Origin of the sequence: Paenibacillus etheri (assembly GCF_001012825.1) — a bacterium.
GTDB lineage: Bacteria > Bacillota > Bacilli > Paenibacillales > Paenibacillaceae > Paenibacillus_AQ > Paenibacillus_AQ etheri.
In genome coordinates this window covers 200882-258552 of record NZ_LCZJ02000016.1, presented here as the reverse complement: position 1 = coordinate 258552, position 57671 = coordinate 200882, and the positions used below count along the sequence as shown (strand labels likewise).

Here is a 57671-nt window from a genome sequence, read left to right as displayed (position 1 = left end):
CTGCCTTGATCTTGGCCCATGTCGCATTCGACCATTTATAGATTTTGGTAGGATCAGACGTAAAGAAATACTCTTTGGTTCCCAGAACGCGAGTGACCTGATCGTATTCCATGTAATAAGTATTCACAACTTTACCTGATGACAATTGAAAAGAGATCGCAAACTCATTATCGTCGTTCACTAGAATATCAACAATCGATGCTTTTTGGAATTTATAGCCGGAGTCAAACTGGTTGAACCAATAGGTCTTTCCGATTAGCTTCGCGAGGTCACCTTGAGACTCTCTTTTAGCTATTTTCAACGTATTTTTCGTGTACACAAATAACTCCGCTTTACCGAAATTGATGTTCAAAGACTCATAATGAGCACCAAAGTCCAACACTGCTCCCAATGCTGTTTTTAAGAGGGTAGCAGGGAATACAGCTCCTCCATCCACGGTTTGCACTTTACCATTCATTTTCACCTTATTCCCATTCACCATAGCAATATCGCTACCTAGTTGAAGCTGGATAGGCAAATCTCCCAGACGAATGCTAAAGGTCTTAGTGGCTGTATTCGCCTGAACAGTAGCACCCAAGAGCTTAAACGTTGATTGTACAGGCAAATACATCGTGCCACTGATTAATACACCTTGATCGATGTCCTTATTAGAACTGATAGATATCTTTAATGTTTTGGAATCAGCTCCTGAACGCACGGTTACATTTGTTTCGCCAACAGCTAATGCTTTTATTGAACCGTCTGGAAGCTTTTGCAATAAATACGGCTTCTCAATTACCATATCTGCTTGAGACAGTGGAACACGTTCGGATGAGCCATCTGGTCCTTTTGCATAAATCTGCACCGGAACCTTGTCACCAACGTTCATTTCCGTATAATCCATTTGAAAAATCAAATCATCCGTGCTTGAATTCGACTGTTCGTTCACTACATTTGTGCTATTCGCATCAGCTGCCTTCGCTGTATGAATTGGACCATACATAGATACAGCTAGTGCTGCTGCAATACCCCATTTAATAGCTTTCATTTTCCAAAATCCCCCTCTAGTAAATAAACCACTATTACTGTATCACAATTCCACTATTTTAGTAGATAAAATTGGAAGGTTGTTAAGCTTGTATTTTTATAATGTGTAAATATTATGAAGAATAAAGGGAATCACATGGATCTACAAGAAATTACAGAGTAAGCCTTACAGAGCCTATGTAATCGTATTTAGCTATAGCAACTGAAGAACAATTAAAACTTAGACTAGGAGTGTAACATTCGTGGAAATAGTAACCGACAGATTAATATTAAGAGATTATACAAGCGGTGATTCTTCTTTTTATGAAGAACTAGAACAAAATCCCCTATCCTACAAATATGAAAACACCGCACCTGATGCAAAACAAATTAAAGATGACTTCCTTTCGATCTTGTCTCAAGCAACAAGTGATCCACGGCAATATTATGATCTTGCTATATGTACAAAGCTGGATATGAAGCCCATCGGTAATGTCAGCATAAAGTTAAACTGGGAAGAGATTAGAGAATGGGAAATCGGTTGGGTCCTACTCCCGGACTATTGGAAAATGGGATATGCAACTGAAGCCGTGAAGTCCCTGATAGGCTATGCCTTTAACTCTCTTAATGCACATAGGGTTGTTGCTTATGCCAATGCAGAGAATATTCAATCAGAGAAAGTAATGATTAGAGCAGGAATGATTAAGGACGGAGTCCTTAGGGAGACTAGATACTGTAATCAGCAATGGTGCAACGAGATTGTTTATTCTTCTTTGGAACAAGAGTGGACCTAAGATTCACTTGAAGGATCATTAACTGGATTAGAAAAAGAGCCGCTCCCAAGTAGTTAAAAAACACTTTTGGAACGGCTCTTTTCCTTTTACACTACCAACTCTCGTACAACTTCAACCTCATCCCTGCTTACTTCAACGAATCCAAGGGATGTATACAAGTTCGAAGCATGTTCGTTCTCTATTCGATGCCCAATAACGATTTTGTCGCAGTGATGTTCGGCTTTTATATATCGAATCAAGGCATCCATTCCGGTTCTACCGAATCCTCTATTCTGATATTTCTGATCAATCATAAAAGCCATAATCCAATAACTTCCGTCCTCAGGATCTACGGCGTATACTGAGAAGCCTACCAATTCTTCATCTGCGTATAAAGCCAATGGAGTCATTCCACAATAAGCTGATTCTGCCAACCAATAGACTACCGGTACAGGAAAAATAGATTTTTGCTCTTCCGTTACCTCTATTTGAGTACACGCATACCAGTTAATTTCTGTGATTGTCTTCAGCACCATATGAGGATGAAAGCCATCCCGAATACGATCACAGACGCCATCTAATTTAGATTTAAGCTGTAGTGCCCATTCCGGACAAACAGAAACGTCCAAATTCTCTAAACTTCGAAGCAACCTAGCGAATCCATATAAGTCAGAGAATCTTTGGAATTCTGGCAATAGCTTGATATATTCATCATCCAGCCGCTTCACTGATCTATAGCCTTTAAGAAAAAGATCGATGTCCCTCTTACTCTCATCATCATTTTGCTTGGACAAATCTCTTAACGCTGAAGTGATATCCATCGCAAACCAATGATACATAGAGTCATCAAAATCGATCGCACTATATCGAGATTTCTCTTTCATATAAAAAATATTGTCTGTCTCAAAATCAAAATGGATCAGCCCCGTATGTCCTACGCCAAAAGAGAGCTCACTTAGCCACGCCTCAATTCGTTCATATTCCTTAAGCGCTTTATGCTCCTCGGGGTGTCTTCTTAATACGGATAAAATAAATTGAAGAGAATCAACCCAACTTTTACGAGCGGGTGTGCTCGGAGCATAAGTTTCGGATAAATTATGCAATCGCGCGAGCGTTTGACCCCAATGTTGGAACTGCAGCTCCGACATCTCTTCAAGTGGAACATACTCCCCTTGGGCTTGTTCAAAAACAACCCCGTGATATCTGCCGTTGCCAGTTGAAAGGGTCTCAATCCACTTCCCTTGCTTGGAGCGTACTGGCGCTACGGTCTCATAGCCCTGTTCCAATAAGTACATCATAAAATCTAGTTCAGCCTGAATATTCTCTGCGCTATTATCCTCTTCGTGAGTAAACCTTAAATAATAGTCCTTACTATTCCATTGAAACGTATAAATAAAATTGCTACTTGCTCTCACAAGCTTTAAAGTACCTGGCTCATGATTCCAATACTTGATCATCTCTTTGGCGGGTAGATCATTCTCTGTTCCCCGTACCATGTTCATTAAAGTCATCATTTCCGATAGTGCCTCCCGTAGTCACTGAGAGGTGTTCTTCCCTTACGAATACTGACCTCTCTCGGACTTCATTGTGGTGTTGTTCGTACTCAAACATCATCACTCCTTTTTAAACGGATTAGGGACCAAAAAGAAAAGACGATGTCGTCTTTTATGCTCATCCCCTTTAACATTATCGGTAAATTATTCTATTTAATCAAGAGATTTCGAATGATCTTTCATTACAAGAAGAAAGTGATAGGTCCCCCGTACTCCCAGATCTGCAATGCCGCACCGATCATTCCACAGAAATTTCCACGATAAGCCGCTTCGATTCGAACGTCGTTCAGCATTGATGGCATCGTTCTCGCAGCTACTGTTCTTCTTATTCCTTCTAATAATGTCTCTCCTGCTTCAGCCACTCCACCACCAATAACAATAACCTTAGGATTAAAAATATGAATATCGTCAAATTTTTATGCTGATGATCCTGACCATTACCATTCCACTCCTGATCATATCCGCATTTGGCAGCCATATCCCCTTCTATCGTACCAATTCCAAACAATCCGTTATTTCTATCGCACGAGTGATTAATAAAAAAGGAAGTAAACAACCTATAGGCGTCATGTTAATCGATATCCGATTGGATTCGTTACGTGAAATCTTAAAGCTCTCGGAGAATAGCAAAAGAAAATTCATTATTTTAGACGATAAGGGTGGTAGTGTTTATAGCTCTGACATTATGGAGACCTCCCCCTTACAACCTATTCCTATAGAACCCCAGGCGCTTAATACTTTCATGAACAGTATATTGATGAGAAAGAGATGACTAAGCAGGCTACTTTTCTCGGAAAAATCATTTTAACCTTAGCGCTATTGTCGCTTGTCACTGCGATCTTATTCATGTATATCTTATCGGAGCGTGTCACTAAGCCCATTATTCTCTTAAGCCGAAAGGTCAAGCTTGTGGGGATGGGGAACTTCGATGTGGATTTGTACAGTGATCGTCAAGATGAGTTAATGTTATTGTCCATGGATTGGAGTGTCGAAGTGAACCGGGTCTCCTTGAGGTCTCCTCGATGATTTCGGGGGATGACATGCTGATTATTGTTGAAGATAACGGGATTGGCATCGATGAAGAGAAACTTAAACAGTTACGTCTTCGTCTCTCTCAACCATCAGACACCCTGGATGAAGATCATATTGGTATAAAAAATGTTCATGATCGTATTCAATTTCATTTTGGTGAACCCTATGGGATTGAAATTACCAGTCAAGTAGGAGAAGGGTCGACCGTGATCATCCGACTCCCAGCATAACCCTAGACATTCTGCTCAGTTATACCTACTTCAGGATCGAAGGTAAGCATTTTTGTCGCTATTTTATCAATGAAGAAGCGATCATGACTGACGGTAACTACGGCTCCAGGGAAATGAATGAGCGCTTGCTCCATCACCTGAATACTAGTCAAATCCAAATGATTCGTTGGCTCATCCAAAATAATGACAGCCGCGCCAGAGAGAAGGCATTTCGCTAACGCTACTCTGGCCTGCTGTCCACCTGACAGACTGCCGATCGTTTTACTCAGATCCATTTCTGAGAATTGCAGCATGGATAGAAATTTGTTCACTTTTTTCCGCGGAGCATCGAGTCCCAGCCCATACACATTTACAGCATGGCTGACAGTATCCTTAACATCCAGTTCATCCCACATCTGATTGAAGTATGCATAACTAACCCCACGTTCCCAAGTCACTTCACCCGTTTCTGGCTCCTCTTGCCCAGTCAATACCTTTATCAGTGTCGACTTCCCGCTGCCGTTTGGTCCAACAATCGCTATCCGATCTTCCTTTTGTATATCGAAGCTTATGTTCTGAAATATCGTCCGTCCATCATAGCTTTGTCCAATCCCCTTCACTTCACCAAGCTTATCCGGAAACCGTAAATTGCTGTAGATATCGGTGATCAGTACGTTCACTGGATGAGGCTCTACACGCTTTTTCATATCTGTCAGTTTACGTGATAGACGATCCTTCGAGGACTTTTTGTTTCCCCGGGTTTCAATGGCTTCAGACTCCATTAGCAGAAGTTCTTCTTCCCACTCGAACTGACGGTCAAGCACCTTTTTACGCATCTTCTTTTTACGAACATAGTCGGTGTAATTGCCTTCATATTCCTGAAAATGATAATTCTCGATTTCAATCGTCCGCGTGACTACTCTGTCAATAAATTGCCGGTCATGGGAGACCAGAATCATCGCTCCATTAAAACGATGCAGCCACTGCTCCAACCATACGATCCCTTCGATATCCAAAAAGTTAGTAGGCTCATCGAGCAATACGACGTCAGGCATTTCAATTAAGACTTTAGCCAGTGCCGCACGGTTCCTCCAGCCTCCGGATAACTCTTCGACAGGTTGATGCCGTGATCTTTCATTGAAGCCCAACTTCGTCAGAACAGTGTTGATTTCTACAGATACATTCCAGCCATCCAAATGATCCATTTGCTCAAAAAGCGCTGCTTGCCGCTCTAAAAGTGTATTCATCTGGTCATCATCCGTCACTTGCCCAAGTTCTTCTCCGATTTGGTTAAGTTCCTGTTCAATGAGTGCTACCTGCTCAAAGCATAATTCTAACTCTTGTTGTACAGACAAGGAACCGGAAAGCTCCGAGAATTGAGAGAAATAACTGATCTTCACATTGGGATCTAACTCTACTTTCCCTGCCGTTGGCTCCTCTTTTCCCATCATCAGTTTAAAAACAGTAGACTTCCCCGCACCATTTCGTCCGATTAACCCAATCCGTTCGCCCTTGCTAACTCGAAAATAAATATCTCGAAAAATCAATGTATTCTCATATTTCTTAGTTACGTTCTCCATACGGATTACACTCAAATCTATCACCCCTAGTTCATCTAGATCAGAATTCAGCTCAAAACACTCAAAGAGTTATTATAGCACTATTTATTCGATTCCGATGGATCGGACTCGGGAGCAGCTATTCATCTTTCAAAATACAAAAAAGGCCGCTGCCAGCGGCCTTACATCTGTATTGCGAAATCCAACACATATTCACTCTCATCGCTTAATGCTCATTTTTTCAAGATATCTATATACTCATCTTTCTCGCGATCTGTCCCCGCATCAAGCTTCAAACGAATGGATTTCGGGTGATCTAATACGTTACTGCTGAAGTAACTTATAAATCCATCCTCACTGCCACTTCCACCATTCGATTTATTTTCCACTTCGTGCTTCCCAACCCGCGATATTAACTCGTTAGGGGTATTTCCAAATATTTTATTTCTAACATCCCAATCGGTTTTTAATTCCTCGCTTAATGTATATATAACTACTATACTTAACGGAGATAGCTCCACTTCTGCAAGCTTTACTTCCTGTCCATCAATCATAAACGGCTGATTTAGAACTATTGTCTCGGTCTTTTGTTCCCAGAATTTCGAATCAATCGTGAAGTTTATCTTTAAACGATCAGAATATCGCATGTCAGCTAGATTCGTTCCCGTTTTCGGTTTCGCTAGCATTCCTGGATCCACTGAAGCGATCTGAAAATTCGCAACCACCTCTTTAGAGAATGCTTTATTCTTATCTAGTGGGTATATAGTTTTTCCAAGCCATGTATAAATACTATCCTCAGCATGTAAACCCATCCCACTTCTGCTCCCATTTTTATCCACTACACTTTGTCCTGTTACAGCATCTGTCAGCCACACACTATTCACGTTGTAAATTTCCTGACCACCACTTGTAGTCCCTGTATACAGAAGCATGATTTTATTTTCATCAGCTAGCACAGCATTCAGGGTGATTTTATATCCATTCGACTCAGCACTCTTATTAACGATCTGCACATAATCATTCCGAATTGCAGACTCTAAAGTAAGCGCATCAATATCAGCTGCCGCCAATTTTTTGAAAGGTTCCAATACACCCCAATCCTCCGTTTCAACACTTGAAGTGCCTTGCTGTGGCAACAGCTGGGTTGGATTGAAGAACAGTAATCCTGCGACCATAACTGCAGCAGTCAGGACAGCCATCGCGCTTTTTGCGAACATTAGTTTTTTTCCGCGCTTCTTCCCTAGTTCGAGTCCTGCTTGTATGGCATAGATTTGTGCGGCCGCACTCTCCATTTTTTGCTCCTGCGGGATCCGTTCAGCATCGTTTAACATGGCAAGCTCCTCCTGACTACTCATGGTTCCAATCACCCCGATTCTTAATGATGGTTCTTAACTGCTTTAGTCCTTTATGCTGCCATGTCTTAACCGTACCCTCAGGTTTATCCAGAATGTTAGCAATCTCGCTCAAGGTCATATCATTGTAGTATTTAAGTAGCAGCACATGGCGATACTTGGGCTTAACCTGTTCAAGTGCCCACAGCATCTCCATCCGATGATGGCCAATATGCGTAATCCGCTCTCCTATTCTCTCGTCTACAAGCGGCATGGAACGTTTTCTGCGTCTTTGTTCATCTATACAGACATAAATCAGAATCCGAATGATCCATGATCTGAACGCTTTAGGATCCTTTAACGTTTTTCTTTTGATCCAGGCCCGGCAAGTCATTTCCTGCATAGCTTCAAGTGCATCATTCCGGTTACGCAAATAGCTATAGGCTATACTGTATAATTGTTCTCTATGTACTAATATGGAATCGTAGAAATCCGTCTCGCTCCGAGTATCAAGAATCGTTACTTTCTTCATTTCTGCATTAGTCATCGTCATATCCTTCCTTACCCCCTCTCCTTAACCTCTCATAGATTAAGACGGTGAGGGTATAGAAACGGTTTTTATTTGTATTAACTTTTTTGGAGCTGAGCACTTTAAGATTATAACATTCTATAAAAAATGAATGATAAATGTTATGATAGGTAAAATCGGACATAATCAATGGTACGCACTCAAAAGTATCATAGGAACTAAAAAGTACCTATACATTGGAGGATATCATGACAACCATCAAGAAAAAATACAATATTTCCGTTGAGGCCACACTAGAAGTCATTGGAGGGAAATGGAAATGTGTAATTCTCTGTCACCTAACGCATGGCAAAAAACGCACATCAGAATTAAAACAATTGATGCCAGGGATTACTCAAAAAATGTTAACACAGCAGCTTCGAGAGTTAGAGGCCGATGGAATCATCAATCGAATCGTATACAATCAGGTTCCACCAAAAGTGGAATATGAACTTAGTGAATATGGTGATAGTTTAAGCGACATTTTGACTTCTCTATGTAATTGGGGAGAACAACATATCATTAAGCAGTATGGCGATAAATATGCTGTGTTAGAGGACAACATTTTAAATAAATAAATTATACGCCCATGAAAAAAGGACAGCTAATCAGATCGATTCAACTGTCCTATAACTTAAATTACGCCCTCTCCACCAATAGCAGTTGCTGTGAATGCTATCGGTCCAAATAGATTTATAGGCAAGTTGCTATCATTTTGAATTACCAATTCATAGTTGTGGACTCCAATATAAGGACCATCAACCCACAGAACATTTAATTGAATATCAGTAGTTGTAGTGAAACGAAAAAAGGATTTATAAATATCGACTCCAGCACGTCGGATTAATACAAAAAATTGACTATTAGCAAGTGCATTAAGACTAAAACTACCATTTAACTCGACTCTACTGGAGAAAGAGGCAGGATTAGCCGGACTAATATTTACTTGCGCTGTGGCTAGACCCGCTCCAGCTCCAGGAATCCCCGCAACCGTTATAGCAGTGGTAAGCGGGTCTAACGGGATTTTTGCCTGTGAACCATAACTTATAATTGTCGCCATTTATCATCACTCCATTTCAAGGGTATACGTTATTATATTGTGAAGGCGCAATGATAGATTGGACATAATTCCTAATGAATATATACATTTAATTTATTCTTTGCTAGATCATATAAAGCTAGATACTTCGTCTATCACCCTCTAATTTCCACCCATTGACAAACTCACTCATCAGAATTACAATTATCCAAATATCATGAACAACGCTGACAAAGGGTAAGTAGACAATCGAACATGGACTTCAGAGAGCCGGTGGTTGCTGCGAACCGGTGTCCAGCGCTTGATCGAATGGCCTTTAGAGTTGCTTTTCCGAACCATCTTGCCGATGCAGTAGGGAGAGCCGGGGTTTCCTCCGTTATCAAGGGACCTGTATCCGAGCTGATCTATAACCCTCTCCGTACAGGTAAGAGAAGATCGTAAAGCAACCGAAACTTATGGTGGTGACGCGATCATTTAAGGTGGTACCACGACAACTTCGTCCTTATTGGATGAGGTTTTTTTGTTATTTAAAGGAGGTGATGGCCATGGATGATGGCTGGTGGTGGCGACTCAATGTTAATCAGAAGCAACAAAACAGGAGGAATTTAAATGATAAAAGAACGTGTATTAACTGGAGATCGAGTGACTGGAAAGCTTCACCTTGGCCATTACGTGGGCAGCTTACAGAACCGAGTGGCGCTACAGGAGCAATATGATACTTTTGTGTTTCTAGCGGATATTCAAGCTCTAACGACTCACTTTGACCGCCCTCAACTACTTGGTCAAAACTTGAATGAAATCACACTGGACTATTTATCAGCGGGTATAAATCCAGATAAAGCAACAATATTTATTCAATCCATGGTTCCTGAGATCGCTGAGCTGACCGTCCTATTCTCCATGTTTGTTACTGTGAATTCGTTGCGGCATAATCCTACCATTAAAGCCGAATCGAAGAATTCCAGCTTAGATGAACTGTACTACGGTTTTCTTGGTTATCCAGTTAGCCAGGCCGCAGATATAACCTTTTGTAAAGCGACAATAATTCCTGTAGGAGAAGATCAGCTTCCCCATCTGGAGTTAACTCGCAAAATCGTACGTAGATTCAACGAGCTGTACAGCCCCATCCTTATGGAGCCTAGAGCGCTCATCAGTGAGACACCAAGACTAGTGGGAACAGATGGGAACGCTAAAATGAGTAAAAGCCTAGGCAATGCTATCGAGCTGGACTCCACGAAAGAAGAGATCACCTTCAAGATCCGTAAAGCCACAACCGATCCAGCCCGTGTGCATAAAAATGATCCTGGACATCCAGAAGTTTGTCCTATTTATGCTTATCACCGTGCTTTCCGTTCACATGACGCCCCAGAAATTCGCGAAGGTTGTGAAAGTGGTAGCATAAGTTGTTCTGCCTGTAAGCAGCTTATCACTACAGCTCTAGACCAGCTAATTGAACCAATGCGTGAGCGTCGCTCCTATTATGCTGCCAGACCCAAGGTTGTTGAGGATATCTTATTATCAGGAACTAAGCTTGCTCGCGACATCGCTCAAGAAACGATGTCCGAAGTACGTGAGGCCATGGGCCTTAATTATTTTTCAAAATAAAACTGATCAGTAGGAGCAATAAAAAAGCGCCGGACTCTCTATTGAAGAGCGCTCCGGCTGTCTTTTCAAGAAAACGTTATGTATGACATCAACCGCTTCAAGGCATTAAATTAAGGAAAAGGCCGTAATCCCCTAAAGCGAGGTTACGACCTTAAATGTATTCCTTACAGCACCCAATTTCCCTTACGGAATACCGGTTCAATCGTGCCATCCGCAAGTTCTCCATCAATATCCAGGTCTGCCGAACCTATCATGAAATCGACATGCGTTAAACTAACATTAGCTCCTCTTGCGACAAGCTCCTCGTTTGTAAGCTTCGTACCACCTTCGATATTCACTGGATAAGCACTACCAAGTGCAAAATGGCAGGATGCATTCTCATCAATCCCGGTATTATAGAAAATTCGGTTCAAGCGAGAGATTGGAGAATCATGCTGCACTAAAGCAACCTCTCCTAGATAGGATGCACCATCATCCGTTGCCAGAAGCGAAGTCAGATGCTCACGTCCGGATTCAGCTTCATAAGCTACTACTTTTCCATCTTTAAAAGTAAATGAAAGTCCTTCGACCAAACGTCCGTTCAAATTTAATGGAAGTGTGCTTCTTACTGTACCGTTCACGCCTGTACGATTAGGCATGGAATAAATCTCTTCCGTTGGCATATTAGCCACGAAATACACACCCTTATCATTCTCACCGCCGCCTCCACGCCATAGATGACCTTCTGGAAGCTCTACATGCAGATCCGTTCCTGGAGCGCGGTAATGCAGGCTTTTATAACGCTTAGCGTTCATTCTATCCTGACTCTCTTTCAATTGACCGATATGTGCTCTCCACGCAGCTACTGGATCATCGCTACCTACACGATTCATCTGGAATACCGCTTCCCACATCGCTTCCACTCGTTCTTCCTCAGGGAGATCGGCAAACACCTTGTTTGCCCAAGCACGCGTTGGAGCCTTGACGAGGGACCAGCTGATCTTACTATTACGAGTATATTTGGAGTAGTTCTTACGAGCAAGCGCTGCCGCTTTAACCGCTCTTGATACTTTGGAAGAATCAATACCATTAAACAATTCCGGATCTGGTACTTTAATATGTAAGATGGCGCCGTTCTCTTCCGCAAACTTCTCCATCATTTCTGCTTGCCACTGTGGATAGTAATCGAAGGAATCTTCTGGGGCTTTTTCGTAACGAATACGTGTAGTCGCTTCATCGTCCCAATCTACAATTACATATTTAGCTCCTGCTTCATAGGCTTTACCTACAATCAAACGAGTAAGCTCTACAGTTTCAATAGGTGCATGCACCATTAAGACTTGTCCAGGCTGTACATTTACCCCTACTTTTACAACCAGGTTCGCATATTTCTCTAACATTACATCAAAATCTTTCATGATTTCTCTTCCTCCATCTCTATGGTTGCTTTTCTGTCGCACCAAAGCACCGGAGCTCCTTAATTAGCAGACGGTCAGCTTCACTTCTTATTTTAACGCAAAATACGAACAGTTGCGATTCGAGATAAGAAAACGGCTCCCACTAAGGGAACCGCCGCGTAAATTTTTATTTTTTATCCACCTGCAGCAATGTTACGGTCTTTAAAGAATAGGTATGCATAATCTTGTCCTCAGAAATTACGTTAAGCTTGGTCAAACTTGCTACCTTCGCGGGGTCTGATTTGGAGAGCATACGCCACACTTCAGGGTCTGATAAGGTTTCATATAACTTCAGGTCATCATATTCTTTGCGATTTTGCGTCACTAGCTTCACTTTATAGCTTCCGATTTCAGCCTCAGTTGCCCCCTGCTCACTACAATAGCTTAGAATGTCCTGACGAAGATCTGCCAATTCTTTTTCGATTTCCTTTTGCTTTTGCTTCAGTCGATAATACTGCTGTACCTTTTTCTCCATCATCTTCACGCTCCTCTATAGACATATGTATGCCGGAAGCGCTAAATAAATAAGTTGAGTTCCCTATCATAAAATTTTATAATGAGCCGGGAGCGATAGTTTACAGAATACTCCTTACTTCCACAAAAAACAACGATTCGGCAGGTGACTTATGTTTCATTCTTACTTTTTCCCAATTTCTTATGCCTTTATGATGTTTCCTATAGCAGCATTGATCTTCACACTCCCTTTTCTAATTGTTCAATACCGTAGACACGGCTATATCCATAAGCTTAGAGCTTTAATCCTATACTTACTCTTGCTCTATCTGATGAACGCTTATTTCCTCGTGTTGCTTCCGATGCCTTCCTCTAGGCATAACATGGCACCTTCGGGGAGTATTATGCAGCTCATCCCTCTTCAATTCATACAAGATATTATGGATGGCTCTAAGATTATACCCGATCAGATTTCTACATATTGGTCGTTACTGCGTGAACCCGCTTTTTTACAGGTCATATTTAACATCGCTTTAACGGTGCCGTTTGGATTGTTTCTGGGCTATTACTTTCGGGCGCGCTGGGGGATGTGTATTCTCTTGTCTTTCATACTTTCGCTGTCCTTTGAAATCACTCAGGTTACTGGCATCTACGGTTTTTTTGACCATCCCTACCGCCTATTCGATGTCGATGATCTTATTACCAACACTCTTGGAGGGATTTTCGGATTCCGAATTGCCATTTGGATTAATGGGCTGCTGCCACGTATAGAACAACTGGATACAAATATCGATCGCTCTGCCAAAAGAGTCTCTTATACCCGCAGAGGGATTGCTTTTCTCATCGATAGCATGGTGTGGATCATTGGATTCGGTGTCCTCTATGGATTCGATATAAAAAGTGCTTTCTGGATTGTAACAGGGATTTACTTCATCCTAATTCCAGCTTTCACAGGTGGGCGGACCTTAGGCAAATGGATTGTACGTATTCGGGTAACGAGCAAGGGGCATCGGGCTTCTTTCTGGGCGCTTATGATCAGATATGGACTGCTATATTGGGTGATGCTTGGACTTCACGCGCTTCTTATCGATTCTGCTGTGACGGGGCTTCTCTCTTCTTCATCGAGAACGATCGTTTTTCTCTTTGTTCTTCTGGCCGATCTAGCGTTCTTTATTCATTTAGTCATTAAGGTATTCAAAAAAGATGACCAGCTATTCTATGAGAAATTAAGCCGAACCTCACATGTTATTTCATGGCCAGAGAAAAGACTGCATACCGATGACTCAAACAGCAGCCCTTTAGAAGTTTAAAAATGTTCTCTTTTATATGGTGTTTATACATTGAAAATATTATAAAATCAGAAGGTAATGATTCTCAAATTTAGGAGATGAATGAATGGAAACTGCAAGCAGCATGCAATTGCCTAGAAGTCTTCCAGAGGCGCAGGGAATTTCATCAGCCGTAATATCCAACTTTATTAATGCGGTAGAGAATCAAAATTTAGGTCTACACAGCTTTATGCTCCTTCGGCATGGTTATATAGTTTCTGAAGGCTGGTGGTCTCCTTACGAGCCCGACCTTCCACATATGCTATTTTCTCTTAGCAAAAGCTTTACTTCAACCGCTATCGGGTTTGCAGTTACAGAAAAGCTAATCACACTCGATGATTCGGTCATTTCATTTTTCCCAGAAGATGTGCCCGATGAGATTACCGAGAATTTATCCAAAATGAACATTAGGCATCTATTGATGATGGGTACCGGACAAGTCACTGATACTATGGATACACTTCATCAAAGTGCAGATGGAAATTGGGTCAAAGCCTTCTTCACAATCCCTGTAGAAAAAGACCCTGGAACACATTTTCTCTATAATACTGGCGCCACTTACATGCTCTCAGCGATTCTGCAAAAGGTCACCGGACAAACGCTACTAGAGTACTTAGAACCACGTCTTTTCACGCCTCTTGGTATCCGTGGAGCGACTTGGGGATCCTGTCCTCGTGGAATCAACACAGGAGGATTTGGCTTGAGCATTACTACAGAGGATATCGCTAAATTCGGCCAGCTATACTTACAAAAGGGCATCTGGAATCATCAGCGCCTTCTGCCCGAAGAGTGGATCCATGAGGCTACCACCAAACAAATTTCCAATGGAGATGGCGATCACGACTGGGCAATGGGATATGGGTATCAATTCTGGCAATGCCAGCACGGAGCCTACCGGGGAGATGGTGCATTCGGTCAAATCTGTCTTGTTCTTCCAGACCAAGATACGGTAATCGCTATCACTGCCGGAACAAATAGTATTCAGGGTATATTGAATGAAGTGTGGGAGCATCTACTACCAAACATGAAAGAAGCCCCTCTTCAGGAAGATCAAATATCAAAAGCTAATTTGGCGGAGCAATTAAAGAATTTATCCATTGATCCTCCACAATTGCAGCAGTCATCCTTGTTAGAAGCTCAAATAAACGGGAAGACATATACACTCGAAAGCAACCAATTTTTACTAGCTACCTTATCCATATCTTTCAACAACCACGAAGCTGAATTCACATTACTAGATGAGCTCGGAGAGCAAAAGGTTATCCGTCTTGGCCGAGGGCAATGGGTCGAAAGCTTTGCACATATCCTTGATCCTTCTACGAACCGGATCATGTCCAGCTTTACTTGGTCTTCTGAGGACCAGCTTCAGTTGTCCTTGTTGTTTGTTGAAATGCCTTTCTTGATTACACTTGATCTTAAGATTCTAGAGAATACGCTAATCCTTAAGCAGCGGATTAATGTGAATATGGGACCGCTTGAATTCGATGATATAATCGGAAGAATTTAATATGCAAAATATTTAATCCATAAAAGAAAGGCCGCTTCGTCCTCTGAGGGACTTAGCGGCCTTAACTCTCTTTTTTAGTCTGTAAAATCAGCAAGCTTCAGGATCACTGGGCAATGATCACTGCCCATGATATGACAATCAATTTGGGCATCAAGTACATTAGGGCCCAGTCTAGAAGAAGTTAAGAAATAATCAATCCGCCAGCCTACATTCCGCTCTCTCACTTTCGGCATGTAAGACCACCAAGAATAGACTCCCTCTAACTCCGGGTGAAGATATCTAAACGTATCTATGAAGCCGGACTCTAGGAGGGTACTCATTTTCCCTCTCTCTTCATCGGTAAAACCAGAGTTGCCACGGTTAGCCTTTGCATTCTTGATATCAATATCCTCATGAGCTACGTTTAGGTCACCGCAAACTACAACTGCTTTACACTTGTCCAGCTCTAAGAGATAATTGCGGAAACGGTCTTCCCATTCCATTCTATATTCCAAGCGGGTCAGATCTCGTTTGGCATTTGGTGTATAGACATTGACTAGATAAAAATGATCGAACTCTAATGTGATGATCCGACCTTCTGCTTCTTCATCTTCTTCCATTCCATATCTTACAGAGATCGGTTTGATTTTGGTGAACACTGCCGTGCCTGAATAGCCCTTTTTCACTGCGTAATTCCAATACTGCTCGTATTCTTCGCCTTGCTCCATAGTAATTTGTCCTGCTTGCAGCTTAGTCTCTTGAACGCAAAAAATATCTGCTTCTACTTCTTTGAAATATTCATTAAACCCTTTAGTGACACATGCCCGAAGACCATTCACATTCCAAGATACTAGCTTTATCATCGGCTTTTCTCCTTGCATTTTGCTTTAATTATTCTCAGTTTATCATAGTTTTATATCCTAATCATTCAACATCCGTGATACAATAACAAAATTGACTCTATACAAATATTAATTAATACGTGAGGTAAAGAAACTTATGAAAGCACCAACACTATTACGAGGGTTTAACTTTTTGTATTTTGCGTTGCTAGCTATGTTCATTCCTTTTCTACCAGTTTATCTAGGGGAGCAAGGTCTTAACCCGGCGCAGATTGGATTCATTATTGGTACTGGAGGATTTGTTACTATTATTGCTCAACCCTTATGGGGGATGATCAGTGACAAAACAAGAACGATCCGCAAAGTACTTTTAGTTCTGTTGTTATGCTCTGCGGTGACGGGATACTTGTTATTCGATTCCAGCAGTTACGTAGGACTTATTCTTTTCGCAATGCTGCTCTATTTCTTCTTAATGCCTATCGATCCTCTGGCTGAAAGCCTGAATTTCCGGATCTCAGAGGCAGCTGGAATCAGCTACGGGTCGATCCGTACATATGGTGCACTAGGGTACGGTGTAATGGCTTTGCTCACGGGTTATGTGCTGAGTTATTTCGGCTCTCAAGGTATGGCCATTTTGTTCGTCGCGATTAGCCTTACAAGCTTTATAGTCAGCTGGTGCATGCCAGATGCTCCTGTCACCGGCAAACCGGTTACACTTGATAGCTTAAAGCTTTTTCTTAGCAACAAAGAAACACTGTTGTTTCTAGTACTTATATTTATTAGCTCCGTTCCTGCGCGAATGAACGATACCTTCCTTGGGGTTTATATCCGCGAGCTTGGTGGCAGTCCCGAATTAGTAGGTCAATCGTTCTTTATCGCCGCAATGAGTGAGATTATTGTGTTTGCCTTAAGCTTTTGGTGGCTACGCAAAGGAAAAGAACTGATCATTATTTCGATTTCTGGAGCCTTTTATTTTCTTCGCTTCTTTATTTCAGCCTGGATTACGGATCCGCATTTGTTAGCTTATCTACAGATTCTACAAATCCTTACCTTCCCGGTATTTTACTCCGCAGCTATTCAGTATCTGTACAGTATTGTGCCTGAGGAATGGCGTGCTACAGGGCAAACCGTACTGGCGCTGTTATTCTTCGGTGTATCAGGCATACTCGCTTCTTATGCTGGTGGAGCTTTATATGAAGCCTTTGGCGGTAAGGCCCTTTACTTAACGATTTCCGTGATGTCCTTTACTGGCATGCTGTTCGGATTGATATTGTACAGAATCTATGGCAAAAAGAGCACTGCTTAGCTTATTCTATAACTGGACAAATAAAAAAACACGGGATGATCACAAAATGTGAGATCCCGTGTTTTTTATTTCAAATTAGCCACCAATAGCAATCGCAGTGAATGTAATCGGACCAATCACTCGTGCTGTAGAAGCTGCATTACGATTCTCTACAATTAATTGATAGTTTTGTGTGCCCAGAGGAGCATGCTCTATCATTTGCAGAGAAACCAGTGAATACTCATCCACTCCATTAAATGCATCTCCAGCAAGTGCGTAGTAAATTTCAGTGCCTGCACGCCATAGGCGAACAATGATTTCTGGCTCACCTACGATAGAACGATAGCCGAATGTTGCGGTCAATTCCACTCTATTCGTTGCTGAAGCTGGGTTAGCTGGATCAATATAGACTGAGGTAGTAGCAATAGAAACTCCTGCTGGAGTGGTTGGAACAGGAATATTCACTCCATTCGCAATTGGTGTTACTACGGTTGCATTGTAATCAATAATCGTTTTAGCCATTCTTTTCATCTCCTTCTCTTGTGATACTCTATTCTATGAGATCTAAGAGAAACGGCTTGGACGAATAGTATTGACTAAAAGTACTAAATTTGAATTTATTATCTTGGTTACTTTAACCTAGGCTGCTCCATAAGCTGCTTCAGCTTGATTTCAGTATTCGAATCTGCGGCTGGAGTATAAATACTACAACGTAAATCTGTGCTGCCTTGAACCTGTAGTGAGGTTAAATGAAATAACATTTTCCCTGCTTTGGCATGTCTGAACTCCAATAGTACATCTGGAGCAGAGCTGACACGACTTTGTTCCCACATTTCATTAAACACTGGATGCAATCCCTTTAATTCCTCTATAAATTCATCATACCAGCGATCCTCTACATATTGTCCGTAATACGCTCTAAAGATCGATAGATATCCACTTACGAAATGTTCCCAATTTACGGCTAAACGTCTGAATTCCTTGCGAACAAATAATAGACGAATCATGTTTCTCTCCTCAATAGGTAGCTTAGAGAAATCGAGAAACACATGAGCTGCAGCCTCATTCCACCCTACAATCCCGCAGCGTCTGTCCGAAATAATCGTGGGACAGGTCTTAAGCTCCTGCAATATTTTCTGTAAAGAAGGACTGATTACAGTGGATTGCTCTTGCTGAAGTAGAACGTTTCCTGTTCCTGTCTCTAATGCTAGCGCAAAAAGATACTTCCGCTCATCAGGAGTCAGCTTTAGGGCTGCCGCAATACAGTCCAGAACAGACGAAGATACTTTAATATCCCTGCCCTGCTCCAGCCACGTATACCAGGTACTGCTTACCCCCGCTAGCTGTGCAACCTCTTCCCTTCGAAGCCCAGGCGTTCTCCTGCGTGTACCTTCTGGCAGTCCAACAGAGCTGGGTGAGATCGCTGCACGGCGTGCTTTTAAGAAATCTGATAAAGCCTGTAATCTCGTCTGATTAGCCATATGCTTCCTCTCCTCTCTGTTACATTCTTTAGTATAGTACAAATTATACTAGGATAAACGATAACTTGTAATAGGATAAAATAAGTGGAAAAATACCTATATACACTTCTTGAGGAGGTTCATTATGGAACGCGTAGTTATTACAGGCATGGGCTTAATCTCGCCTCTTGGAAATACAGTAGAGCAATTTTGGGACCGTCTAGTTTCTGGGGAGTCGGGAATATCCTCGATCACTTCATTCGATACCTCTAACTTTAAGACAAAGATCGCAGGAATTGTACAAGATTTCGATGCGGAGGCTAGATTTGGCCGTAAAGAAGCCCGCAGAATGGATAGATTTAGTCAGTTCGCCCTCGCAGCCGCTGAAGATGCATGGACACATTCCGGTCTACAGCTTGATAAGATTGATAAAGAACGACTCGGAGTTTACGTTGGATCAGGCGTTGGTGGGATTCAGACCTTAATGGAGCAAGGGAGTGTGTTAAAGGGCCGTGGACCGGATCGGGTCAGCCCCACTTTAATTCCAATGATGATCTCCAATATGGCTGCAGCGATGATCAGCATTAAATTAGGCGCTTTAGGTCCTACAATGTCTCCAGTAACTGCCTGCTCTATTGGGAATACGGCCATTGGTGAAGCCTTCCGGTTGATCCGTTATGGTGGTGCCGACATCGTAATTGCTGGTGGATCAGAAGCAGCCATTACTGAAATCTCCTTAGCCAGTTTCGGCAATGCCACCTCTTTATCCACTCGAAATGAGGAACCGACTAAGGCCAGTCGACCTTTTGACGGGGAGCGTGACGGATTTGTTATCGGTGAAGGTGGCGGAATAGTTATTCTGGAGTCACTTTCTCATGCGCAGCGTAGAAACGCCAAGATCCACGGAGAGGTTATCGGCTATGGTGCCAGCTCTGATGCTTACCATATGGTCGCCACCCATCCAGAAGGAATTGGTGCTTATCAAGCGATGAAGCTGGCACTGAATGAAGCTAATCTCCAGCCAGACGAAGTGGATGTAATCAGCGCTCATGCCACCAGTACAGTAGTAGGTGACCGCTCTGAGACCCTTGCGATAAAGAAGTTATTCGGTGATCAGGCCTACCAGATTCCCGTAACCGCTAATAAGTCCATGACTGGACACGCTTTAGGGGCAGCAGGTGGATTAGAAGCCATAGCCCTAATTAAGAGCATTCAAGAAGGAATCATCCCCCCTACCATTAATCAGGAGATTAAAGATTCCATTTGTGATCTGGATTATATCCCGAACATTGCGCGAAAAACCGATCTTACTATAGGAATGTCTAACTCCTTTGGTTTCGGCGGGCATAATGCAGTCATTGTGATTCGGAAGTTTGAAGACTGACCATTCATCTAAAAAACGGGGTTCCAGCTTAGTCATTCTCAGGACTAATCGGAACCCCGTCTCTACTAGCTATTTGTTTAAAAGAATCTATTATTCCATCGCAGATACATGGCTCCCCCAGATAGAGATTCCCTCCTTGGAAACCGCAGTAAACGTCATAACGTTACTAGCTGTTGCTTCATTCCACTCTTTTAGGAACACTCCATTATAAGTAGAACCGTCAATGGTAAGCTCAGCAGTATGATCATCGATTAGCTTCCATTTCCCCTTTACCGCTCCTTTGATCTTACCGCTCTTAGTTAATTCAATCAGCTCTGACTGCACGATATCAGCCGTAATGTCTTTGTTATGGTTCACATATTTGTATTCACCTGAAATTTGCTCTTTCGTGTATTTCTCAGTGGTCTCTCCGCCATAGCGGTGTGGGGCTACAACCGGCCAACCCTCACTGTTCATAAACATCTGATGAACTCTTACCTCATGCTTTTCTCCACGATTCGGGAACCGTGTATGGAAGATCAGATAATACTTGCCATTCTCTTCATCATTAAACGCCGAGTTATGACCTGGTGATACATATCCTTCTCCACTCACTGGCAGCTCGTCATCCGTATTCAGAAATTCGAAATTCCCCATAAGCTTCACTCCGTAAGGAGCATATGCTGGATCATCAAACAATACCGTAGGTGATCCTTGTGCATTAATCATATCCTGGTCCTCAGAATCTTCGAAAGGTCCATCTGGTGCCTTTGAACGAGCCACACGGATGTTATAGCCACCGTCTGCAGCCAACCCCCCGTATGAAAGGAACAGATAGTAGTAATCCGTTTCCGGACTGTACAGCATATATGGAGCTTCTATCCGAGCATGATTCGCACCGAGGAGCTTTTTTCCATAACCTTGATCTGGTAGTGGGAAGCCTCTATTAGCATCTAGTTCCATAATAAAAATACCACCGGAGTAAGAGCCATAGACCATCCACAGCTTCCCTTCTTTATCAAAGAACACATCCGGATCTACTACATTCGGCTTTTGAGTGGCATCATACATTTCTCCATCATCACCCATACCCGTCATACCTGACTTCAAAATGACGCCCTTATTCTTATAAGGTCCCTCAATATTGTCCGACACAGCTATGCCGAGTGCAGACAACGGGGAATCCCCTTTACAAGCATTGTAATACATATAGTAGTTGCCATCCGTCAATTGGATAACATCGGGTGCCCATAAGGTATCCGTCTGTGCCCATTTTAATGCTTCAGCAAACTCCTCTTTGACATTAGGAATGAGTACGTTTCCTTCTACCACTCCAGAGGACAGCTGAGTCCAAGACATCAAATCATTTGATTTAGCAGATGCTAAATGAGAACCGAACACATAGTATTTGTTATCTGCTATAATGATTGACGGATCATGCACAGATACATTTTTGAAGACAGGCTTCGCAGAATCAACTACGTTATTTGAGTTGCTAGAACTAGTTGAGTTGTCATTGCACGCGGTTACTGCTAATAATGAAACGCTGATCATTGTAGTCATCATTGCTTTTCTCATCGTTATACCCCCTATGTATGCCTTTTCATTTTGAAACGAAAACGAACAATAGTCAATCCTTTTATTTAATTAAGTCCGTATTAATTCACATTTATTTAAATGATAGTAAACATTCATACACATAAAAAAAACGCCAAGCCATCGAAATGGCCTGACGTTTCCTTTTATATTTTACGTAAAATAATCTGCTTAATTAGCGCCTTCTTGCACCAAAACAGGCTCTGGATAAGCGTTCTTAAGCACACGTTGTCTATTCTTAACAACTGCCGGCGGTTCCACCTTAGGAGCCATCGGATGCATTAGCCAAGATTTCACCATATGGGTATCCGAAACCTTATACATTGGTGGCTCTTTCTCCATATCGATTTGCATAGCGTAAGTGCTACGTAGTGCGAAAGCATCGCCCTTAGGCGGCTTGATCAAATCTGGAGGCGTACCAGGAATTGCTGTAAGCAAAGAACCTTTACTCTCCAAACTTGGCATGGAAGCTAGCAAGCCCCAAGTGTATGGGTGTCTTGGATCGTAGAAGATCTCTTCCGCTGTTCCCATTTCAACAATTTGTCCGGCATACATTACAGCTACACGATCTGCCATTCTTGCTACAACTCCGAGATCATGGGTAATAAAAATAATAGCCGTATCAATCTTCTTCTGCAATTCCTTCATCAAATCAAGAATTTGTGCCTGAATGGTTACGTCGAGCGCTGTAGTCGGCTCATCCGCAATCAGAAGTTTAGGGTTCGCAGCAAGTGCCATTGCAATAACAACACGTTGACGCATACCACCACTGAATTCATGTGGATATTGATTGAAGCGACGTTCTGGAGAAGGAATACCTACTAGATTGAGCAGCTCAATCCCACGTTTGTTCGCATCAGCCTTAGAGATGTTCTCATGTTTGAGCAGTACTTCAGTAATTTGTCTGCCGACCTTCATCATCGGATTCAGTGAGGTCATCGGATCCTGAAAAATCATACCGATCTCTTTACCGCGGATTTTCTGCATCTGCTTCTCAGTCTTGCCAATCAAATCTTGTCCATCAAAAAGAATCTGTCCGCGTTTATACTCTCCTGGTGGTGTAGGAACCAGCTTCATAACCGCTTGTGAGGTTACACTTTTACCGGAACCTGACTCCCCAACAATCGCTAGAGTTTCACCTTTATCTACATGGAAGCTAACACCACGGATCGCTTGTACTTCTCCGCCATGTGTTTTGAATGATATCGCTAAGTCTTTTACCTCTAAAAGGCGCTCCATCTTGTCACCCTCTCATTTCCTCGTCAATTATGATAATGATTCTCAGCATGTTGTAAGCAATAAGTATTATTTTATCTAGTTTTAAGGGCTCTAGTCAAGATTTTTCTGAAAAAAATACGGCTAACCTCACACTTTAGTACTAGTTCTGTTTATTGCGCGTTCTATTTTTCACTAGCATCCACACTGCAGGTGGAAGTAAAAGAAGTACAACCACTAAAGACCACCCGATATCTGTGACAGATACCACGTCGTCATCCAACAGTCGATAATACGCATAAAGAGAATAAGGAAGAACTACTAGTACTGCTGTAACAACGCCAGGTGTATACATTTTCAGATAAATAGTCTGTCCCAGATGAGTGAATACATGGAAGAAGAACACTGCAAGTACTGCCAAATACAATAAATAATTTGAAAAGAATGCTGCAATGCAGGTTACTGCCACTATCAAAATATACACGAATAACACATCCAAAGCAAAGTTACGTGTAGTCATGTGCATCATCGAGCTATACATTTTGCGTATAAATGGCGGTAAAGCCGCTTCGACTCTCATTCCATATTTGGCACTCCACGCTTCGATAACTATAATCTCTTCAAAATCGTGAAACATAAATAGTATCGGTAACAGCCACAGTAAACTTACCTCATTAATATGTATACTCAGCCATTCGAACATAAGCGTCTCCCTTCTCCTGCCCTCCTCCCTATCTTCTATGTTGTAATTGTGTCAAAAATGTGTTAATCCATGAACCGCTTCCAGCCCTCAAGCAGATTATCATGAGCCCACTTAAGGTGGCCTTGGCTATCGTACTTACGCGAATAACACTCGATGAAGTAAATTAAGTCGATATATAAGTCGTAGAGTTTCTTACGGGCACATTCATTCGGGCTGTCGAAGCTATTCCCGTAACCTCTACAGTAATGCTCTGAATTCTCAATATAGCGAAAATAATATTCCATAAGTGGATCTCCCCAAAGTGCCCGTTCCCAATCAATCAATGCAACAATGCGGCCCTCTCGCACAAACACATTACCATCCCATAAATCCCAGTGTACTAGACGAGGCTCAGTGACAACATCCATAACATATAAGCGACTTATGATCTCTGCCTCAACGGTTTCTAAGGGAATGGGCATCTCTACCTTTAAACGACGTGCATCTTCAAGCAGGTCCATTATCAAATGCTTAAAAGTTTCTCTCCATGAAGTCCCTTTTACTTGTGTGGATGTACTTAATAATCCGAAGTGCTCACCTTGAATCTCATTAATGATCCGGCTATAACGGCCTAATTCTTCCTCAATCTCGCTTCTCTGCTGTGGACTAAGCTCTTCCTTAATTTCATTATAAGGTCGGCCGATAATTTTCTCCATGAAAAAAAACTCACTCGAAATCATTTTTTTACTGTAATCATAAGCATATACCTCGGGCACAGGTACTGTCCCTTTTGACTTCATCAGTCGCATCGCCGCAACCTCGGCAGCCATAATATCGTGCTCGTAACTAAGAGTGTCTGTTTCATCTGTTGGCGCTATCTTAAGAATCATGGCTCTTCCATCTGATAATAAAAGGTCATATGCTGCGTTAAAATAGCCACCTGTCAGTTCGGTACTTCGATTAATGCTCACATGACTTCCAAAAGTAGCACCAACCAAATCACTTTGTTTCTCTGTTGTTAATTTTGTTTTAGTAAAGCTCTCCAAGATCTCACCACCATAATGAAATAAGTATCAAACGATAAACAATCCTTCTCCATTTGAATGAAAATTGTTAAAATTAGAACTAACGAGTGTCATTAGCCTGCTTTTCATGAAAGAGAGGAAACCATTACCATGATTATTAAACCTAGAACACGCGGCTTTATCTGTACTACCGCTCATCCGCAAGGTTGTGCTCGTCAAGTAGAGCGGCAAATCGAATATATCCAGACACAACCCGAGATCAAAGGACCACGCAAGGTGCTTGTCATTGGCGCCTCTACAGGATATGGCCTCGCCTCACGGATTACAGCCGCTTTTGGGGCTGGAGCCAGCACAGTAGGCGTCTACCGCCAGAGCAGCAGCAATGGAGCCCGTACAGCCTCTGCTGGATGGTACAATTCAGCAGCCTTTGAGGAACTTGCAGCGAAAACGGGGCTTCAATCCTACAGCGTAACCGGTGATGCCTTCTCCAAGGAAACTAAGGATAGAACCATACAACTGATTCGCAGTGAATTGGGACAAGTTGATCTAGTCATCTATAGTGTTGCTTCTGCTCGCCGAACAGATCCTGTGACGGGTGAAGTTTATAACTCCGTAATTAAACCTATAGCAGATACCTACACGAATAAAACCGTAAACTTTCATACGGGTGAAGTCAGCCAAATTTCTATTGAACCCGCTACGGACAAAGAAATCGATAATACCATTCGAGTGATGGGTGGTGACGATTGGCAGCTTTGGATTGAAGCACTCCATCAAGCTGGAGCTTTGGCCGATCATGCCACCACAATCGCTTTCTCTTATATCGGGCCAGAAATCACCCAATCCGTATATCGCAAGGGAACGATTGGTCGTGCAAAAGATCATCTCGAATCCACAGCACATATGCTAAACGAAGAACTATCTAGTATAGACGGTCGGGCATATGTAGCGGTTACGAAAGGTCTCGTCACACAGTCTAGCTCAGCGATTCCTGTCGTCCCCCTCTACACTTCTGCACTATACAAAGTCATGAAAGAGAAAGGGCTTCATGAAGGTTGTATTGAGCAAACCTATCGTTTGTTCGCAGAGCGTCTCTACGCACTCGAAGGAACTCCTGTAGATGAAGAAGGTCGGATCCGAATCGATGACTGGGAGATGTCCCCGGCTGTACAGAATCAAGTGACTCAAATCTGGGATGAACTTACTACAGACAACATCTATGAATTGACAGATCTTGAAAGCTACAAACAGGAGTTCTTCCAGTTATTCGGTTTCGATACTGAGGGTGTAGATTATGAAGCAGAGACTAATCCAGACGTAACGATTACCAATCAGCGGTAATCAACACATTATGTTGCGGACTATCTTCTACCAGTCGTTAAAGGTTGCTCAAGTGCATACAGTTCTTCTTCTACGGAATTCATCTTTTGCTCAATCACCTTGCGCGCGTCTGCCAGAGCCTGGTTGTAAATATAAGGCGTGAGTTCTTTGAGCATAAAATCCAGAAGATTCTCACTTGCTAATTGACCGATTTCGCTAGATAACTCCGTATCAAAATAATCCTGAATGCTGGATGTAATCTGTAGTTTGTGTTCTCTCTGTATTTTTATCGGCTGCATGGATCGTCCTCCAATCTGTATAGTTTACAATTTAGAACATTAATACAGGAAAAATGACGTGCTTGCGCACGTCATTTCTTATGTCTATACCCTTAATCTAAACCCACCACATTTCTGCTAGTGGCTCCTCAATCAATACTTGTTGAAGATTACTTACAGCTTTGGAGAAGCCTTCTTCCACAGACATCAATCCATCTTCATGCTCAATACTGACTACATAATCATATCCTACCAAACGAAGAGCGCTCATAATGTCAGCCCAAGTCTTAAGATCATGTCCAAAGCCAACCGAACGGAACTGCCATGCACGGTCAAGCATTTTGGTATAGGATTGCATATCTGTTATGCCATGCATATTGACATTGACTGGATCAATGACTGTATCTTTAGCGTGGAAGTGATGGATTGCGCCTTGGCGCCCCAAAATATGAATCGCTTGCACCGGATCAATCCCTTGCCACCACATATGACTCGGATCTAGGTTAGCGCCGATCACTTCACCCGCAGCTTCTCTGAGTCGCAACAGCGTACCTGGTGTGTGGACGGAGAATCCACCGTGCAGTTCAAGACCCACCTTCACATCATGCTTTGCGGCAAAGGCTCCCCATTCAGTCCAGTAAGGAATCACTTTATTCTCCCATTGCCAATCCAGAATTTCTTGATAATCATTTGGCCATGGAGCTACCGGCCAGTTAGGATACTTGGCACCCTCATGATCACCTGGACATCCTGAGAACGTATTAACGACTGAAACACCTAGCTTTTGCGCCAATTTGACCGAGTTCACAAAGTCCTCATGATCCTTTTGTGCAAGCTCTTTTTGTGGGTGTAGCGGATTTCCGTGACAACTCAGTGCACTGATCGTCAATCCACGGGACTCCACGGCATGTTTGAATTCTTTCAATGCTGTCTCATTCTCGAGAAGCATCTTAGGATCACAATGACTGTTACCAGGATTGCCTCCTGTACCAATCTCTACCGCCTTTAGACCTTTGGACGCTACATAATCTAGAGCATCCTCCAGCTTGCGACCACCAAACAAGACCATAAATACTCCAAGTTTCATTGTAAGTCACCTCTTTTGCAAATAGTTTACTTACCTTCACCATACATATCGAAGTCTTTCAGTACTTGGTTCTTCTCAGCAGATTCAAAAATAGCCTCTATCAAATTCTGAACACGCATTACTTCAGCATTCTTAACGATTGGTTCGGCTGTTCCCTCAATAACGGCTGCGAAATTGTCATAGAAGCTAGAGCCTAGTTCCGCTGGTTGAGGTAAAGCTTCTGTAATGGTAGCCCCTTCCGAAGGAGGCGCCATAGTTTTAGTTAATCCAACACCTGCACGTATAGGCTTAGGCTCGATCTTTTCACCTTCATGGTTTCTAGTTACTAAACGACCGGTTAAAGACCAATCCTCGATAATACCCGTTCCTTCAATACCCTTCACATACCATCTAGGCAGCGTGATGAAGTTGGTTGTGCCAACCTCAACGATAGCTTTAATTCCATTCTCAAATTGCAGAGTCGCTTCAAAGCCATCATCTACATCATTGCCTAGAATAAAGCTCAAACTGCTGCTCACGCTGGTGACTTTGCTGTCGATCATAAATAAGAGCTGATCCAATAAATGAACGCCCCAATCCAACAGCATTCCTCCACCTTGTGCCTTGACATGGCGCCAGTCCCCAGGAATACCATTCGCCCCGTGCACGCGGGATTCGATCTGGAACAAAGAACCGATAGTCTCCTGATCATACATTTTTTTGATCGTTAAGAAGTCTTCATCCCAACGTCTATTCTGGTGAACCATGAACACACGTCCTGCTGCATCCGCAGCGGCCAGCATTTCTAGAAGTTCTTCCTTCGACATAGCTACCGGCTTCTCACAAATAACATGTTTGCCAGCTTGGAGCGCACTTATAGCAATTTCTTTGTGCACATCATTTGGTGTAGCAATAAGAACAATCTCAACCGCAGGATCTGCTAATACTTCTTCATAACTTTCATATACCTTGTACCCCACTTTGATGGAGTCCGTACGACGTGCTTCAAGCACGTCATACGTTCCTACTACTTCTAAGGAATTATTCATTTTAATCAATTCTGCGTGATATTTCCCCATTCCTCCAAAACCAACAATGACTACGGAATGTTTGTTTGAGTTCATGACTTCCACTCCTGTTTCTCAATTAATTATCTGATGTGCCGTCAAAATACACAGCGCGACCTGTACGTGAAGATTCATAAATAGCTTCCAAGATTTGAGTAACAACGAGGGCCTGTTCAGGTTTAACTACAGGGTCCTTGTCTTCTCTAACCGCTTCAAGCCATAGGCGAGCTTCACGATCGGATTCACTCTCTTGACCTCCATCATAGAAAGCTACACCGCCAGCAGACAAGTCTACTTTGGTCTCATACAGACGTCCACCACGATCACCGTTTAGACGTAGTCCATCCTTCATATCTGCACCACCCTCTGTACCTGCCAGAAGCGTTTGAGCTTCTCTATACTCTGATACATTAAGCGCCCAACTGGACTCCAATACGATTGTAGCACCATTTTCCATAGTAATAAATCCAAAAGCAGAATCTTCTACTTTAAATTGCTCTGGATCCCAAGGACCAAAAGCGTTTCCAGCGTTCTTTCGGTTACTCAGCTTATGGAAAGACGAGCCCATAACACTGCGTGGCTTGTAATTATCCATCATCCATAAAGTGAGATCAAGCGCGTGCGTACCAATATCGATCAGTGGACCGCCACCTTGCTTCTCTTCATCCAGGAATACACCCCAAGTAGGAACCGCACGACGGCGCAGCGCAATTGCTTTTGCATAATAGATATCACCAAGCTCACCGTTTTCGCAGAGCGCTTTCAGATATTCACTATCCGAACGATAACGGTTCTGGTATCCGACAGACAGCTTCTTACCTGTACGTTTGGCAGCATCAAGCATTTCCTGAGCTTGCGCTGTGGTCTTAGCCATAGGCTTTTCACACATTACATGATTACCAGCCTCCAAAGCAGCAACAGTAATCACGGAGTGACTGTCATTCGGTGTGCAAACATGAACAATATCAAATCCGCCAGCTTTCAAAAGCTCGGTGTAATCCGTATAAACTGCAGCGCCTTGGGCGCCATAAGTCTTGGCTGCTTTTTGTGCACGTTCTTCAACGATATCGCAGAAAGCTACCATTTCAGCATCCTTCTGACGTGACAAACTTGGCATATGTTTTCCATTTGCGATACCACCGCAACCTACAATAGCAATTCTCAACTTATTAGACATTAACTTTTCCTCCTTGATTTGCGTATGCTTTTACCCATTTCAAACTATCTTCTACACTTTCTAATGGTGAACGACTGCAGAAATCCTGCTCTACTACCGCCCACTCCACATTCGCCTGTACAGCTGCATTTAAAATTGCAGTAAGGTTCACTTCACCTTCACCTAGTACAACAGTTTCCGGAGAGCCGTCTTCGTTTTTCTTCAAATCCTTCAGATGGATGATCGGCAGTCGACCTGCGTATTTGTTGATATATTCAACCGGATCATAGCCTGCATGATGTACCCAACAAGTATCCATTTCCACTTGCAATAGGTCAGCCGGCACCTCTTCAAACAATCCATCAAAAGCAGTACGGTCACTATCACCATATTTTTCTGTTAACTCGAAATCATGATTGTGGTACAGAAGAATTGCTCCGCCCGCTTTGCACTTTTCCCCAATAACCTTCAGATTCGCAGCAACCTCTTCATAGTTACGTTGTTCTTCTGACAGATAAGGAACAATCAAATTTGGATTTCCAATCTCAAGATTGTAAGCGATCTCTGCTTCTGTATCATTCAACAAAACGTCATAAGGACGATGTGCGCCGAGCGCGACCAGTCCAAGCTCATCTAGCAATTGTTTAACTTCTGCTGCGGTACGACCGAAATAGTGGAAAAACTCTACGCCTTTATATCCAAGGGCTGCTACCTTACGCAGTGTCCCTTCAAAATCCTGTTCCAGTTCTTCTCTAAGCGTGTACAATTGCAGACCTATCTTCAGCATTTTCTAATCACTCCAATGGGTTTAGGGTTAGCTTACTAGATTGTATAAACGTCTTTCCGCTGCTCGTCCCCAAAGAGATCAATAGCAGCAATCACTTGAACAATAATGCCGTTGCAGAATTGACTAATCTGATTCCCATTAGTTTCCTTTAACTGCCATTCTTGTTTGCATAGCTAATATCGACTCCGTATAGCGTGGATGGTCGATTTCTTTCTTTATTGCTTAGGTACATAGTAATATGAAAGCGTATATAATAAAATGAATAATATGATTAAAACATGAACAATCTGATTATCATTTCTAGACATCAAGGAGGACCCATGACTCAATCAACTACCTGTCACGTATTATCAGCTGGATTTTCCTTTCACCGCAAACCTTTTCATATGTCACATAGTCATGGAAATCAGAACTATTTAATTCGTCTGCAAACCGAAGGCCGAAGCCGAGCAATGATCGACGGTGTGATGACTCCAGTGGAGAGCGGCGATATCATGCTGTTTGCTCCTAATGATCCTTACTATTTAATCATTGACAAGGAAGAGTATCCCGTAGGTAAGCCGAGGATTGAAAGCGGAGATTATCATATTTTTTGTGAAGGAACATGGATTGTTGAATGGTGGGAACGCGCTCAGAGACCCTCACTCTTAAGCGTGCCATTAAGCGAGAATTTCCTTGGTTTGTTCCGTCAGCTCATTCTTGAGCACAGACGTCTATCCGATTTCTCACCAGCGATATCCGCCTGTTATCTGCAAATCCTATGTATGGAAATCGACAGACTCATTACAGATCAGCCAGCGATTACGCCTAAAGGTTATCTGGCCTACCGAATGAAGCAATATGTTGAGGAGCATGCAACCTTACCATTTTTGTTGGAGGATGTTGCAGCTCATGTAGATATATCCGTCTCCCGTGCCGTTCATTTATTTAAGGAAGCCTTCGGAACCAGCATTATTAAATATGTAAATGATGTCCGGCTAGAGATGGCAAGAGAACGAATAACCTTCAGCCCTATGCCGCTGGAGCAAGTAGCAGAAACCTGCGGTTTCGCGAATTACACTTATTTTCACCGCGTATTCCGAAGTCGTTTCGGTATGTCACCTAGACAGTATCGTGTACACAGCAGAGCACAAGTATAAACAGATTTACGGCGCATAAATGAAAATAGGACTGTCCCTTTAGTAGATAAACTACTTCAGGGATAGCCCTTGCTTCTATATTCATACTAAACTCATGTTGGTAAGGTTATTGTTGTTCAGCTGAAATAATTAGGAACATCGGTCTGCGGTCCTCGTCCTTCATCCACGGATCATTGCTCATTTCATCTGAAGGCTTAGGCTCCTTAACTGCTTTGATAGCAAACCCGGCTCCAATCAAGTCATTGAAATAGGTTGAGATTGTGCGATGATATTTAATCACATTCTCTGTTAAGAATGTAGTCTCACGCAATCCCTCAGACTGATAATGATCTACAGGCCAATGTAGACGATTTCCTTGGTCATCCACGTGCCAGTCCTGTTCATTTCGTGAAGTAAAGATGGGATGTTCCACTGAAAATATAAAACTGCCGCCTGGCTTTAGGTAAGTATGAACCTTGCGGCAAATAGCTTCAAAGGACTCGATATAATGAAAGGCCAGTGAACTAATGACCACATCAAATTGTTCACTCGCAAATTCAATGTCCTCAATCGGCATCTGGATATAAGAAATAGCAGGGTCGTCTGTTTTTTTACGCGCTTCTTGTAGCATTTTTTCAGAGATATCTACACCAATGACTGAACTTGCCTGCTGCTCTCGTGCATATAGACAATGCCAGCCAAAACCACAGCCTAAATCAAGAACATTTTTATTATGTAAATCTGGGAGGAGTGTCTTTAGTACATGCCATTCTCCTGCGGCTTCAAGTCCACCAATGGAACGAGGCATTTGTTTATAGGCCGAGAAGAAATTCGTTACGTCATATTTATTTTGTTTCATCAGTTACATATCTCCTATCCATTATGTCTTCAATCAGTATATTCTTAGTGACACATTATTTTCAAATGGCCAAATGAAAAGGAGCATCATCTTGGAAGATCCGCTCCTTGTGTTTATTCTTATTCAGTTGCTGCTTCTTGCTCGGCGTTAACCGTACATGCTGTGAAATGACGCCATAATCCCCATTGGTTCTTCGACTTTGAGCTGCGCACCAGGTTGCTGAACGCTCTGCCTTTAACAAGGCTTTTTGTGTCTTGGTTCGTGCCATGTGGCACCACTCTCCTATTCATTGGTGAATTATAAGACAACTATATTTTAACATAATCCAGACTATGAGCGTAGCCAGAATTCCGTTACAATGAGATCACTGCTAGTTTTCTAACTTATCTAAATAGATTCGGAGGTTTTAGTGATGAAATACGATGTTTTGTACGAAGGTGCTTTTGCTATGCTGAAGGTATATCTGGACCCAGGCGAAAGCGTTAAAGCTGAGATGGGCGCAATGGTTGCAATGTCTCCCAACGTAGAATTAAAAGGAACCGCTGATGGTGGAGTTATGCGGGGTCTGGGAAGAATGCTGAGCGGAGAAAAGTTCTTCTTTCAGGAACTCAGAGCTATCCGTGGACAAAGTGAGGTACTACTGTCTCCCGGCTCATTAGGTGATATCCAAGCTATCGAATTAGATGGATCCTATAAGCTGTTAGTTCAAAAGGACGGATTCTTAGCCGGAACGGAAGGCATTCAAGTAAATACCAAAATGCAAAATTTAACACGTGGACTCTTCTCTGGCGAAGGCTTCTTCATTGTAGAAATCAGCGGCAGAGGAACAGTATTCCTGTCCTCCTTCGGAGCGATCCACGCCATTAATTTAGCACCTGGTGAAGAGATGGTTATCGACAACGGGCATCTCGTCGCTTGGCCAGATTATATGGACTACAAGGTAGAAAAAGCAGCCTCAGGCTGGTTAAACAGTTTAACCAGTGGTGAAGCGCTCGTCTGCCGATTCCGCGGAGAAGGTGTAATCCTCGTTCAGAGCCGTAACCCTGGCAGCTTCGGAACATGGATTAAATCCTTCGTTCCCACCCGGAGCTAAAAAGACACAGGCTATACCATTAATAGAATTCCTTTAACAGTTTAAAACGCAACGTAGCGCTTCCCCGTTTTTTAAGAAGCGCTGCTTTGCGTCAAATTAGGGAATACCTCACTAATCACTTTTCCGAAAAAGAAGCTGGCCCCTAAGCAGTACTTACTACTTTTGAGACAGCTTCTTTTTTAGTTGGCTAGCGGCTTAAGAGACCGCTTTGTTTGCTTTTTCTTTTTTGCATCCTGTTCGTTTACATGTGCCATAAGTGCCCTTGAAATCAAGGCGGTGATCCGTGACGTTAAAGCCATATTCACGTTCCACTCTTTCCTCCAGCTCCACCAGCCAGTCATCCTTAATTTCCTCTAATCTACCGCACACGCTGCATATCAAATGATGATGCATGTGAGAATGATCATTCCCGCGCAGATCGTAACGAGCGACTCCATCTCCGAAGTTCATCTTTTCAACAATGTGAAGCTCGCATAAGAGCTCAAGTGTACGGTATACCGTTGCCAGCCCTAAATGCGGATAGCTGAGCTTAACTAGCATATATACTTCTTCTACACTAAGATGATCTTTCTCATTGTCGAGCAATATGTTCACTATGGCTTCACGCTGGGGCGTTAATTTATATTTTTGCGCCGCAAACAGCTGACTGATATTTGAAATTTGATCCATTTGATCTCCTACCTTCCCGGAATGATTTAACATCCGTACCCACTGAGACGCACCCATTTATGCATCAAAACATTAAACTTAAATAGTAATCGTTACGATATAATCATAACAAAATTAACCACGAATGAATAGAGCCTGACATCATTATAACATTTTAGCTCACTTATCCAAAGTTCTTTCACCCATTCCTGCCTATTTTTCTACCAAAATCTACTTTTTCGTGAAATAATGTAGCTTAGACCGCAACCTTTCCATATTTTTCTGCGTTAAAGGAAATGATAGCGGCCACGAGGCCTATCCAAACAACGAGGTGAAATAACCATGACTATGAAAAAAAGAACGTTAGCCGTGATTACAACCGTTACCATTCTCTCCTTCTCTTTGGGTGGCCAAATATTTGCAGCCGGAAACACCTTTAAGGATATTGACAATATAAACGGCAAAGAAAAAATTATTTCTTTAAAAAATCAAGGCTTAATCAAAGGGGTTAGTGAGTCCCGATTCCTTCCTGGCTCCAAAGTAACAACAGCACAGGGTATTCAGTTTATTTCGGGTGGTCTCCAGCTTAGTCTCGCGGCCATTGATTTCAACAAAGCTCCCGTTGCTAGCGGATTGTTCACGAAAGTTAAAGATAAAGCTTGGTACGCTGAAGCCTTTATCAATGCGTACTACAATCATGTCGAGCTTCCTAAGGATATTGATCCAACCAAAACAATAACTAAAGAAGAGTTCACCAATTATCTAGTACAAGGGGTCGAAGGTATTGGGAATCTGCCAATGATTAATATAGTGCCAGTAGATATCGCTGACGATACAGCACTGAACCCCTCTTATCAAGGCAGTATTCAACGTTCGCTTAAATATAAGATCAATAGTTTAGACACCAACGGGAAGTTTAATCCAAAAAGCGAAATCACACGCGCCGAAGCAGCGATTATGCTCTATAATGCTTTGGAATTCCTGAAGACCGGTATTAAATCCTAACCTAGAAGCGACATACCTCTAAATTTGAATAATCAACACGAAAAAGCAGTCCGGGACTAGTCCTGAACTGCTTTTTTGCCTATTAATCATCCTCTATACTTCTTCACCACTAATTCTGTTCAGAAATTGCAGAGCACGAGGATGCTTTGGATGCTCAAGAACTTCTTGTGGAGTCCCTTGCTCTAGAATATGGCCTCCGTCCATCAGAATGATCCGATCCGCCACATCAGCAGCAAATTTCATCTCATGTGTCACAATCACCATCGTCATTCCCTCTCTCGCTAGCTGTTTAATAACCTTAAGCACTTCCCCCACAAGCTCAGGATCAAGCGCCGAAGTAGGCTCATCGAACAACAGCACCTCTGGATCAACTGCCATAGCACGAGCGATAGCAACCCGTTGCTGCTGACCACCAGACAGTTGATGCGGATAAGCATCTGCTTTGTCCGCCAAACCTACTTTAGCTAACAACTGAAGGGCACGTTCGCGTGCTTCGTCCTTAGATCGTTTCTGAACAGTCACCTGCCCCTCCATCACGTTGCCAAGTGCAGTCATATGGGGAAAAAGATTATAGGATTGAAAGACCATCCCGGTTTTTTGACGTAACGCCAAAACCGAATTTTGTGGAATTTTCTTATTATCCGTAAAATTAATTTTAATATCACTGAGCGATAAGCTTCCTTGATCAGGGATTTCAAGCAGATTAAAGCAGCGTAAGAGTGTAGTTTTACCTGAACCCGATGGACCAATAATAACCAGCACCTTGCCATGCTCCATTTTGAGATCAATGCCCTTTAATACCTGTAGCTCACCGAAGGATTTATGCAAATTAAGGATTTCAATCATTATTGTCTCTCCTTTAGCTCGCAGAGTAACGACTCAGTCGTTTCTCCAAGTAATTTTGAAGTGCTGACAACACAGAGCAGAATAGTAAATAGAACAATCCTGCTTCGCAATAGATCAGCAGTGGCTCATAGGAGGTGGAAGCAACCTGCTGTGCTGTTCTGAACATCTCCGTATAGGTAATGGTCGCTGCCAGTGAAGTGTCTTTGACCAAGCTAATAAAGGAATTCGATAACGGCGGTACAGAAACACGGGCAGCTTGTGGCAGTATAACACGGCGCAGTGCTTGCGCACGAGTCATCCCAACGGAGAAGGCCGCTTCCCACTGACCTTTATGTATCGACAGGATAGCAGCACGTACAATTTCTGATGAATAAGCTCCTACACTAAGCGTAAATCCAATGGTCGCGGCTATGAATGGGTCGAGTACAATTCCAACTGCGGGCAAACCATAGAAAATAATGAATAGTTGTACCAACAAAGGGGTTCCACGAATGACCCATACATAAAAGCGGGCGATTAGCTTCGGAAATACCCAAGGGGAGAGTCGAGCTAGTGCAGTCAATATCGCTAATATCAGTCCCAGTACAAATGATATCAATGCCAAAGGAATGGTAAAAGCCACCCCGGCTTTTACCAGGGGTAGCAGTGAATCCAAGAAAATTTGTATTTTGCGGTCATCCATTTTCAGACATCCTTTTTTGGCTCCAAGCTAGGTTAGCTTCCGAAACCTTAAATTATTTTGAAACGTCAGCACCAAAGTATTTCTCAGAAATCTTTAAGTACGTTCCATCGCTCTTCATTTCAACAATTGCATCACTGACTGCTTTCACCAACTCGTCGTTGCCTTTCAGGAACACAGCGGCGCTTTGTGAACCGTCAGGAATCTCATCTACCACTTTAATTTTCACATCAGGCTTCTGCTTCTTCAGGTCCAGATAAGACAAACCATCATTTACAGTCGCATCAATACGGCCTGAGGTCAGTAGGTCCATCGCTTGATTAAAGCCGTCTGTAGCTACAATTTCAGCGCCGTTCTCACGGGCGATATCGGAGAGGTTGCTGGTTAGAGATTGTCCGGCTTTTTTCCCCTTAAGATCCGCAAAAGTTTTGATATCATTATTGTCTTCACTCACAATCAATACAGCTTTTGATACGATATACGGTTCAGAGAAATCATATTTCACTTTACGATCTTCATTAATGGATACTTCGTTAAAAATAACATCAAACCGCTTGGCATCCATCCCCGCAAAGATACCATCCCACTGTGTCTCAAAAAATTCAGGCTCAACACCGAGACGCTTCGCTACTTCCTCAGCAATTTCCACGTCAAAGCCGGTCAGTTTACCTGATGCGTCATGATAAGTAAAGGGTGCATAGGTCCCTTCCGTTCCTATCCGCAATTTGCCGCTAGCTTTAACAGCTTCCAGGCTGTTTTTCGCTGCAGATGTACCGTCATTAGTTCCAGCTGAAGAGTTCGTAGAAGTATCGGTATTCGAATTATTGCCGCAAGCCGCTACAAACACCACGGTTAACGCCAACAGAATAGTTAAACTTATTTTTCTCATTATTAATTCCCCTCTCTTTACCCGGAATTTATCCGGTAAATTGTATACTACACTGGCATCAGATTACCGTCAATGATTTTTTCCGATTATATACATCGGAATTGTAATATTAGGTAAATCTCTACCCTTATATTACCCATTCTTAGAATAATCCTTCACAAGATCCTCTCTTTACATCTCAGAAAGTTATGGTATATTTATAAACAAATTAAATATGGACCTGTTATTTCACTAGGGGAGTCGGCCGACTGAGACGGAGCTTCAAGCTCCGGACCCTTGGAACCTGATCTGGATCATACCAGCGGAGGGAAGTGGAGCAGAATTTTCATCCCATGCATTTTTAGTGTTCCTATGCAGAATGAACTTTTTGACCCATTTATTTCCCACCGGAAATGAATGGGTCTTTATTTGTTTACATTCAATCACAAAACTTAAGTTTATGCTTCCGAAGCAAGTTTTGTACGATGCTTTCCAAGGAGCCAATGCTCACAAAACTTTTTAGGAGGTTCGATCATCACGACAATCCTATCCATTCAAGACTTAACCTACTCTTTTCCAGAGTCTATACAGCCGCCTGTATTCGCAAACTTAAACATGGAAATCAGGCAAGGGGAATTTGTTTCTGTCATTGGGGCTAGCGGATGCGGGAAAAGCACACTTTTCAAAACTATAGCAGGCTTGCTCGACCCCACTCATGGGAAAATAATGATTCATTCGAGCCCATCAGCATCTACACGCTTAGGTCAGATCGCTTACATGCCGCAGCAGGACTTGCTACTGCCGTGGAGAACAGTGCTCGACAACTGTCTATTGCCCTGGGAAATCAAGCCAAGGTTCAGTAAACAACAGACGATCTCTCATATTCGGGAAATGCTGTCATGCTTCGGTTTAGCCGATGTAGAGAAGGCATATCCCCATGAGCTATCGGGTGGCATGAAACAGCGAGTCGCATTTCTGCGAACGCTTGTGGCTGGCGGCGGAGGCGGTCTTATGCTGCTAGATGAGCCATTTAGAGCGCTCGACGCGATGACCAAACGAGAGATACACCGTTGGCTGTTAGAGCTTTGGGATGAACTGAGTCAAACCGTAATGCTCATCACCCATGATCTGGAAGAAGCGCTATTGCTAAGCGATCGAATTTATTTATTGGCTGGAGGCGTGCATAGCGAATTACAGGAGATCATTGTTGATTTACCTAGGCCAAGACATTACAAAATGAACTATGAACCCCAGTTTATAGCATTGCGGGAAGAGTTGGAGCGAAGACTTTATGCAGCCCATACCTTTTAAAAAACATTTAGATAGCTATGGTCCATTCATTCTAGTGGTGCTGATCATTCTTGTGATCTGGGAGTCAGCTGTTCGTCTACATTTGATTCCAGCCTTTATTCTCCCTGCACCTTCTTCAATAGGTATCGCATTGATTGAGCATAGACAATTACTCAGACAGCATTTATTGGCTACGTTGCTGGAAATATTGGTCGGTTTTGTTCTCTCGGTTATCTGTGGTGCACTGTTGGGCACCGGAATGTTCTTGTTTCGTCCGCTTGAGAAGGCCATCTATCCTTTTCTTATTATCAGTCAGACGATCCCGTTAATCGCGCTATCCCCCATTTTTATTATGTGGTTCGGATATACACTGTGGAGCAAGGTCGCTGTTGTGTTTCTAACTGCTTTTTTCCCAGTCGTTGTGAGTACATATGACGGACTTCATACAAGTGGTCAGGCGTACAAAGACTTATTGTTAACATTTGGCGCAAATCGCTGGCAACTGCTTGCTAAAACCCAAATCCCGCTGGCACTGCCCTCCTTTTTCTCAGGACTAAAGCTATCTATGGTGTACTGCGTGATTGGAGCAACCATCGGCGAATGGCTCGGCGGCAGCATAGGACTCGGTTACTTTAGCCGAAGAATGGCTGGGAATATGCAAAGTGCCGAAATGTTCGCTGCAGTATTTTTATTGTCCGCCCTCGGTGTAGTGTTGTTTCTGATGATAGCGCTGCTCGAAGCACTATTTTTAAAGAAAAGAGGATCTAAACGATGAATCGTTTGAACTTTCAAAGAAAATGGCTTATTCCCTTGTGTCTCTTCTGTTCTGTCCTAATCTTAAGCAGCTGCGGTAAAGCATCCACAGTAAGTGATCCTTCTGCTAGTTCTTCTAATATTGAAAATAAACAAACGCACAAGCTGACGATTATGCTCGATTGGTATCCCAATGCCGTTCACTCTTTTTTATATGCCGCTGAGCAAAATGGTTATTTCCTAGAGGAAGGCCTGGACGTAGAAATCCAGATGCCCGCAGACAGCAATGATACTCTAAAACTCGTGGCAGCGAATCAAATCGATTTAGCGCTTAGTTATCAACCTCAGGTGCTCATGGCACGCAGTGAGAACATTCCAGTACGTTCGATTGCTGCGATTGTGAGACATCCGCTTAATCATTTAATGGTACCTCAGGCTGGAGACATTCATAGTCCCAAAGACCTTACAGGTAAACAAATTGGGTATTCTTCCATTCCTCTTTATGAAGCCATGATTCGTACGATGATCCAAAACGATGGGGGTGACCCTAAGGCCAGCAAATTAATAGACGTAGGCTTTGACCTTATTCCGGCGATTGCAACGGGGCAAGTGGATGCCATTATGGGAGGGTTCATTAACCACGAACAATTAATCCTGGAAAAAGAAGGTCATCCCGTTAAAGGGTTCAATCCCACGGACTACGGTGTACCCGATTATTACGAGCTAGTACTTGTCGCCAGCGATCAGGGAGTACAAAATTCTGAGTCCTACTTCAAAAAGTTTTTAAACGCCATTATTAAAGGACAGCAATATGTGCAGGAGAATCCGGAAAAAGCATTAAATTTGCTGCTTGCACACGAAAATGCGACCTCTCCACTCGATAAGCAAATTGAAGAGAAGAGTCTGGAGATTCTACTACCACTAATGAATGCGGGTGACCAAGATTTTGGCTATCAAGAGTCCGCCTCTTGGGAAAAGGTACGACAGTGGCTATCGGACAATGATTTACTGTCTACTGACATCAAAGCTGAGGATGCTTTTATCAATCTTTAAACATTAGCTATATGCTTAAAAAACTTGAGGAGGAATTATCATGAGTTATCTATCCAAGGTTCGGGATTCCAATCCACTGGTCCACAATATCACCAATATCGTCGTAGCCAATTTTTCAGCCAACGGTCTTTTGGCGCTCGGTGCCTCCCCTTTTATGGCAGATGCTCACGAAGAAGTGGTAGATATCGCCGCATTTTCAGCTGCCGTAGTTCTAAATATCGGCACACTGAATGACTACGCTATTCAATCTATGGTGCTCGCGGGACAATCTGCGAATAAGCACGGCGTTCCCTTAGTTCTTGATCCAGTGGGTGCGGGAGCCACTTCTTATCGAACATCGGTCACTCAAAAGCTAGTGAATGAGATGCAAATTACCGCTCTACGTGGCAATGTAGCGGAAGTTGCCAATATCATTGGTGAAAGCTGGTCTATTAAAGGGGTGGATGCAGGCGAAGGGGATGGCGATGTAGTCGTCTTGGCTGAGACAGCCGCTCGGAAGTTAGGTTGTATTGTTATCATCACTGGAAAAGACGATGTCATCACCAATGGAGTTAACACCTACATTACCAGTAATGGCCACCCTATTCTAACGAAAGTAACTGGAACCGGGTGTCTACTCAGTGCAGTAGTCGGGGCATTTCTAGCGGTAAGTGAAGGAGCATCTCTTGAAGCCGCAGTGGAAGCTCTCTCCTTCTATGGAGTGGCTGCTGAAATCGCCGCTGAACTAACCACTGGACAAGGTCCGGGGAGCTTTCAAATCGAGTTTCTAAATCAATTGAGCTTAGTCACACCTGAAACTTACCAAGATAAATCAATAATCAATCAACTCAGATAACGATCCTAAGGAGTGAACCGAGTGATGATATCCAAAGCTTTAACCATAGCCGGCTCGGATAGCGGTGGTGGTGCTGGCATTCAAGCAGATCTAAAAACCTTTCAAGAGCTTTCTGTATATGGCATGTCCGCGCTTACAGCCGTGACAGCACAGAACACACTAGGAGTTCAGGGCGTATATCCGTTAACACTGGAAGCTATTACTCAGCAGCTTGATTCCATTGGACTTGATCTGAAACCGGATGCTGTGAAGACCGGGATGCTGTTTAACAGTGACATCATACGTATCGTAGCAGAGAAGATCCTACAATACAGCTGGCGTAATCTTGTAGTTGATCCTGTAATGGTTGCTAAAGGGGGTTCCACGCTGCTACAGCAAGAAGCTGTTCAGTCCTTAATCAATTATCTCCTCCCGTTAGCCTTAGTGACGACTCCTAATATTCCAGAGGCTGAAATGATTACCAACAAGAGCATCACTACTATAGACGATCGTAAAGAAGCAGCTAAAATCATTCATGCTATGGGCTCTAACTATGTAGTACTAAAAGGTGGGCATGATACCTCAACTACGGCTGTTGTGGATCTCCTATATGATGGTCACGAATTCATCTTTATGGAGAATCAACGAGTTCAGACTAGACACACGCACGGCACAGGCTGCACTTATTCAGCAGCAGTCACTGCCGAGCTTGCCAAGGGCAAAACCGTTCCCGAAGCTATACACACAGCTAAGGCTTTTATACAAGCGGCGATTGAAGACGAGCTGGGCATAGGGGCTGGACATGGACCTACGAATCATTTTGCATATCAGAATAGATTGCGAGGGATGAACCTTGAAGCAAATAGACAGTGATCAACTACGGGATTTATTAAAAGTCTATTTCATTATGGGCAGCGCGAATTGCCGTATAGCCCCAGCCAAGGTATTAAAAGAAGCTGTTGCTGGAGGCATAACGATGTTTCAATTTCGTGAAAAAGGTACAGGGGCATTAACTGCCCAAGTTAGATTTAACCTAGGAAGACGGCTCCAAAAAATATGTCGTGCTAACGGGGTCCCTTTTATCGTAAATGACGATATTGATCTAGCCATCGCCCTTGATGCGGACGGCATTCATGTAGGACAAGATGACACTCCTGCGCTAGCGATTAGGCAGCTGCTTGGAGAGGATAAGATCGTTGGTGTGTCCGCTCATTCGCTCGCCGAAGCTCAGCAGGCGATTGCGGATGGAGCCGATTATCTGGGTATTGGTCCTATTTATCCTACCTCTTCCAAGGAGGATGCCCGCGCTGTTCGAGGCACATCTATTATTAAAGAAATACGAAACAGCGGCATTACGATTCCTTTGGTCGGCATAGGAGGGATCACCGTGCACAATGCAGCACCAGTATTAGCTGCGGGTGCGGACGGTATCTCCGTTATCTCGGCTATTGCGGGCGCTGAAGACATCACCTTGGCAGCCAGAGGATTTGTTCACGAAGTTAATTCAAACGGGTCATAAGCTCATTCAGTTCTTCACCGCTCAAATGCCGCCATTGTCCTCGCTCCAAACTATCAAGAGTATAATTCATGATTCTTATACGCTCTAGCTTTAGTACTCTATATCCTAACTCCTTGCACATTCTGCGTATTTGCAGATTAAGGCCTTGAGTTAGGATAATTCTAAACTGACATTCCGCGATCCGATAGACCTCACAAGGTTTTGTTGTGACGCCAAGAATATCCACACCACTAGACATTGCATGTATGAACTCTGACGTTATCGTTTTGTCTACATGAACTACATATTCTTTTTCATGCCCATTCTCGGAACGCATCATTTTGTTTACGATATCTCCATCGTTGGTTAACAAAATGAGGCCTTCCGAGTCTTTATCTAATCTGCCAATCGCAAAGATCCGTGAGGGATAACCTACAAAATCTATAATATTCCCGGCTACATTTGGGGCAGCTGTACAGGTAATGCCTATCGGTTTATTCAACGCGAGGTATACCGGCTCCCCTTTACTGCTTGTTATCGGCTCTCCATCGATCCATACGATATCCTCAGGCTCTATAAGAATATTTGTATCACAGACGATGCCATTAACAGCGATTCGACCTGTAGCAATGAGTCGTTTCGTTTCCCTTCTGGAGCAGAAGCCTGTCTCACTTATATATTTGTCTATTCTCACTGATGATCCTACTTTCTCTCTATATACTTACATCTGGTCATAAAAAAACACCTGATTTTAACGATCAAAATCAGATGTTAACTTTCAGGAATAACCCAGTTCAAGGGAGCTATTTCGTGCTTCCGCTTTTTTTCACGTTATTGCCCTTGCTTCCACTTGCATCTTTAGCGCCTGGACCCGTGGTTGGAGCACCTTTTGCAGGTTTAACTGGCTTTGCTGTTTTGTTCCAGCGTGTCCAGCCCTTACTTCCCGTACCTCTGCCCGTGCCGCCACCTTTACTTTTTGCACCCATCTTATCACTCCGTCAGTCATTCAGAATTCGTATAGTTTATACACTTAACCTATTTTACCACACTCTCACTCTGATTAGAATTCAGCATCTTTATTCATTTCGTAAATACTAAAGGTATCTTCGTGAATTTCGATGGCAATTATGGTGCCCTCTTTTTCGAAAAACTGAACATGACCTAACCGCTTGTCCTCCAGCTCCACCCAGCCAGCATCCTCTAATTTATTAAAGTAGTGGTCAGGTCGATAGAGACCTTGTTCTCCCCCTATATTATCCAATTCATACTTTACGCCTATTTTTATATTGGAGTTACTTGAAGTTGTCGTTACTTCGATTTCTTTGGCATTTTTCGGAATAGGAATTTCAGCATTGATGGAAGACACTCCGTACTCTTGTTCTTGAGTTGATGAGGTACACCCGCTATTGAATAACATTAACGGTAATAATAAAAAAGCTAATAAATATTTATACAAATATATCAACTCCTTTCTTAACTTATTTTACCAAACCAATCCATTAAAAAACACCCCACCAAAGACTAAGCTTTGATGAGGTGTCTATTTCGAATCAGCTTTACAGCTTATCCATTTTATTTAGGCTGAATATAACCTTCTGCTTTCAGAAGCTCTGCGATCAATACAGCACCGCCAGCTGCTCCGCGCAGTGTGTTATGGGAGAGACCTACGAATTTGTAATCATAGATAGCGTCTTCGCGAAGTCTGCCCGTCGATACGCCCATACCATTCTCAATATCACGATCAAGTTTGGTCTGTGGACGGTTCTCCTCTTCGAAATAAGTAATGAACTGTTTAGGTGCGCTAGGCAGTTCAAGCTCTTGAGGACGTCCTTTGAAGCTATTCCAGAGTTTCAGAATCTCTTCTTTGGATGGCTTTTTCTCAAAAGAAACAAATATAGCAGCCATATGTCCATCTGCTACAGGTACACGGATACACTGTGAAGTAATGGTTGGCGCTTCACTTTTTACGATACCTTCCTCTTGCACGCTTCCCCAGATGCGCAACGGCTCTTGCTCGCTCTTCTCTTCTTCGCCACCAATGTAAGGAATCACGTTGTCCAGCATTTCAGGCCAATCAGTAAAGGTCTTGCCCGCACCTGAAATCGCTTGGTAAGTTGTGACAACAACTTTAGATGGGTTGAATTCTTTAAGCGCATGAAGCGCAGGCACATAGCTTTGAATGGAGCAGTTAGGTTTAACCGCAATGAAACCAGTCTCAGTTCCAAGACGTTTTCTTTGCTGCGCAATCACCTCAAGATGCTCCGGGTTAATCTCAGGAATGACCATAGGTACGTCAGGCGTCCAACGATGTGCTGAGTTATTGGAGATTACTGGTGTACCTGTACGAGCATAAGCTTCTTCAAGCGCTTTGATCTCATCTTTTTTCATATCAACAGCACAAAAGATCAGATCTACGTCCGCAGCTACTTCTTCTACCTTAGAAGCATCTTGGACCATAATATTCTTCACGTTCTCAGGCATTGGAGTGGATAGCTTCCATCTGCCCTTGGCCGATTCTTCATACGTTTTCCCAGCAGATCTAGCACTGGCAGCAATCGCAGTTACTTCAAACCAAGGATGATTCTCTAGAAGGGCAATAAAACGCTGACCTACCATTCCTGTGCCGCCAACTATGCCGGCTCTTAGCTTTCTTGACATCAGAAAATACACTTCCTTTTGATTAACTGTCCTATTGTGAATAATAGGCCGATAATTAATGATATACGGATGGAGATCATTTGGCGAGTGTTAACATCAAAATAACATTAAAAAATTAAATATTTTACTTAAACCAGCCTTTTTCCTTAAATCGAGTGATCGCTTCTATCCGATTGCCCACATCCAGCTTATCGAGGATAACAGAGATGTAATTCCGTACCGTACCAGTGGTAATGTACAGCTCGCTGGCAATTTCTTTCGTATTTTTGCCATCGGCGATCAGTCCAAGTACTTCCTTCTCCCGCTGAGTCAATGGATTTACTTCACCACTGTAGGCTTCATCCATCAGCTCCGGTGCATACATGCGTCTGCCTGCCATAACATTCCGGATAGAGAGTGCCAGCTCTTCACTAGGACTGTCCTTCAGTAAATAAGCGTGAACACCCGCTTTGAGCGCACGTTCGAAATATCCCGCCCGAGCAAAGGTCGTTAATATCATCGTTTTGCAGCCGCTAGTCTTCAGGGTTTCTGCAGCGTCGAGGCCACTCATTGCCGGCATCTCAATATCCATAATACAAATATCCGGTTTAAGATGTTGAACCATCGCAACAGCTTCTTCCCCATTACTTGCCCGGCCCACGACCTTCATATCCTCTTCTAAATCGAGCAAAGAAGCCAGCGCCCCGAGGAGCATTCGTTGATCCTCAGCGATTACAATTTTAATCATTATAGGATGACCTCCTGTTTCTGATGCTGAAATGCATTGGGTACCTTAATTACGATTGTAGTACCGCTATCTCTCACGATATCCATACAGCCATTTACAAATTCAAGTCGCTCCCTCATGCCTTGCAGCCCGTGACCTTTAAAATAAAGATCATTCCCAGGTATACCGGTCCCATCATCTTTCACTTTAATGACTAGATCCGTCCGTGAGGGTTCAATAAGAATAGAACAAGACTTTGCTCCACTGTGCTTCACAACATTAGTGACAGCTTCCTTTATACACATGCTGAGGACATTCTCCGTCATCAATGAGGTGTTTGTTAGCTTTGGATTCCCCTCCAGCATATAATCAATCTCCGCAGCTGCAAGGAACTGCTGAATATGAACCAGTTCATCTTCAAGCCGAATGCCACGCATTCGCGTAACCATTTCACGAACCTCTTTCAGCGCACTTCTCGCCGTTTGTCGTACATCATTGATCTCTGCTTTTGCTTGGGTAGGATTCGAGTCGATTAGCTTTCCTGCCAAATCACTCTTCAGACCGATTAATGAAAGCTTCTGACCTAATGTATCATGAAGGTCTCGCGAAATTCGTTGTCGTTCTTCAAGCTTAACGAGTTCGGATATCCGCTTATTGGCGTCCTCCAATTGGTCTTGCAGCTTCTCTTGATTGTTACGGTTGTAGGTAGTGATGGGTAGAAGAATCACAGCAATCATGCTGACAAGTACGAACGGAAGTTGACTAATAAACACTGAATTACGCGAGAGCAGCTCATAATTGATTGTAATGATCGTAGTTAGCAGATGAATAGAGTATAGTGTGAAGAACCCCACTCGATTCTGTATGTTCCCAATGAAAAAGGCTAGAAAAAGAGCAAAATACATATATCCGAACAAAAGCGTCATCGTTATAGACACTAAAATTTGAACACTCGTCCAGAAATAAACCAGCCAACCCTTAGAAACAAAGGAAAGTACATAACAAACAAAAAATACAGCGATCATCAAGATTCCCCAAACTACTTGATAGGTAGAGGAGGAACGAAATATAAAATAAAACGGTAGAATGTAAAAAACGACCCACACATAAGGGCTGAGACCTGTGCTTTTATGAAAAATATGATGCCACTTTTGCATGACCGCTCTCCTTTTTACCATACATTACTCTCCTTATTCTAGCACAAATTCAGTGAAAATCTGTTGAACCGCTATGATAAATAGAAAAAGATTAGAGCCACGAATGATTTCCCCGGCTCTAACCTTTCTATATACTCCTATTTTGTTCGAACCTATAGTTATTATTCTCCTTGGAGTCTAGTCTTATGAACTTGTAGGACTTCTCCCGCTACCTTAGGTTTGCTTAGTCTCGACTTTACCTCTTTAAAGCTGATGAAGCACTTATTCTCCTCATCCCAAAGACGGAAGTGTAAAGCCTTCAGGCTAGTGCTAAGCGTTATGGTCGTCGCCTTTTGCAATGGTGGTGTAGCATTATGTGCTTTTTCTAAATTATAGTTGGGTACCTTCGGACTTAAATGATGGACATGGTGGAACCCGATGTTCCCAGTGATCCATTGCAATAGCTTAGGTAGCTTATAATATGAGCTTCCCTCTACTGCAGCCATAACATAACTCCACTCCGATTCATTCTCAAAGTAGGAATCCTCGAACTGATGCTGAACATAGAACAACCATATTCCGAGAAAACCGGATACAAAAGCTATAGGCAATTGCACCATGATAAAGGCTTGCCATCCGATCGCCCAAATAAGCACACCATAGAGAGCTGCGATAGATACATTTGTTAAATAGGTATTCATCCGCTCTTTACGTCTAGCGCCTTTAGCATTAAACCGATACTGAATCATAAAAACAGCAATAGGTCCTAAACCGAACATCACGATTGGATTACGGTAAATCCGGTAATATAGACGTTTCCAGAATGAAGCTGCTTCATATTCGTCAACAGTCATAATCCATATGTCGCCAATCCCTCTTTTATCGAGGTTACTGGAGCTGGCGTGATGAATGGAATGACTATGCTTCCACTGACGATAAGGAACAAGTGTTAATACACCTGTGATCGTTCCGATAATGTCATTCGCTCTACGATTCTTAAAGAATGATCCATGTGTACAATCATGGAAAATAATAAAAGTTCGAATTACAAATCCTGCTGCAGGAATGGCCAACAAAAGGGTGAGCCAGTAGGAAACGGATAAAGAAAAATAAGCTCCGCCCCATAACAGCACAAGTGGCGCTAAAGTATTAATGAGCTGTCTTATGCTCGCGTTGCGGTCGTTTTTTTCATATGGGGCTACACTTTTTTTAAGACTGGAGAGCTGTGATGTCTGTTTTGTAGTCATCTTTATCGTTTCCTCCTTGATGTGTCTGGCTAAGGATCTTTTTATCTATCCTTAGTATAGGAGATAAAGTGTCATCCTATAAGTCATAAACATCAAGTAAAGAGTATGATAAATGTCATACTTATGCCCTGTTTTTATCCCTTTAGCTATGCAAACCAGTACTTCTTCGTTAATTGACCTGCCTCGCATGCTCTTCTCGGTATTCCGTAGGTGTCTGACCACTAGCTTTTTTAAAGACTTGAGTAAAATATCGTGGGTCCTGATAACCAACAAGCGGGGCGATCTGATACACCTTCACATTACTGCTTTGCAATATATACTTCGCTTTCTCCATCCGACAATGAGTAACATACTCCAAGAAGGTATAGCCTGTTATTTGTTTAAATAAAGTACAAAAATGACTGACGCTAAGATCGGCAAGTTCCGATACTTCTTCAATATTTAAGTCTTTATGATAATTACTCTCGATATAACGTTTCGTCTTCTCGATGGAACTGCGTGTGTCCTCGCGATTCACAGGTTTGCTACCTTGATCCAATCGCTCCCCAAATTCTTCCTTCAACGCAGACATCATTTCGCTCAGGGTCCCCAAATGGTGCAGCTTGCTTAGTAATCCATGTAGAGACCAATCCGAATTTAGATTCAAATGTTCAAAATGTCTGTATAGCACGACAACCAACTCCACAAGAAGACGTTCTGCAATCTCCTTAGGAATAGCTTGTGCTTCAATATATAGTGCCATCTCATCAAACAAGGAAGACATTTGGTTTCTATTCAAGGAACGAATACTCACTATCAGCGAGGTCTCCAGCTCTTTTGGATACTTAACTTCTGTATTGCCTGCGAAGGATGTTTCCTCATCTATAAACACCCCGGCATGACCAGAATAGAAACGTTGATACAGAGCCTTCGCAGCCAAAGGATACACCGCGCTTAATTGATCAATCCCTTGTGTACAGCGGCTGATTCCTACAGAGCAGCTTAGCTTGGAATATCTTTTGATCCCAGTAATTAAATGTTCACCTAGTTCTCTTCTGCTCATGCTTAAAGATCCAGGAAAGAGCAATATCCACTCTCCGTTATGAAAAGGAAAGACTGTAAGCACTCCATGCTCCAGCGACCACTCCTCAACAATATTACGGATCGCAAACAGCCACAGCCGCTTTTCTTCCTCGCTCCACTGCCCTGTAAGCACAGAATAATCATCCAATTGGACAACAGCCATGAAATATCCGCTCTCAAGTTCACTATTCTCCAGCCATTTCAGATGCTCAAGCGGCCTTGCATTTCCCAAAGTGATTTCAGCAAACATCCGTTCACGGGCTAGCATCGACAGCATCTGCACAGAATGCATCATCTGATCGTTTTCTTTCTGCTCATCCAGCCTCGTCTTCGCTCGGTGTAGCATTGCAACCAGTTCGTCATGGTCGATGGGTTTCAGCAAATAATCAAAGGCTCCTTGACGCAAAGCTTCTCTCGCATATTCGAACTCCCCATATCCACTTATAAAGATAAATACCAGCTTAGGATTCTTTGGTAATACTTCCTTCATCAAAGTGATTCCGTCAATCACAGGCATACGGATATCGCTGATTATAATATGCGGTGTAGTTTCTTCTATTAAGCGGAGGGCTAGTTCTCCATTTCGAGCCTCTCCCACAATTTCCATCTGAAGATCATCCCATGGAATAGCTACCTTTAGACTACGAAGAATAATCGGCTCATCATCTACGAGCAGTACTTTATATTTATCTTCTATCTCATCCATTCCAGCACCTCCATGCTTATTGAACACTTGAGTTTTGGATCAGATTCCAGTATTCCAACGATGATGCCTGCACTAGCTTTAAAGCGTGATCTGCAGACATTTCTTCGTTAATCATTTTTTCGATGACACTTAGAAACATTTTCTTAACTTCAGGTGATAATACGTTATCGTAAGGCACAAAGCTCTTGCGGTTCTCTTCCATCATTTCCATCACTTGCGCGAATACCGGACCGGTCTTCTCCGGATCAAAAGCAATTCGGATGGATGGAATTCTCAGGCCTTCATATACAATTCGGGTCTGAATTTCCTGCGTATAAAAAGCCTTCATAAGATCCAAAGCGGCTTCCCGTTTAGCTCCATTTAGTTCAGAGGAAAGACCAATGCCTATGGTGTAACCCCCTGCAATCGAAGGCTCCTCACCTTGCTTCAAGGCAGGAAATGGTATTACGCCTACCTCATTCTGAAAATCAGTTGGAGCCGCACTACCAGAAAATAAATTGATATCCCAGTTTCCATTTAAATACATCGCAGCCTTGCCGCTTGTAAACAATCCAACTGCATTTTCAGTTGAAAGATCATTAGACTGGGTACTAAAGGCTCCTTCTTTTATCCAATGATCCAAATGCTCGAAAGCCTTTAAATAGGACTCATTCTGAAAGCTCGCTTGATCTTCACCTGTGATTAGCTTCTGGATCAGCTCGGAACCAGCATAACGATCCATTAAATAATGTGCAAAGATCCCGGCGGGCCAACGATCCTCGTTCCCGAGTGCAAACGGAATGTATCCTCCAGCCTTAAGCCTCAGGATGACATCATCGAGTTCTTGAAGCGTTGTAGGCGCCCCGAGACCAAGCTTGTTGAATATAGTCTTATTGAAATACAGCGTTTCAGCGTTTCCTTCGATAGGCAATCCATAAATATGGTTGTTAAAGGTCCATAGATGCAGATCCTTGAATTGATTCGTTAGACCGTTCTCTCGGACAAAATCAGACAAATCAACCAGTCGATTAGAGCGCACATATGGCTCTATTTCAGCGCCACCAAATAAGACAAACATATCTGGTGGTGTCCCAGTAACCATCTCGCTTTTCAGCTTTTGTTCACGGTGAATCGTCTGGTCTAGTCCTTCAAAATTGACCTTCACATTCGGATGCGCAATTTGGTATTTATCCACGATTTCTTCAAAGATAGCTAGCAGTGGCCGATCATGCTCTTTGATCCAGAAATGACGGAAAGTCAGCGTTATTTTTTCTGGTGAATTATCTTCAATCGGTTCGTGATCTCCTAAAGTAATAAATAAAACAGCGCCAGATATCAGCACTAAATATATCCACATCCACTTCAATAACCACTTCATGTCAATCTCCCCCTATTTCCTCTGTATGATCGATTATGGCAGTATTTTTGGTATACGAATTCGAATCGTTGAACCAAATCCAGGAGATGAACACACAAGTAAGCCATATGGACTGCCGAATCGGATATTCAGGCGCTCATGTACATTCTTAAGCCCAACACCGCTGTCACTATATTTCTTCTGGCCGCCTCCCTCGTTGTCCCATAGATTCATCATCTTGGCTAAGTCGAAGCCCGGACCGTTATCTTTTACGATAATGATCATATCCTTACCCATTTCATAGGCTGTGATTTCTATGATTCCAGGGTCCTCCATCGGTTCAATCGCATGGTACAATGCATTCTCTACAATGGGCTGAACAATCAGTTTTTGAGTCATAAACGTTCTAAGACCTTCAGGAAGATTTATAATGTACGAGAATTTATCCTCAAAGCGGAACTTTTGAATATCCAGATAATGGCGAACATGCTCAAACTCCATTTGCAGAGGAATCAGCTCTTGATTCTGACTAATACTGATTCGCAGTAGCTTGCCGAGTGAAATGACCATTTTACTAATATCTTTATTGCCCTGTAGCACAGCCATCGAATTAATCGATTCGAGTGAGTTATAAATAAAATGTGGATTAATCTGTGCCATTAATGCCTGCATTTCTGCTTCCTTTTTACGCCCCTGCTCTGTCTGTACTTGCACAATCAACTCGTTGATCTGTGTGCTCATCCGATTAAAGCCATCAATCAGCAAATCACTTTCATCATCAGCACGATAGCGTGTAGTAATAGGTGTAAAAATCCCCTGCTTCACCCGTTTCATTCCGTTGACCGCGCTGTTAATGCTATAAACGAGCCGTCTAACAAAATACCGGTCAAACAAAATGGCGGATAACAATGAAACCGTACTCAAAATAATCGCAATGTTACGAATAGATATGGATTCCGAAGAGATTAGATTCATCGGTGTAATCGCTGCCAAATACCAGTCTTTATTATGTGAAGGAAGGAAGGTTATGAGTGATTTTTCCCCCTGATAGTTGTCGATGTAATAGTTTTGTTCCTTGGCATAATCATTTTCTAAAAAAGGGAACTCCGTACGCTGCCCAATATGTTCACCGGATTTGTTAAAAACGATATTCCCCAGCTTGTTCACCAGCAGAATATCACCCTTCTTAAGCGTTGCTGCCTCCCAGAAGATCTGATCCAGTAAATCAGGTTTAACATTAACGACCAAATAGCCTATATCTTCAAGAGAATAATAATCTTTGATCACTCTGGATTGCACAAGTAACGGATGGCCCGATAACGCCGAACCGTTCTCACCGGGTCCTGACCATACAGGGCGCCCCTCAGCGCTCTCCATAGCACTAAACCAACTCTGCTTCTTCATCTCCTCAAAGGACATCGGCGCATTGTATTGATAAAGCAGCCGATCTTTACTGTATAAACTAAATGAAGTAATCATCGGATGATTAATGAGTAAATTGTTGAGCTCCTGCTTGCGATCATAGGTGAGTACAAAGCTCGTCTGCTTGAGCGATTGTTGAATCACCGGTTGTGTGATCGCAGAATTTGTGATCGAGGAGATTTCACTAAGTGCGAATTTGAGCTTTCGATCCGTTTCGAGCAGTGAAACCCAGTAGAAGTTACTTGATTTTTTCTCCATAGCGTTAGAGAAGTTGACATAAGTAACAATCCCCATCAGAATCACCGGAATAAAGACGAGAAGAATAATAGCGAACAAGATTTTACGGCGGAGCTTCATGATATTCCCCTTCCCCCTGCTGTCTCTGTCCTCTAGTATTCTTCACGAATCCGCCTATTCCCTTGTAAAGGTTAAAAGTAAGATCAGCTCTTTATAGCTCCTGAGGTAAGTCCCGCAATCACCCATCGACTAAACAACAGGAATACGATCAGCAGTGGCAAGGTCGCCGTGAATGTAGCTGACATGATCATTCCATAATCGAGACCGTCGCGATTGGAGAACAACTGCTGGAGCGCGATTTGTATTGTAAAATGTTCTTGATTCTTCAACACGACCAAAGGCCAGAAGAAGTCATTCCATACGGTCATAAAATTCAGTATGCCTAGTGTAGCCATCGCTGGAGTGATAATTGGAATGGCGATGTTCCAAAAGATCCGGAAATGTCCACCGCCATCAATCCGTCCAGCTTCGATCAGTTCCGTATGTACAGCCGTAGAGATATACTGCCGCATCCAAAAGATTCCGAAGGCATTAACCATAGCTGGTACAATCAGCGCCTTGAAAGAGTCGATCCAGTGGAGCTTGGCCATAATTACGTAAGTAGGTAGCACACCAAGCTGCTGGGGTACAAATAGAGTGGCAATTACAAAGTAGAACAGAATATTTTTAAACGGGAATTCATATTTAGCAAAAGCATAACCAGCCAGTGTACAGAAAAACACGACCGATATAGTTACCATCGACGAGACGAATAATGAGTTTCCTAGCGCTTGAAAGAAATCTGTTTTATCCAGTACCCGCTGGAAATTGTCAAAAAACTGGTTCCCAATCGTAAGCAAAGGAGGTACATGGAATACTGCGCCCCTATCATTTGTGCCAACTACAAACATCCAGTAAAAAGGAAAGATGGACACGAGCGCACCAAGAATCAGAATGAGATAAAATAAAGCTTTGCCGAAAATCCCAAGATCATCCGGATCTTTTTTTAATAGACGCACAGTACTCACGCTTTACCCCCTCCTGTATCTCCGCCCATGCGGCTTGAAACCAGCATATTAAGGACAGAGAATATAATCGTGACCACAAACAGCAGAACTGCCGTAGCCGCCGCCGTACCGAAGAATCCATTGCGGAATGCCTCACTGTACAAATAGGTAACCATAGTGATGCCTTCCTGACGTGTAGATCCCGTTCCTGATTGTCCCAAGAATACATAAGGTTCAGTGAACAGCTGCAGGGCGCCTATAGTCGAGAGCAAAGTGACGAATACGATGAACGGCTTTAGTAATGGCAATGTAATAAAGGTTAATTGCTGCCTTCTGTTCGCTCCATCAATACGGGCTGCTTCATATAAATCCGTCGGAATACTTTGAAGTCCTGATAGAAAAATAATGGCATTATACCCTGTCCAGCGCCACATCACCATGGTTGAGATCGCAATTTTGACCCCCCACCAGCCAGAGTTGAAGGCCACACTATCAAGCCCTAAACCACTGAGCATCCAGTTGATCATCCCGTTGTTTCCAAACAGCGTACTAAACACCAGGGTAACCGCAACGATAGACGTAATATTGGGCATGAAAAAGAGAACGCGGAACGTTTTCTTGAAACGAGTCATCCCCGAATTCAACAAGACGGCAATCAAAAGCGCCAATAGGATCTGCGGAACAGTTCCGAGCAGTCCCATAATTAACGTGTTGCTAAAAGAAATCCAAAAGGTAGGGTCGCTTGTGACCAATTCATAATTTTTCATCCCTACGAATTTCATAGGATTCAAAGCATCCCATTTAAAGAATGAGAGGTAGATCGTAAAGAAGATCGGATATAGTCCAAATATCGAGAACAGAATAAAAAAAGGAGAAATGAAAGTATATGCAGTGATGCGGCTCCTTCTTTGTTCAGTTAAAAACGGGCGCTTGCTCTCGGCATGCGGACTCGAAATAACAGGCTCAGCCATGTCACACCTCCAGGTAATCTAACGTATCAAGCAAAAACGTCTTCGGCATTAAATCCGAATTCATAGAGAATACCGTTCTCCATGAATCCGGACCTTCTAGAAATAGAATGCTTATATTAGAAATCTTAGCTGCGTTCAGCCAGTGTCTTCGCTTGTTTTACAGCTTCATCCCACTCTTTAGCCGGATCAGCCTTTTTCTCCAGAACGTTTTTCAGTGCATTTTTGAAGAAGGTATCGGTTTGGTCATGAAGAGGACCGTAGTATACAGGTTTTACACGATTAGCAGCTTTACCAAATTCAACAGCCGTTTGTTGGCCACCGAAGAATTCATCCTTGAAATCTACGAATGCTGGATCTTCATACAGTGCTGGAATGGAAGGCATCAAACCCTTTGTTTTGAATGATTCCAGTTGATTATCCTTGTTATCCATCCAAGCGATAAAGTCATAAGCTTCTTTCGAATGTTTGCCTTCCTTAGGCAGTGTCAGGAATGATCCTCCCCAGTTACCGGCACCTTCTGGAAGCTGCGCGATTTTCCATTTTCCAGTAGAGTCTGGCGCGTTACTCTTCACATTCCCTGCCATCCAAGCAGGTCCCATAACTACTGCAAACGATCCGTCGTTCATGCCTTGGCCCCATTCAGGAGACCATAACATCACATTGCTGATCCAGCCTTCCTGGATACCTTTTACAGTGAAATCGTAAGCTTTGCGAACTTGTGGATTGGTGTCTCCGATAAAGCTGCCATCCGCTTTGCTGAAATAGATTTCATCCGCAGATTGGTCGCGTAAAGCGTTAAATGTAAGGTCTGTAAGATCTACAAAAGGCTTACCTGTCTTTTCCTTGAATGCCTTGGCTACAGTTGCGAACTTATCCCAAGTATCAATCGCTGCGCCGAATCCTTCGGAGTCACTTGGCAATCCTGCTTCTTCAGCCAAATCCGTTCTGTAATATACAACCGTTGGACCAATATCTGTAGGTAGACCCAGCTGGAAGCTGCCATCTACGGAAGAGGCTTGTTTCCATTTCCAATCCAAATAGTTCGCTTGAATATCTTTGGCCCCAAGATCGTTCAGGTTATAGAATTTGTCCTGTGCATTGATAAAACGCTCCATGAAACCGATTTCAAGTTGGAAAATATCTGGTGCGCCCGATCCTGCCGATAAAGCAGTGGTCAAATTATTATGGTGAGCCGTTTGGTCACCGGTATTTTGAACCTTGATCGTAACGTTTGGATGTTCCTTCGTGTACTCCTTTGCTAGATCCTCGTAGTTCACGTTACCGAGTGTCCAGAAAGAAAGTTCGATTTTCTCAGCAGGCTCAGTGCCCTCGTCTTTTGCAGGTTCACTTGTGCTTGCTGCGTTGTTACCTGTATTTTTACTTGATGCATTATTCTCGGCGTTGTTGCCTCCGCATGCTGCTAGTGAACCTACGAGCATGATAGCGACTAACGAAAGCGCCAAGTGTTTTACTTTATTCATTCCCCTGTACCCCTTTCAAAGGTTTCTCTTACAAGATTTAGTGTACAGGGTTTATATTCTTTTTTTGAGGAGGCAAACTTCCGATTTATGGTGGAAATACTTACGAACTCAAGATCAGCCTATCCAAATAGGGTCCTCATAAAATAATTGTTAGCTCTAAGGAGATTGGATTTCTTGTGCTTCCGCAGGTATACTATTTTTATTTCTAACTTCATTACATGATCAAAGGAGTTTAATATCTATGCCTATTAACCGCCCGCTGTTTACAGACAGTGATTTCCAAGAAGCCATTGACCGAAAATTACCTGTCCGAGTATTTCAGGACGATCATTTGGTAAATTCAGGAGCAACAGTTGTCCGCTTCACTGATTTCGATGTCGTTATTCAGTCGAGAGTTAGTGATCTGACTTACTACTCTCGCAAGAGCTGCCAATTCTTTGAGGTTAGGCCCTAAAAAAAGCCGGAACACAGTGACCCCTAGGATCATTGCATTCCGGCTTTTTTCAGCAGACATATGTAGTAGCTTTTACTTAATATTTTTGTATGTGCCATACACTTTCATTTTCTCATTGAGAACTTCCTGAAAACTCTGCTTCTTCTTATTAGACCTCTCTTGCTTA

The 57671-nt window shown here is 42.9% G+C and carries 61 protein-coding genes, 1 riboswitch and 1 other annotated feature (1 of these 63 cut by a window edge); of the genes, 21 read left to right on the top strand and 40 right to left on the bottom strand.

All coding sequences use genetic code 11. The features are described from left to right. Window positions 1–1027, bottom strand: the 5' portion of a protein-coding gene (locus tag UQ64_RS04895) for a stalk domain-containing protein (protein ID WP_060622375.1). 170 nt of this gene lie to the left of the window's left edge; only the first 1027 of its 1197 coding nucleotides appear in the window; its start codon is at window positions 1025–1027; the stop codon falls past the left edge of the window. Window positions 1028–1268: 241 nt separating this feature from the next. Here UQ64_RS04895 and UQ64_RS04890 point away from each other — a divergent pair, with 241 nt between their 5' ends. Beyond that, complete coding sequence (locus tag UQ64_RS04890; RefSeq protein WP_060622374.1) at window positions 1269–1799, top strand: GNAT family N-acetyltransferase; 531 nt, start codon at window positions 1269–1271, stop codon at window positions 1797–1799. Window positions 1800–1885: 86 nt separating this feature from the next. Here the strand turns inward: UQ64_RS04890 and UQ64_RS31980 are convergent, their stop codons facing one another. Both UQ64_RS31980 and UQ64_RS04880 read right to left on the bottom strand, forming a co-directional pair. Next, a complete protein-coding gene (locus UQ64_RS31980) occupies window positions 1886–3292 on the bottom strand; it encodes a GNAT family N-acetyltransferase (RefSeq protein ID WP_082650978.1) in 1407 nt (468 codons plus the stop codon). 221 nt (window positions 3293–3513) lie between these two features. After that, window positions 3514–3729 (bottom strand): ROK family protein, encoded by a 216-nt coding sequence (locus UQ64_RS04880; protein WP_280818151.1) that lies wholly within the window; start codon window positions 3727–3729, stop codon window positions 3514–3516. Window positions 3730–3749: 20 nt separating this feature from the next. On the opposite strand from UQ64_RS04880, the gene UQ64_RS31565 reads away from it, so the two are divergent. The 3 genes from UQ64_RS31565 to UQ64_RS04865 are packed head-to-tail and all read left to right on the top strand — an operon-like array spanning window position 3750 to window position 4593. Beyond that, on the top strand, window positions 3750–4103 hold the full coding sequence (locus UQ64_RS31565; protein ID WP_060622372.1) for a cache domain-containing protein: 354 nt from the start codon (window positions 3750–3752) through the stop codon (window positions 4101–4103). Beyond that, window positions 4100–4357: a HAMP domain-containing protein gene (locus UQ64_RS04870; RefSeq protein ID WP_060622371.1), complete on the top strand. Its 258-nt coding sequence runs from the start codon at window positions 4100–4102 to the stop codon at window positions 4355–4357. Before UQ64_RS31565 ends, UQ64_RS04870 begins: the two co-directional genes overlap by 4 nt. Continuing rightward, the gene (locus tag UQ64_RS04865) at window positions 4354–4593 is read left to right on the top strand and encodes a sensor histidine kinase (protein ID WP_060622370.1); all 240 of its coding nucleotides are present in this window, start codon (window positions 4354–4356) and stop codon (window positions 4591–4593) included. Before UQ64_RS04870 ends, UQ64_RS04865 begins: the two co-directional genes overlap by 4 nt. A 2-nt stretch (window positions 4594–4595) precedes the next feature. Here the strand turns inward: UQ64_RS04865 and UQ64_RS04860 are convergent, their stop codons facing one another. The 3 genes from UQ64_RS04860 to UQ64_RS04850 form a co-directional block, all read right to left on the bottom strand. Next, entirely contained in the window at window positions 4596–6167 is a 1572-nt protein-coding gene (locus UQ64_RS04860; protein ID WP_060622369.1) for an ABC-F family ATP-binding cassette domain-containing protein, read from the bottom strand. Between the two features lie 197 nt (window positions 6168–6364). Beyond that, window positions 6365–7486 (bottom strand): DUF4179 domain-containing protein, encoded by a 1122-nt coding sequence (locus tag UQ64_RS04855; RefSeq protein WP_082650977.1) that lies wholly within the window; start codon window positions 7484–7486, stop codon window positions 6365–6367. After that, window positions 7479–8015, bottom strand: a complete 537-nt coding sequence (locus UQ64_RS04850) for a sigma-70 family RNA polymerase sigma factor (RefSeq protein ID WP_060622367.1) — start codon at window positions 8013–8015, stop codon at window positions 7479–7481. Before UQ64_RS04850 ends, UQ64_RS04855 begins: the two co-directional genes overlap by 8 nt. Window positions 8016–8239: 224 nt before the next feature. On the opposite strand from UQ64_RS04850, the gene UQ64_RS04845 reads away from it, so the two are divergent. Further along, window positions 8240–8608: a winged helix-turn-helix transcriptional regulator gene (locus UQ64_RS04845; protein WP_042187569.1), complete on the top strand. Its 369-nt coding sequence runs from the start codon at window positions 8240–8242 to the stop codon at window positions 8606–8608. A 56-nt stretch (window positions 8609–8664) separates the two neighbouring features. Here UQ64_RS04845 and UQ64_RS04840 read toward each other — a convergent pair whose 3' ends face one another. Beyond that, window positions 8665–9090: a hypothetical protein gene (locus UQ64_RS04840; protein ID WP_060622366.1), complete on the bottom strand. Its 426-nt coding sequence runs from the start codon at window positions 9088–9090 to the stop codon at window positions 8665–8667. 197 nt (window positions 9091–9287) lie between these two features. Further along, window positions 9288–9576, top strand: a binding site (T-box leader). A 102-nt stretch (window positions 9577–9678) separates the two neighbouring features. On the opposite strand from UQ64_RS04840, the gene trpS reads away from it, so the two are divergent. Beyond that, window positions 9679–10674 (top strand): tryptophan--tRNA ligase, encoded by a 996-nt coding sequence (trpS, locus tag UQ64_RS04835; protein WP_060622365.1) that lies wholly within the window; start codon window positions 9679–9681, stop codon window positions 10672–10674. 164 nt (window positions 10675–10838) lie between these two features. Here the strand turns inward: trpS and UQ64_RS04830 are convergent, their stop codons facing one another. Next, window positions 10839–12071, bottom strand: coding sequence for an aminopeptidase (locus UQ64_RS04830; protein ID WP_060622364.1), 1233 nt, complete (start codon window positions 12069–12071; stop codon window positions 10839–10841). A gap of 166 nt (window positions 12072–12237) precedes the next feature. After that, a complete protein-coding gene (locus tag UQ64_RS04825; RefSeq protein ID WP_060622398.1) occupies window positions 12238–12585 on the bottom strand; it encodes a hypothetical protein in 348 nt (115 codons plus the stop codon). Window positions 12586–12736: 151 nt separating this feature from the next. Between UQ64_RS04825 and UQ64_RS04820 the strand changes: the two genes are divergently transcribed. Together UQ64_RS04820 and UQ64_RS04815 are read left to right on the top strand one after the other, a co-directional pair. Then, window positions 12737–13873, top strand: a complete 1137-nt coding sequence (locus UQ64_RS04820; RefSeq protein ID WP_060622363.1) for a VanZ family protein — start codon at window positions 12737–12739, stop codon at window positions 13871–13873. 85 nt (window positions 13874–13958) lie between these two features. Next, on the top strand, window positions 13959–15398 hold the full coding sequence (locus UQ64_RS04815) for a serine hydrolase domain-containing protein (RefSeq protein WP_060622362.1): 1440 nt from the start codon (window positions 13959–13961) through the stop codon (window positions 15396–15398). Between the two features lie 74 nt (window positions 15399–15472). Here the strand turns inward: UQ64_RS04815 and UQ64_RS04810 are convergent, their stop codons facing one another. Beyond that, window positions 15473–16237 carry an exodeoxyribonuclease III gene (locus tag UQ64_RS04810; RefSeq protein ID WP_060622397.1) on the bottom strand — a complete coding sequence of 255 codons (765 nt, stop codon included), beginning with the start codon at window positions 16235–16237 and terminating at the stop codon, window positions 15473–15475. A gap of 139 nt (window positions 16238–16376) precedes the next feature. On the opposite strand from UQ64_RS04810, the gene UQ64_RS04805 reads away from it, so the two are divergent. Beyond that, entirely contained in the window at window positions 16377–17525 is a 1149-nt protein-coding gene (locus tag UQ64_RS04805; RefSeq protein ID WP_060622361.1) for an MFS transporter, read from the top strand. Window positions 17526–17600: 75 nt separating this feature from the next. Here UQ64_RS04805 and UQ64_RS04800 read toward each other — a convergent pair whose 3' ends face one another. Both UQ64_RS04800 and UQ64_RS04795 read right to left on the bottom strand, forming a co-directional pair. Then, window positions 17601–18026, bottom strand: coding sequence for a hypothetical protein (locus UQ64_RS04800; protein ID WP_060622360.1), 426 nt, complete (start codon window positions 18024–18026; stop codon window positions 17601–17603). Between the two features lie 107 nt (window positions 18027–18133). Continuing rightward, the gene (locus tag UQ64_RS04795; RefSeq protein WP_060622359.1) at window positions 18134–18985 is read right to left on the bottom strand and encodes a helix-turn-helix transcriptional regulator; all 852 of its coding nucleotides are present in this window, start codon (window positions 18983–18985) and stop codon (window positions 18134–18136) included. A gap of 124 nt (window positions 18986–19109) precedes the next feature. Between UQ64_RS04795 and fabF the strand changes: the two genes are divergently transcribed. Then, on the top strand, window positions 19110–20348 hold the full coding sequence (gene fabF, locus UQ64_RS04790) for a beta-ketoacyl-ACP synthase II (protein WP_060622358.1): 1239 nt from the start codon (window positions 19110–19112) through the stop codon (window positions 20346–20348). Between the two features lie 90 nt (window positions 20349–20438). On the opposite strand, the gene abnB is transcribed toward fabF, so the two are convergent. The 4 genes from abnB to UQ64_RS04770 all read right to left on the bottom strand — a co-directional run bounded on the left by abnB (window position 20439) and on the right by UQ64_RS04770 (window position 24866). Continuing rightward, the gene (abnB, locus tag UQ64_RS04785) at window positions 20439–21905 is read right to left on the bottom strand and encodes an arabinan endo-1,5-alpha-L-arabinosidase AbnB (protein ID WP_082650976.1); all 1467 of its coding nucleotides are present in this window, start codon (window positions 21903–21905) and stop codon (window positions 20439–20441) included. Window positions 21906–22094: 189 nt separating this feature from the next. Next, window positions 22095–23162 (bottom strand): ABC transporter ATP-binding protein, encoded by a 1068-nt coding sequence (locus UQ64_RS04780; protein ID WP_042187548.1) that lies wholly within the window; start codon window positions 23160–23162, stop codon window positions 22095–22097. Between the two features lie 139 nt (window positions 23163–23301). After that, window positions 23302–23841 (bottom strand): HXXEE domain-containing protein, encoded by a 540-nt coding sequence (locus tag UQ64_RS04775; protein WP_060622357.1) that lies wholly within the window; start codon window positions 23839–23841, stop codon window positions 23302–23304. Between the two features lie 62 nt (window positions 23842–23903). Beyond that, the gene (locus UQ64_RS04770) at window positions 23904–24866 is read right to left on the bottom strand and encodes a phosphotransferase family protein (RefSeq protein ID WP_060622356.1); all 963 of its coding nucleotides are present in this window, start codon (window positions 24864–24866) and stop codon (window positions 23904–23906) included. A gap of 129 nt (window positions 24867–24995) precedes the next feature. Here UQ64_RS04770 and fabV point away from each other — a divergent pair, with 129 nt between their 5' ends. After that, a complete protein-coding gene (gene fabV / locus UQ64_RS04765; protein ID WP_060622355.1) occupies window positions 24996–26186 on the top strand; it encodes an enoyl-ACP reductase FabV in 1191 nt (396 codons plus the stop codon). Window positions 26187–26206: 20 nt separating this feature from the next. Here fabV and UQ64_RS04760 read toward each other — a convergent pair whose 3' ends face one another. The 5 genes from UQ64_RS04760 to UQ64_RS04740 form a co-directional block, all read right to left on the bottom strand. Then, on the bottom strand, window positions 26207–26464 hold the full coding sequence (locus tag UQ64_RS04760) for a DUF2164 domain-containing protein (RefSeq protein ID WP_060622354.1): 258 nt from the start codon (window positions 26462–26464) through the stop codon (window positions 26207–26209). A 97-nt stretch (window positions 26465–26561) separates the two neighbouring features. Further along, a complete protein-coding gene (locus tag UQ64_RS04755; RefSeq protein ID WP_060622353.1) occupies window positions 26562–27530 on the bottom strand; it encodes a sugar phosphate isomerase/epimerase family protein in 969 nt (322 codons plus the stop codon). A gap of 26 nt (window positions 27531–27556) precedes the next feature. Continuing rightward, complete coding sequence (locus tag UQ64_RS04750; protein WP_060622352.1) at window positions 27557–28633, bottom strand: Gfo/Idh/MocA family protein; 1077 nt, start codon at window positions 28631–28633, stop codon at window positions 27557–27559. Window positions 28634–28655: 22 nt separating this feature from the next. Then, window positions 28656–29753 carry a Gfo/Idh/MocA family protein gene (locus tag UQ64_RS04745; RefSeq protein ID WP_060622351.1) on the bottom strand — a complete coding sequence of 366 codons (1098 nt, stop codon included), beginning with the start codon at window positions 29751–29753 and terminating at the stop codon, window positions 28656–28658. Further along, window positions 29746–30519 carry a sugar phosphate isomerase/epimerase family protein gene (locus UQ64_RS04740; RefSeq protein WP_060622350.1) on the bottom strand — a complete coding sequence of 258 codons (774 nt, stop codon included), beginning with the start codon at window positions 30517–30519 and terminating at the stop codon, window positions 29746–29748. The genes UQ64_RS04745 and UQ64_RS04740 overlap by 8 nt, the downstream gene beginning before the upstream one ends. A gap of 320 nt (window positions 30520–30839) precedes the next feature. Between UQ64_RS04740 and UQ64_RS04735 the strand changes: the two genes are divergently transcribed. Beyond that, complete coding sequence (locus UQ64_RS04735) at window positions 30840–31658, top strand: AraC family transcriptional regulator (protein ID WP_060622349.1); 819 nt, start codon at window positions 30840–30842, stop codon at window positions 31656–31658. Between the two features lie 106 nt (window positions 31659–31764). On the opposite strand, the gene UQ64_RS04730 is transcribed toward UQ64_RS04735, so the two are convergent. Both UQ64_RS04730 and UQ64_RS04725 read right to left on the bottom strand, forming a co-directional pair. Next, window positions 31765–32496: a class I SAM-dependent methyltransferase gene (locus tag UQ64_RS04730; protein ID WP_060622348.1), complete on the bottom strand. Its 732-nt coding sequence runs from the start codon at window positions 32494–32496 to the stop codon at window positions 31765–31767. Window positions 32497–32557: 61 nt separating this feature from the next. After that, the gene (locus UQ64_RS04725) at window positions 32558–32764 is read right to left on the bottom strand and encodes a hypothetical protein (protein WP_060622347.1); all 207 of its coding nucleotides are present in this window, start codon (window positions 32762–32764) and stop codon (window positions 32558–32560) included. Between the two features lie 144 nt (window positions 32765–32908). On the opposite strand from UQ64_RS04725, the gene UQ64_RS04720 reads away from it, so the two are divergent. Beyond that, entirely contained in the window at window positions 32909–33589 is a 681-nt protein-coding gene (locus UQ64_RS04720; protein ID WP_060622346.1) for a TIGR00266 family protein, read from the top strand. A 195-nt stretch (window positions 33590–33784) separates the two neighbouring features. Here the strand turns inward: UQ64_RS04720 and UQ64_RS04715 are convergent, their stop codons facing one another. Then, on the bottom strand, window positions 33785–34258 hold the full coding sequence (locus UQ64_RS04715) for a Fur family transcriptional regulator (RefSeq protein ID WP_060622345.1): 474 nt from the start codon (window positions 34256–34258) through the stop codon (window positions 33785–33787). Between the two features lie 321 nt (window positions 34259–34579). Between UQ64_RS04715 and UQ64_RS04710 the strand changes: the two genes are divergently transcribed. Next, the gene (locus UQ64_RS04710; protein ID WP_060622344.1) at window positions 34580–35242 is read left to right on the top strand and encodes an S-layer homology domain-containing protein; all 663 of its coding nucleotides are present in this window, start codon (window positions 34580–34582) and stop codon (window positions 35240–35242) included. A gap of 93 nt (window positions 35243–35335) precedes the next feature. Here the strand turns inward: UQ64_RS04710 and UQ64_RS04705 are convergent, their stop codons facing one another. From UQ64_RS04705 to UQ64_RS04695, 3 genes are read right to left on the bottom strand one after another with little or no spacing between them, the layout of a single operon-like run. Next, window positions 35336–36088: an amino acid ABC transporter ATP-binding protein gene (locus UQ64_RS04705; protein ID WP_060622343.1), complete on the bottom strand. Its 753-nt coding sequence runs from the start codon at window positions 36086–36088 to the stop codon at window positions 35336–35338. A gap of 13 nt (window positions 36089–36101) precedes the next feature. Then, the gene (locus UQ64_RS04700; RefSeq protein ID WP_060622342.1) at window positions 36102–36770 is read right to left on the bottom strand and encodes an amino acid ABC transporter permease; all 669 of its coding nucleotides are present in this window, start codon (window positions 36768–36770) and stop codon (window positions 36102–36104) included. 52 nt (window positions 36771–36822) lie between these two features. After that, on the bottom strand, window positions 36823–37656 hold the full coding sequence (locus UQ64_RS04695) for an amino acid ABC transporter substrate-binding protein (protein ID WP_060622341.1): 834 nt from the start codon (window positions 37654–37656) through the stop codon (window positions 36823–36825). Between the two features lie 223 nt (window positions 37657–37879). Next, a riboswitch (TPP riboswitch) is annotated at window positions 37880–37983 on the top strand. Window positions 37984–38250: 267 nt separating this feature from the next. Here UQ64_RS04695 and UQ64_RS04690 point away from each other — a divergent pair. From UQ64_RS04690 to thiE, 6 genes are read left to right on the top strand one after another with little or no spacing between them, the layout of a single operon-like run. Further along, window positions 38251–38946, top strand: a complete 696-nt coding sequence (locus UQ64_RS04690; RefSeq protein ID WP_082650975.1) for an ABC transporter ATP-binding protein — start codon at window positions 38251–38253, stop codon at window positions 38944–38946. Beyond that, the gene (locus UQ64_RS04685) at window positions 38927–39700 is read left to right on the top strand and encodes an ABC transporter permease (protein WP_209445712.1); all 774 of its coding nucleotides are present in this window, start codon (window positions 38927–38929) and stop codon (window positions 39698–39700) included. The genes UQ64_RS04690 and UQ64_RS04685 overlap by 20 nt, the downstream gene beginning before the upstream one ends. Then, window positions 39697–40731 carry an ABC transporter substrate-binding protein gene (locus UQ64_RS04680; protein ID WP_060622339.1) on the top strand — a complete coding sequence of 345 codons (1035 nt, stop codon included), beginning with the start codon at window positions 39697–39699 and terminating at the stop codon, window positions 40729–40731. The genes UQ64_RS04685 and UQ64_RS04680 overlap by 4 nt, the downstream gene beginning before the upstream one ends. A gap of 40 nt (window positions 40732–40771) precedes the next feature. After that, on the top strand, window positions 40772–41566 hold the full coding sequence (gene thiM / locus UQ64_RS04675) for a hydroxyethylthiazole kinase (RefSeq protein ID WP_060622338.1): 795 nt from the start codon (window positions 40772–40774) through the stop codon (window positions 41564–41566). A gap of 24 nt (window positions 41567–41590) precedes the next feature. Beyond that, the gene (gene thiD, locus UQ64_RS04670) at window positions 41591–42418 is read left to right on the top strand and encodes a bifunctional hydroxymethylpyrimidine kinase/phosphomethylpyrimidine kinase (RefSeq protein ID WP_060622337.1); all 828 of its coding nucleotides are present in this window, start codon (window positions 41591–41593) and stop codon (window positions 42416–42418) included. Continuing rightward, window positions 42399–43064 (top strand): thiamine phosphate synthase, encoded by a 666-nt coding sequence (thiE, locus tag UQ64_RS04665; protein ID WP_060622336.1) that lies wholly within the window; start codon window positions 42399–42401, stop codon window positions 43062–43064. Before thiD ends, thiE begins: the two co-directional genes overlap by 20 nt. Here thiE and UQ64_RS04660 read toward each other — a convergent pair. From UQ64_RS04660 to UQ64_RS04600, 13 genes are all read right to left on the bottom strand, one after another. Then, on the bottom strand, window positions 43045–43737 hold the full coding sequence (locus UQ64_RS04660) for a pseudouridine synthase (protein ID WP_060622335.1): 693 nt from the start codon (window positions 43735–43737) through the stop codon (window positions 43045–43047). The genes thiE and UQ64_RS04660 overlap by 20 nt on opposite strands. Window positions 43738–43846: 109 nt before the next feature. Beyond that, complete coding sequence (locus UQ64_RS04655; RefSeq protein ID WP_060622334.1) at window positions 43847–44029, bottom strand: DUF3934 family protein; 183 nt, start codon at window positions 44027–44029, stop codon at window positions 43847–43849. 74 nt (window positions 44030–44103) lie between these two features. Continuing rightward, window positions 44104–44499, bottom strand: a complete 396-nt coding sequence (locus UQ64_RS04650) for a hypothetical protein (RefSeq protein WP_060622333.1) — start codon at window positions 44497–44499, stop codon at window positions 44104–44106. Between the two features lie 116 nt (window positions 44500–44615). Then, the gene (gene asd, locus UQ64_RS04645; RefSeq protein WP_060622332.1) at window positions 44616–45701 is read right to left on the bottom strand and encodes an aspartate-semialdehyde dehydrogenase; all 1086 of its coding nucleotides are present in this window, start codon (window positions 45699–45701) and stop codon (window positions 44616–44618) included. 124 nt (window positions 45702–45825) lie between these two features. Further along, complete coding sequence (locus UQ64_RS04640; RefSeq protein WP_060622331.1) at window positions 45826–46428, bottom strand: response regulator transcription factor; 603 nt, start codon at window positions 46426–46428, stop codon at window positions 45826–45828. After that, window positions 46428–47564, bottom strand: a complete 1137-nt coding sequence (locus UQ64_RS04635; protein ID WP_060622330.1) for a sensor histidine kinase — start codon at window positions 47562–47564, stop codon at window positions 46428–46430. Before UQ64_RS04635 ends, UQ64_RS04640 begins: the two co-directional genes overlap by 1 nt. 161 nt (window positions 47565–47725) lie before the next feature. Next, window positions 47726–48790, bottom strand: coding sequence for a Delta(5) desaturase DesA (desA, locus tag UQ64_RS04630; RefSeq protein ID WP_060622329.1), 1065 nt, complete (start codon window positions 48788–48790; stop codon window positions 47726–47728). A 169-nt stretch (window positions 48791–48959) separates the two neighbouring features. Next, window positions 48960–50558, bottom strand: coding sequence for a response regulator (locus UQ64_RS04625; RefSeq protein WP_060622328.1), 1599 nt, complete (start codon window positions 50556–50558; stop codon window positions 48960–48962). Window positions 50559–50574: 16 nt separating this feature from the next. Further along, complete coding sequence (locus tag UQ64_RS04620) at window positions 50575–51915, bottom strand: ABC transporter substrate-binding protein (RefSeq protein WP_060622327.1); 1341 nt, start codon at window positions 51913–51915, stop codon at window positions 50575–50577. 33 nt (window positions 51916–51948) lie between these two features. After that, complete coding sequence (locus tag UQ64_RS04615; protein ID WP_060622326.1) at window positions 51949–53673, bottom strand: cache domain-containing sensor histidine kinase; 1725 nt, start codon at window positions 53671–53673, stop codon at window positions 51949–51951. Window positions 53674–53756: 83 nt separating this feature from the next. Further along, window positions 53757–54620 carry a carbohydrate ABC transporter permease gene (locus tag UQ64_RS04610; protein ID WP_060622325.1) on the bottom strand — a complete coding sequence of 288 codons (864 nt, stop codon included), beginning with the start codon at window positions 54618–54620 and terminating at the stop codon, window positions 53757–53759. After that, the gene (locus UQ64_RS04605) at window positions 54617–55570 is read right to left on the bottom strand and encodes a carbohydrate ABC transporter permease (RefSeq protein ID WP_042187483.1); all 954 of its coding nucleotides are present in this window, start codon (window positions 55568–55570) and stop codon (window positions 54617–54619) included. Before UQ64_RS04605 ends, UQ64_RS04610 begins: the two co-directional genes overlap by 4 nt. A gap of 125 nt (window positions 55571–55695) precedes the next feature. Further along, entirely contained in the window at window positions 55696–57051 is a 1356-nt protein-coding gene (locus UQ64_RS04600; protein ID WP_060622324.1) for an ABC transporter substrate-binding protein, read from the bottom strand. A 241-nt stretch (window positions 57052–57292) separates the two neighbouring features. Here UQ64_RS04600 and UQ64_RS04595 point away from each other — a divergent pair, with 241 nt between their 5' ends. Further along, window positions 57293–57505: a hypothetical protein gene (locus UQ64_RS04595; RefSeq protein ID WP_060622323.1), complete on the top strand. Its 213-nt coding sequence runs from the start codon at window positions 57293–57295 to the stop codon at window positions 57503–57505. The last annotated feature ends 166 nt before the right edge of the window (window positions 57506–57671 follow it).

Bases quoted from the DNA above. Each gene is read 5' to 3' on its own strand.
- UQ64_RS31980 (WP_082650978.1), bottom strand. From the start codon at position 3,292: ATGATGACTTTAATGAACATGGTACGGGGAACAGAGAATGATCTACCC.
- UQ64_RS31565 (WP_060622372.1), top strand. From the start codon at position 3,750: ATGCTGATGATCCTGACCATTACCATTCCACTCCTGATCATATCCGCA.
- UQ64_RS04870 (WP_060622371.1), top strand. From the start codon at position 4,100: ATGACTAAGCAGGCTACTTTTCTCGGAAAAATCATTTTAACCTTAGCG.
- UQ64_RS04865 (WP_060622370.1), top strand. From the start codon at position 4,354: ATGATTTCGGGGGATGACATGCTGATTATTGTTGAAGATAACGGGATT.
- UQ64_RS04855 (WP_082650977.1), bottom strand. From the start codon at position 7,486: ATGAGTAGTCAGGAGGAGCTTGCCATGTTAAACGATGCTGAACGGATC.
- UQ64_RS04850 (WP_060622367.1), bottom strand. From the start codon at position 8,015: ATGACGATGACTAATGCAGAAATGAAGAAAGTAACGATTCTTGATACT.
- UQ64_RS04845 (WP_042187569.1), top strand. From the start codon at position 8,240: ATGACAACCATCAAGAAAAAATACAATATTTCCGTTGAGGCCACACTA.
- UQ64_RS04840 (WP_060622366.1), bottom strand. From the start codon at position 9,090: ATGGCGACAATTATAAGTTATGGTTCACAGGCAAAAATCCCGTTAGAC.
- trpS (WP_060622365.1), top strand. From the start codon at position 9,679: ATGATAAAAGAACGTGTATTAACTGGAGATCGAGTGACTGGAAAGCTT.
- UQ64_RS04830 (WP_060622364.1), bottom strand. From the start codon at position 12,071: ATGAAAGATTTTGATGTAATGTTAGAGAAATATGCGAACCTGGTTGTA.
- UQ64_RS04825 (WP_060622398.1), bottom strand. From the start codon at position 12,585: ATGGAGAAAAAGGTACAGCAGTATTATCGACTGAAGCAAAAGCAAAAG.
- UQ64_RS04820 (WP_060622363.1), top strand. From the start codon at position 12,737: ATGTTTCATTCTTACTTTTTCCCAATTTCTTATGCCTTTATGATGTTT.
- UQ64_RS04815 (WP_060622362.1), top strand. From the start codon at position 13,959: ATGGAAACTGCAAGCAGCATGCAATTGCCTAGAAGTCTTCCAGAGGCG.
- UQ64_RS04805 (WP_060622361.1), top strand. From the start codon at position 16,377: ATGAAAGCACCAACACTATTACGAGGGTTTAACTTTTTGTATTTTGCG.
- UQ64_RS04800 (WP_060622360.1), bottom strand. From the start codon at position 18,026: ATGGCTAAAACGATTATTGATTACAATGCAACCGTAGTAACACCAATT.
- UQ64_RS04795 (WP_060622359.1), bottom strand. From the start codon at position 18,985: ATGGCTAATCAGACGAGATTACAGGCTTTATCAGATTTCTTAAAAGCA.
- fabF (WP_060622358.1), top strand. From the start codon at position 19,110: ATGGAACGCGTAGTTATTACAGGCATGGGCTTAATCTCGCCTCTTGGA.
- abnB (WP_082650976.1), bottom strand. From the start codon at position 21,905: ATGAGAAAAGCAATGATGACTACAATGATCAGCGTTTCATTATTAGCA.
- UQ64_RS04780 (WP_042187548.1), bottom strand. From the start codon at position 23,162: ATGGAGCGCCTTTTAGAGGTAAAAGACTTAGCGATATCATTCAAAACA.
- UQ64_RS04775 (WP_060622357.1), bottom strand. From the start codon at position 23,841: ATGTTCGAATGGCTGAGTATACATATTAATGAGGTAAGTTTACTGTGG.
- fabV (WP_060622355.1), top strand. From the start codon at position 24,996: ATGATTATTAAACCTAGAACACGCGGCTTTATCTGTACTACCGCTCAT.
- UQ64_RS04760 (WP_060622354.1), bottom strand. From the start codon at position 26,464: ATGCAGCCGATAAAAATACAGAGAGAACACAAACTACAGATTACATCC.
- UQ64_RS04755 (WP_060622353.1), bottom strand. From the start codon at position 27,530: ATGAAACTTGGAGTATTTATGGTCTTGTTTGGTGGTCGCAAGCTGGAG.
- UQ64_RS04750 (WP_060622352.1), bottom strand. From the start codon at position 28,633: ATGAACTCAAACAAACATTCCGTAGTCATTGTTGGTTTTGGAGGAATG.
- UQ64_RS04745 (WP_060622351.1), bottom strand. From the start codon at position 29,753: ATGTCTAATAAGTTGAGAATTGCTATTGTAGGTTGCGGTGGTATCGCA.
- UQ64_RS04740 (WP_060622350.1), bottom strand. From the start codon at position 30,519: ATGCTGAAGATAGGTCTGCAATTGTACACGCTTAGAGAAGAACTGGAA.
- UQ64_RS04735 (WP_060622349.1), top strand. From the start codon at position 30,840: ATGACTCAATCAACTACCTGTCACGTATTATCAGCTGGATTTTCCTTT.
- UQ64_RS04730 (WP_060622348.1), bottom strand. From the start codon at position 32,496: ATGAAACAAAATAAATATGACGTAACGAATTTCTTCTCGGCCTATAAA.
- UQ64_RS04725 (WP_060622347.1), bottom strand. From the start codon at position 32,764: ATGGCACGAACCAAGACACAAAAAGCCTTGTTAAAGGCAGAGCGTTCA.
- UQ64_RS04720 (WP_060622346.1), top strand. From the start codon at position 32,909: ATGAAATACGATGTTTTGTACGAAGGTGCTTTTGCTATGCTGAAGGTA.
- UQ64_RS04715 (WP_060622345.1), bottom strand. From the start codon at position 34,258: ATGGATCAAATTTCAAATATCAGTCAGCTGTTTGCGGCGCAAAAATAT.
- UQ64_RS04710 (WP_060622344.1), top strand. From the start codon at position 34,580: ATGACTATGAAAAAAAGAACGTTAGCCGTGATTACAACCGTTACCATT.
- UQ64_RS04705 (WP_060622343.1), bottom strand. From the start codon at position 36,088: ATGATTGAAATCCTTAATTTGCATAAATCCTTCGGTGAGCTACAGGTA.
- UQ64_RS04700 (WP_060622342.1), bottom strand. From the start codon at position 36,770: ATGGATGACCGCAAAATACAAATTTTCTTGGATTCACTGCTACCCCTG.
- UQ64_RS04695 (WP_060622341.1), bottom strand. From the start codon at position 37,656: ATGAGAAAAATAAGTTTAACTATTCTGTTGGCGTTAACCGTGGTGTTT.
- UQ64_RS04690 (WP_082650975.1), top strand. From the start codon at position 38,251: ATGGAAATCAGGCAAGGGGAATTTGTTTCTGTCATTGGGGCTAGCGGA.
- UQ64_RS04685 (WP_209445712.1), top strand. From the start codon at position 38,927: ATGCAGCCCATACCTTTTAAAAAACATTTAGATAGCTATGGTCCATTC.
- UQ64_RS04680 (WP_060622339.1), top strand. From the start codon at position 39,697: ATGAATCGTTTGAACTTTCAAAGAAAATGGCTTATTCCCTTGTGTCTC.
- thiM (WP_060622338.1), top strand. From the start codon at position 40,772: ATGAGTTATCTATCCAAGGTTCGGGATTCCAATCCACTGGTCCACAAT.
- thiD (WP_060622337.1), top strand. From the start codon at position 41,591: ATGATATCCAAAGCTTTAACCATAGCCGGCTCGGATAGCGGTGGTGGT.
- UQ64_RS04655 (WP_060622334.1), bottom strand. From the start codon at position 44,029: ATGGGTGCAAAAAGTAAAGGTGGCGGCACGGGCAGAGGTACGGGAAGT.
- asd (WP_060622332.1), bottom strand. From the start codon at position 45,701: ATGTCAAGAAAGCTAAGAGCCGGCATAGTTGGCGGCACAGGAATGGTA.
- UQ64_RS04640 (WP_060622331.1), bottom strand. From the start codon at position 46,428: ATGATTAAAATTGTAATCGCTGAGGATCAACGAATGCTCCTCGGGGCG.
- UQ64_RS04635 (WP_060622330.1), bottom strand. From the start codon at position 47,564: ATGCAAAAGTGGCATCATATTTTTCATAAAAGCACAGGTCTCAGCCCT.
- desA (WP_060622329.1), bottom strand. From the start codon at position 48,790: ATGACTACAAAACAGACATCACAGCTCTCCAGTCTTAAAAAAAGTGTA.
- UQ64_RS04625 (WP_060622328.1), bottom strand. From the start codon at position 50,558: ATGGATGAGATAGAAGATAAATATAAAGTACTGCTCGTAGATGATGAG.
- UQ64_RS04620 (WP_060622327.1), bottom strand. From the start codon at position 51,915: ATGAAGTGGTTATTGAAGTGGATGTGGATATATTTAGTGCTGATATCT.
- UQ64_RS04615 (WP_060622326.1), bottom strand. From the start codon at position 53,673: ATGAAGCTCCGCCGTAAAATCTTGTTCGCTATTATTCTTCTCGTCTTT.
- UQ64_RS04605 (WP_042187483.1), bottom strand. From the start codon at position 55,570: ATGGCTGAGCCTGTTATTTCGAGTCCGCATGCCGAGAGCAAGCGCCCG.
- UQ64_RS04600 (WP_060622324.1), bottom strand. From the start codon at position 57,051: ATGAATAAAGTAAAACACTTGGCGCTTTCGTTAGTCGCTATCATGCTC.
- UQ64_RS04595 (WP_060622323.1), top strand. From the start codon at position 57,293: ATGCCTATTAACCGCCCGCTGTTTACAGACAGTGATTTCCAAGAAGCC.